The sequence below is a fragment of the Candidatus Pantoea deserta genome, from assembly GCF_003813865.1.
Classification (GTDB): domain Bacteria; phylum Pseudomonadota; class Gammaproteobacteria; order Enterobacterales; family Enterobacteriaceae; genus Pantoea; species Pantoea deserta.
Window position 1 is genome coordinate 1 of sequence record NZ_RMVG01000021.1, and the last position, 56171, is coordinate 56171.

Here is a 56171-nt window from a genome sequence, read left to right on the forward strand (position 1 = left end):
GGGTGCCGCCTCGCCCACGGCCAGCGCAACAAAGGCGGAATACAGATTCACCGTCTCAATGCCGACACTGCGCAAAGCCAGCCGGTGAGCCGATATACTGTTGATCTTCTTGTAGGGGGGATTGAGGATGGCATGGGTATATCCTCGTACATGAAGACCGTCAGCGGTAGCTTGTTCAATGTAATCTCCCGCGATAATGCGAGGCATTACGTGCTCGTATTTATTCAGTTGCTGTGCAAGGTGGCTAAGCAGGTTAGTGTCAATCTCGTAAGCTGTAGCTTCGACGGATTCGAAACTAAAACCGCCCGACACCCAGCGATCCAGAAAGGCGCTAGACAAGGCACCGACACCCGCACCAGCATCTAATAAACGGCACACCTGCTGGGTACTGGGCGGGAATAAGGATGCCATAAAGCGGGCCACGCTCGCAGGGGTCATAAACTGACCAAATTCAGCCTTATGTTTTCGTGCTGTTCGGGGAGCTACTTTACGGCGGATACCGTCTGCTGCGTCTAAGTGTTGGTTCATTCAGAATCTCTGTTGGCGCGGCGTGATGACACCGACATACTTGTAATGAGTGGTTCGTTACGCGCCTGAACGACGGATTACCCGGCCACATGAAAATTAAAATTGTCCACCAGAACATGAATTCCGGGCACCTGCTGGACGTATAAATCCCGTTTGCAGCCCCATCTGCATACTGCTGCCCACCCGGTCTGCATTTGCACTCGCCTCAGGCAGCACACAAATTCTGCCACAGCAAAAATATGTTGAAAACCGACTTACCGCTTCGCTGGTCAGGTACTTCGCATGTCGTGTTCCGGGCATTGATCGCATCAACCGAAAACATTCCGCATTTGATCGGCCTGCTGACACATACAGAACAAACACACTGATTCATTAGTCATATCGAAATAAGGGATGCGTTATTGGCGACGGAACCAGAGTGCAATCTCAAGCTTTCATCTGTGAGAATGTTACCTTAGGCAAGGACTGCTGACGTAACCTTTGCTAACGACCTTTTCAGGAGTGGCGGCCCTGATGCTTCTGCCTAAAGCTGGATACCTGTCGTATTAGGTAATGCGGTAACTGTAGGGAATGGACAACGGAAATTTGCAGTGATGCGGTGACGGGTGCAGGTAGCGTGGTGACTAAGCCCGTGCGGGTAAAAGACGTGTATGCCGGCAATCCCGCCACACTTTTAGAAAGCTCTAAGCATTGTCTCCTCAAATTTTTAATCCAGATTTATCGCCATCCTGGGTCGTTAAGGTCGGCTTATCGCCAAAGCGGCCATCGAAGCCGCCAGACAGATGATTAGCAGAAGAACATAGCTGTCAGTGATGATGATCCCTTAGAAAAACTGTCAGCACATCTTTCGGAGGAACACCTCCGCACTCTGAAATTAACCAGCCTACTGCCCCACGGTGGTAGGTTCCATGAAAAAGCATATGATTTAGCATGTCTGTGGCTGTCATTTCTCCCTCGCCACCATCGACAAAACTGAACTTGATAGTTTCTCCTAAATCGGCCGGAGCCATTGAGCTGACGCGCTGAATATACCAGTTTGTACAGTCATCCATTTTGACCTCAAGCTCCTCTACCGAGGGTGTTTCAGGGGTATTCAGGGCAGTGTAACCATGCTGCTGACCCGAAATATTTGCTCTAAAAATCATGTCGACCACATGAATATGGTTCATCAGTCTTAGCATCAGATGACGCTTTTCTGCATAAGCAGATTCGCTGATACCTTTAACTGCTTTTAGCGTTTCAGCATCAATCCAGCGCTTGAATTTTAAGAGAGTCACCAGTGTGTTCTTGTCCATGAATTTCCTCCTGATTTGCGTGTTCCGATAGCATATCAATAAAGTACGCTCTGTAGCAGAGCTTCCTGTTCTGAGGCATAAGCATGAACAAGGTCCGCTTTTCGCTCATAGCGGGCCTTGCCTTTCGTGTATGTCTGCTCTGTGCCAGAAGCGGACATTGTAAATTAATAACTTAAAGACAAATTGAAAAGCGGGGAAATAGAATGACTGTTGGAAAGAGTAATTAAGGCTGTAGTTAATAAACAAATGCTCCAAAAACCACAACCTAATTACTAACTAACTGATGCAAATTGAATAACTGGCTTGTTTAATCTGCCTGCCAAATGGTAATGTTTAATTGCATTTTCCCAGTTTTCAAAATCAAAAACACTAGCCTCGCTTGTTTCTGTTTCAGACAACTGTCGCCATATTTCCCTGAACATCTGCTGCCAGCCATCTATACCGAGCTGTGAAAGATAGTGCCGCACATGAAACCAGTGAATCCTCGGCAGAGAGTTTTTTGCACGAAATGGCTGGCCGGAAAGAAGGCCATAGCTGATAAAGAGACCTGTGACTGGCATTTCCTCAAGGATATTTTCTGCCAGCGTTCCTCCGGTGGCATCGTAAACCACCTCAGCCCGGGCTGCATAGTGACGGACAGCGTCGTGGTCAGTTTCCTGAACCGGTGTGATGCCACACTGTGCCAGCCGTGATGAATGGGCAGGAGAACGATGAATGCCGGTAACCGATAGCGCTCCGGCACGGATAGCCCACTGACCTAACAACATGGCACAGTCACTACCGGCGGCCGTCAGGAGAACGTGTTTACCTGCCGGCGTTAAGTGGCTAATCATCAGCTTTGCAGCCAGAGGATTGATATAAGCCCGTGCGGCCAGCGTCGCTTCAGTATTCTCAGGCACAATGATGGCTAGAGCGGCAGGAACATCGACATAATTTTGCCAGGTGCCTTCTCCCCTCAAGGCCAGTACCTGCCGGGAAAGCAGGTATCGGTATGCCGATGGCGCATCCGTCACTACTCCGGTTCCTTCATATCCGGCGACCTGTGGGAGCGCTATGCGATGCTGATAAGCGCCTGTCATGGGTATCAGGTCTGAAGCATTAACGGGCGCACAGAGCATTTTTACCCTGATCATGCCCTCTGCAAGTTTTGCTTTTGTTCCTTCCTCAATATACAAAACGCTTTCAGGCGCACCGAAACGTCTGTAAACCAGAGCCTTATTTGACATTTTCTAAGCAATCCCGATTGTGCTTACAATTTAAACCTGAAAATCTCTTTTCCCGCTCATGTATTTAACTTTTTACCGTGCTGAACTGCAAGCGGGCCTTAGCCCGGAAGGAACGACTTCCGGGCTTCGGATCCCACGCTACGAGCAGCAACGTGAAAGTATGTTTACTGCCTGTTTTCATACATAACTTTTCCCAGGGGCGACATGTGTGCGTCTTTAAGGGGAGGCGGAAGCCGGTTCGTGCCTTATACCGCACGGTCAATAATGGCAGGCCCGCGAGCGGCTTTGCACTAAGCGCAAAAGCATTTTCAATTTCTTGTTCTTCAGTCTGTTTTTCAGAACGATATAATTTCAGCTAATTCGAACTGAAACGGGTTTACTATGCGAGATTACGACAATACGGCCATGATCACTTATCGTGGTGCTTCCGTTGAGAATACCCATCAGGCCCATATCTGCGTCACGGATGCAGACGGAAATATTTTGTTTTACCTGGGGGATCCCCACAGAAAAACACTCGCCCGTTCCGCTGCTAAACCCATGCAGACGCTGGCTATCCTCGAATCCGGTGCCGCAGAGCAGTATGCGTTCAGTGACGCGGAAATTGCCCTGATGTGCGCCTCCCACAGCAGCGAACAGCAACATCTTACTCTGGCAAAAAGTCTTCTTTGTCGTACAGGCCTTGCTGAATCAGACATGCAGTGCGGAGGGCATCCGGCCCTGTCGGACGTCGTAAACCGGGCCTGGATAAAAACAGACTATGCTCCTACAGCTCTGTGTAATAACTGTTCAGGAAAGCACATTGGCATGCTGGCAGGAGCGGTGTCACTGACCGGATCAACGGATAATTATCATCTTCCTGAACACGTTATGCAGAGACGGGTCAGAGATGTGGTATCCGATATATGTAAGCTTGATGAAACCGACGTCGCCTGGGCCACGGACGGGTGTAATCTGCCTGCCCCGGCCTTTTCTCTGGACAGGCTTGCTTTTTCTTATGCCACGCTTGCTTCCTGTGCTGACAAGGATGCGCATCCCGATCCAGCCGACAAAAGAGCAGCGCTTTATGCAAGAATATTCAGGGCCATGTCCTCTTATCCGGAGCTTGTTGGTGGAGAGGGCCGGTTCTGTACGGAGCTGATGAGCATCTGTGAAGGCCAGCTGGTCGGAAAGCTGGGCGCTGACGCCTGCTATGGTATTGCGCTGCGGGAAAGTGACGCAACGCGTAAAGCCGGCGCAAAAGGGGCTGTCGGCATTGCTTTCAAGCTTGAAGATGGAAACATTGATGCGATGTATTCCGTCATATGCGAAGCGTTGCTCAGGCTGGGTTTTTTAAGCGATAAGCAGGCTTTAGCGCTGAACCACTTTCACCATCCTGCGATGGTTAACACCATGTCCGAAACGACCGGACACCGCGAGTTTCCGTTTACGTTACGTCGTTCATGACGCTCTGGCTTTGTCGCGCAGGGACTGTATTTCACTTTCTGTGAGCATCCCTACGCGGCTAAGCCGATCAGCCAGAAAGCTTTTAAGTACCCTGACTTTGGCTGACTGCCTTCTGTTCGGCAGGTGAGCAAGATAAATAAACTTCCCGGTCAGGTCGTTTTTAAATTCATAATCGGGGAGCACGATTTTAAGCGCTCCCTGCCGGATAAAATCACGCACAAGCCAGATCTCAAATTCTGCGATGCCGGTTCCTTCCAGGACAGCGCTGAGCAGCAGCTCAGTATGATCCGACTGTAATGTTCCTCTGGGAAGGTGGCTGAAACGACTCTGATGTTTTCTGAAACGCCACTGCGTTTCTGCCTCGGGATGGATATATTGCAGACAATTATGGGCAGACAAATCTGCCGGCTTTTGAGGATGCCCGTTCAGGGATAAATATTCCGGCGTGGCGCACAGCACGCTGTCATTTCGGGACAGAGGATGTACGACCAGGTCATTGATATAGTTTTCACCCTCATGAATATCCAGATCAAATCCGCCCCTGACCAGATCGTTATGGTTATCAGTGAGCCTGACGTCGAGCTGTATGGACGGGTAAATTTTGAGAAACTGCGGGATTAAGGGCGCAAGGTATATTCGTCCAAACGCAACCGGTGCGGTCAACTTAACCTGACCGCTTGGTTCAGCATCAAGCGCGGAGACAGCGCGATGTGCATCATCAATATCGCTCAGGATGGCCGTTACTCTTTCAAAGTAAAGGTATCCTGCTTCGGTTAAGGTTATTTCGTGGGTTGACCGGTGAAACAGCGCTACTTTGAGGTGCTTTTCTATAGCGCTGATTTTGCGCGTGACGGTAGAAGCAGAGATGCCTGCTTCACGGGCCGCTGCGGAAAAGCTTCCCAGCAGAACGGTCCTGACAAAGAGTTGCATCGTGCCGGTAAAATTTAAATCGGTCATATCCTGATTGTTGCGCTGGCTGCAAAAGCAAATAATATCAGCCAGCACGTTTTCAGGCTTCATTTTGTGAAGAGAGCGAGCGTTCAGGTAAATTCAGTCTTACGCCACGACAGCTACGGGCGTCCTGAACGTCACGCACCTGGCCCATCCAGCGCGATAAATCAGCGTCAGGAAAAAGCGCTTTTCAACCGTTCCAGACCTTCGTGCAGGGTTTCTCTTGGGCAGGCGAAGTTAATGCGCTCAAACCCATCACCCTCTTTACCAAACGTTTCGCCCCATGTCAGGCCTACCTGGGCTTTGTCGAGAATAGTATGCCTGAGAGCATCTGGCGTGAGCTGAAATGCCCTGAAGTCCAGCCAGGCTATGTAGCCACCGCCAGGTCTGATGAGCTTTACCTGGGGCAGGTTTGTCCTGAAGTAATTATCCATAAAATCCAGGTTTGCCTGCAGATAGCCGTTGAGGCGGGTAAGCCACTCTGCTCCGTCCCGGTAAGCGGCAGTTGTGGCCGCGACGCTGAAAATGTTGGTGGCAAAGTCAAAGTCCAAACCAGACCTTATCTTTTCCAGCTTATCCCACTTTGCTCGATCAGGAATGATACCGATAGCATACGTCAGCCCCTGCAGGTTAAAGGCTTTAGACGGCGATGTGAGCGTAACGGAGTTAAGGCTGCTTTCAGAAGAAACGCTGCCATAGGGGACAAAAACCGCATGACCGTATGTCAGATAGCTGTTAATTTCATCTGATACAACCAGAACACCATGTCTGCCACAGACTTCTGCGATACCTGATAACTCTGCCCGGCTGAATAACAAGCCGGTAGGATTATGTGGGTTTACAAGGAAAAACAGTTTCACGTCTTCTGAAACTATCTTTTCTTCGAAGGCAGCGAGATCGAAGCTGTATCTGACCCCGTCGAAAGACAGGGCCTGCGTAACGACCTTGCGCTCCGCACCTTCAATGACGCTGATGACGGGATGAAAATGAGGAGCATGGATCAGAACGCCGTCGCCAGGCCGGGTGTAGGCCCGCAAACAGAGAGAGAGCATGGCCCACATGCCGGGGCAGTTCGTCAGCCAGTCAGCTTTAATCTTCCACTGATGATGTTCACTGAACCAGTTTATAACCGACTGATAATAGTCGTCCGTCTTGTATTCATAAGCATAAATACCGCTCTCCGCCTTTTTTATTAAGGCATTCCGGACACAAGACGGGGAATGAAAATCCATATCAGCTGTACCGAGTGAAATGACTTTTTCTTTCTGATACCGTCCCCACTTAATAGACGGGGAATTAGCCCGGTCAATAATTTCATCAAAAATGTCGTCTCGTTCCGCCATCGTTTACCTCTGTCAGCACAATCGAACTAACCGCTCTGGCACAATTTTACATCAAATATTTCTTTATTGCGTGTCAGTTTGTATCAATAACATAAAAAGTAGCAATGACAGCATACTAAGCCTTATCATGAAATAACAGGAAACTGAGTCACGGAGTTGATTTTGGTAAGTAAGGTTTCGTCGAATGTGATACGGGATTACATAAGAGACTGCGTCATGTTAGTGGTGGAAATGCAGAGTTCTGGCTGGAAGGCAAGATAAAAGCTGTGCTGAAGGGGTTCCGCTGGACTGCTGAGGATAAGGCTCTTCCCACATACTGTACAGTATCCCCATAGAGCCTGCATATTTAGCGTAAACGCTCGATTTCTTTGTCAATCACCTCTTTGCGCAGATAAAAAACCGGCCTGACATTCACGTCTACAGCTCCGCTGGCCTGCACTTCCAGTAAAGCTCGCTCCTGCTCGAGTTCTGTCCTCCTGCACGCCACAGACTGGCCTGTATTACTGTTGAACTCTGGACCTGAGTCAATTCGGACGCTTCTGTTTTCAACCCCGATGTTGTTATTGCCGGGGCGGAGCGTGTCCAGTCCTGCAGCAAAACCTTTTACAGAAATGAGCAGGCTTGCAGAAATTAAACACAATCGAATATTAACAGTTTTGAATCTTATTCTGTCAGTCACTTTTTCCTCTTTATCAGGTAGGGCAGGCTTAAGAAAACCCTCATCATATAGCCATGCCAGTCACTATACAGAAATGCTACTTTTAAACGAACGGACAAAGTCCGAGCGAAAAAACGTTTAAATTAGACTCCTGTAAAAGATGCATGGCAGAGATAATCTCTCATATAATCACTTCGGCCACAATATTTACCTGCTGCAAATGATTTTTTTTGGTAATTAAATGTGGCTGATGAGTTTATATACAAAAATGCCTCATGCAAATTAAAGCGGTTTAAAAAAGAGTGCTTATGCCGCAGTCAGGCTCGCGTATGAGATGTCTGAATGAGGTAATATCTATATAGCTTAATGCTCACAAACTGATGCTTTGATTGTTAAGCTCGTGTGTTCTCAACAGGCACTTACAGTCCGCTTTTCGCTCAAAGCGGACGTTGCTAACATCGGCATGTACTAATCTGCAGAGATCAGTTAACAGTACATAACCATGCAACCGTGCAGAAATCTTCAGAGGCGTTTTTCACGATGCAGGCATAGACTGGCGTGACACATCAGGCGCTTCGCAGTTATGCGTAAGGAGCAAGGTTCGCCGTGAAGGAAGAGCGGACGCTGAAACCTGTTTCAGTAAAAATTCATCTTATTCAGCAGAAGAAGCGCATCAGTGCAGCCCGGCCCTATTCAGGCAGCGATTGCATAAAGCTACACCCAAACGAGGCCCTTTAACCGATACCCGGAGTCTGAATGTAGCTTTAGTTGTTCACCACTCAGGGTTTCAAAATGACTTTTGTCCATCCGTCATCGCGATTGTCAAAGTGCTTATATCCCTCAGGCGCTTCCGCTAGCTGGAGACGATGCGAGATAATCTGTCCCGGATGCGCTCTGCCCTGATGGATCAGTCTGGCCAGCTGGCGGTTATAGGCTTTAACGTTGCACTGGCCGGTTTTGATCGACTGTCCTTTAAACCAGAAACTGCCAAAGTCGAAAGGCACTTTACCCTCTTTAGCCAGATCGGTTGCCCCGCCAGGGTCCTGTGGAACGAAAACGCCCACCGCGCCAATACTGCCCGTCGCTTTTGTCGAGGCGACAAGGCTATTGAGCGTGGCGGAGTTATCCTCGTGGCCGTGTTTATTACAACACTGATAACCCACGCATTCGCAACCGCAATCCGTGCCGCGCCCATCGGTTAACTCCATGATTTTATTTACCGCTTCATCACCAACCGCATTAATGGCCACCGCACCAAGTTTCTCGGCTAACGCCAGTCGGTCTGGATGGGTATCGACGACAAACACCTGTGAAGCGCCCTTAATCATGGCTGAATGCGTAGCCATTAGCCCCACCGGGCCGGCGCCATAGATAGCAACACTCTCTCCGGGGCGCAATCCTGCCAGTTCAGTGGCATGCCATCCGGTCGGGAAGATGTCGGAAAGCATGACGTAATGCTCTTCCTTCTCAACCGCGTCCGGCGGCAGCACCAGACAGTTAAAGTCAGCAAAGGGAACGCGAAGGAGTTCCGCCTGCCCACCATCCCACTCGCCCATATCAGCGAAACCATAGGCGGCGCCTGCGGCGCCTGGGTTCGCCGTCAGACAATAACCGGTCAACCCTCTTTCGCAATTTTCACAGAATCCGCAGCCAACGTTAAATGGCAGGCAGACATAATCACCGACTTTGATTCTCTCGACGGCGCCGCCGACTTCGATAACCTGCCCCAGATTTTCATGGCCGAATATGCGGCCCTGCTCGAAGCTGGTGCGGCCTTCGTACATATGCAGATCGGAGCCGCAGATGTTAGTCGTAGTAATGCGGACAATCACATCGGTTGGGCGAACAATTTTAGGATCCGGAACATCTTTTACCGACACATCAAAGGGTCCATTATAAACAACTGCTTTCATGATGTTCTCCTCTTATAAGCGATCAGGTTTGAAGATTGCGACTTAAAAAATTAGTATCGCAACCTTCTTGTTGATACTGCTTCATCAATCAAACATCTTGATTGAGCTTAAAGTGTAGAGCATCTCATAATTCACCTTTACAATATTTAACTGGCTTCATAGCAAATGTCTCACCTGGCAAAGCTAATCATTTACTTTTCGTCATCTGACGACACATTTGTTATTACTTTAAAAAATAGCGAGGCGTAAAAAAAACCCCTTCCCGGCATTAGATTATTTTTATTATAATCACAGCGAAAGCCGGTTAACTCATTGAGATCCCTTTAACACTGTCAATACATTCCATGTCGGTAACTACAACAAATAAGCGAAGCATCCTGCCTCGCTTTTATTGGAAATATTTTAATATCATTCAAAATGCCGGCACGTTAGAAAAATGCACAATTCGACCTGCCTCTTTGAAGAAAGCAGGCAGCAAAAGTCGCCTCTGGCAGAAATGGCGTTCGGCACGCTGAAAGGAATGACGACAAAAGCGGCGTAACGCTGCGCTTTAACCGGAATTGAGAATGCATCAGCCTGACTCGCCTTGTATAACAAAGGGTTAGTCAGGCTTTATGGTTAAAAGTAATAAGCGGTTTCTGCGCGCTGCCTTGCGTTTACCTGAAACTCCACTGCACGCTGATAACAAATACTGTAGGAAAAATAATGCCGCTTTCTACGCCAAAATAGTCCGTAAAATTATACTGAACGGCATGATAAATATAGGGAGCGAAGCCCACACCCGTCGCGTTTTTAAATGAGTGATAAACGCCCTCATCCCCACAGTGACTAAAGGCGTCGGCAAAAAATTCACCGGTATAGCCATACACGCCCTTAAATGTCCAGGGTGACTGCGTGGTCCAGTCCCGGCGAACACCCAGCGCAATACAGCGATGTCCATAGCTATTTTTCAGCGTTCCGGCTAAAAAGCTGTAAGGCGAATCCTCAGAGAAGCGCCGCTCAGCAGAAAAAAACTCGTTGCCAAACTTTTCCGTGTAAAGGCCGTGGTTGCCTATGAGATGATAAACAAATGAACCGGTATTAACAGAATACAGGTTAATCTCACTGGCTCTGGCTGGAATAAACGTGGCCGCAACCAGCAGCCAAAGCGATAATATAAACCGGACAGACATGCCGTATACCCTCTTTCCCGTACATAAAATGTTTTGCGTAATAAATATTAGCTCAGCGGCTTCAACCGCTTTTTCCCTGAACAATAGTTGCCTGCTCCCCAGACGAACAGCGCAGACAGCGCAATCAGCCCCAGGACGCCGAATGCTATACCAAATGAGTATTTTGCAGCAATATTTCCTGCAAGCGCAGGGCTTAACGCTGCCCCGCCGCCCTGTAGCAGCATGATAAGTCCCTGACCGGCGTTGATATGTCCGCTGCCTTCGAGAATTTGCACCACATAGCCCGGCACGGCAACGCCCAGCAAACCGGCGGCAACGCCGTCCATGATTTGCACCGGGATCATCGAAAACGAACCGGAAAAGGCCGACGCCACCGCAGCCCGAACTGGCAGAATCAACAGCGCGGCGGTAATCAGTAGCAGATAGCCCTGCTTATTCGCCCGACTGGCGGCGAACAAGGCGACCGGAATCATCACGCATTGTGAGATAACCACCGTTGCGGCGGCGTAGACCCCTGCGGGCAGCGTACTGCTGTGGGAAGCGGCAACGCGCATGCTTAGCATCGGCAGCAAAGCGGCATTGCTCAGATGAAAAAGTAAAAGCGTAACGCCGAGAATAAGCAGCGCAGGCTGACGGACAATAAGCGACAGGCGTGGAATTTCCGGTGCGGCGTCCTCTTTGCCCAGTCCGCGTGCGGCGTTATCGTCAATGTCCGCGCTGCGGATAGCAAGCACCGCCAGAGCGGCAAAGAGCGCCATGGCGGTCATCAGTATAAACACTGCCCCCGTGCCCCAGTACCAGACCGCCAGCCCCGCTATCACCGCCGCTGTCATATTGCCGCCGTGATTAAAGGCTTCGTTTCTGCCCATCTGTCGTGCAAAGCCTGCATGCCCGGTTAAGCCGAGCGTGATCCCGGTAAGCACCGGCGGAATACAGGCAGCGGCCAGGCCGGTGGCGACCTGCGAAAAAACGGCAATGCCCGCATCGGGAAAATACCAGAGCAACAGCGTCGCCAGCGTAATAACCAGCGATCCGGCCAGTAAAATGCCCCGTTTATAGCGCGTCATATCGGTAAGCAATCCGGCAGGAAGGGTGGCAACCAGACCGGCTACTCCTCCGGCCGTCATCACCCAGCCAATATTATCCGCTCCCCAGTGATGCTCGGTTAAAAAAATACCTAAAAAAGGGCCTAAGCCATCCCGCACGTCCGCCAGAAAAAAATTCACCAGACATAACGCCTGAAGCGATCGTAATGCCATTGTCTTTTCCATAAAAAGTTTCGTCTCGCAACCATTTCTCGCTGCGTTAAATTCTGGCAGGAAACAGAGGAATAGAAAGCTAGCAGGCTGATAAGGGAGGCGGGGAGCGGCAGGCTGGCCGGGCGAAGCTGATAAAACGGGCTTTTGCGCCTGAGTTATTTTCAGTAACAAGATTATTCAGTCTGGCCGGGCGCGTACAAAACCATCAGGCCAGGCGGCAGTAAAAAGCCTGGCTTACTCGCCAGGCATAGCGTGCGGATTAAGCGTCAATGCCGACGCTTTATGTGGCCGCGATCGGCTTAAAATCCCTCCAGCACAATTTTGCCGCGCGCCCGGTTGCTCTCGATAAGCGCATGAGCACGGCGCAGATTTTCTGCATTGATAGCGCCGAAATGTTCGCCTTTGGTCGTGCGTAGCGTGCCGTCGTCAATCAGGCGGCGCACGTTTTCCAGAATCTCATTCTGACGCGCCATATCCGGCGTCTGGAACAGCGAACGGGTAAACATCAACTCCCAGTGCAGCGAGATGGCTTTGCGTTTCAGCGGCATCGCATCCAGCGTCTCCGGATCGTCAATCACCGCCAGACGCCCCTGCGGCGCCAGCACTTCGACAATCTGCTGATAGTGTTTATCCGTGTGGGTCAGGCTGGCGACGTAACGTACGCTGTTAATGCCGAGCGCGCGCAGCTGTTCCGTCAGCGGCTTCGAGTGATCGATTACGTCGTGTGCGCCCAGCTCCCGTACCCACTCAGCCGTCTCAGGACGCGAGGCTGTGGCGATAACGCGCAGTCCGGTCAGTTTGCTGGCCAGCTGTGTCAGAATCGAGCCAACGCCTCCGCCCGCGCCGATAATCAGCAGGGCTTCGTCTTCGTTCTCTTTAACTTCCAGCCGGTCGAACAGCAGCTCCCACGCCGTCAGCGAGGTCAGCGGCAGCGCGGCGGCATCGGCGTTGCTCAGTGACGCCGGCTTGTGTCCGGCGATGCGTTCATCCACCAGGCCGTATTCGGCATAGGAACCTGGGCGATCAATCGCTCCGGCATAAAATACTTCATCGCCTGGCTTAAACAGCGTTACGCGCTCGCCTACCGCCTCTACCGTCCCCACGGCGTCCCAGCCCAGGATGCGAGGCTGGGCAGTGGGCGCGCCGTTGCGCACTTTGGTATCGACCGGGTTAACGGCAATGGCGGCGATTTTCACCAGCAGATCGTGCGGACCCGGCTGCGGTTCTGGCAGCGACGTATCATAAAGCGATTGAGGATCGGCGATGGGCAGCCCGTTCTGGCTATAGACAATGGCTTTCATATCTCTTCCTTACTCAGTAATAAGATTGCTGTTGGTTTATAACAGCATAGAACGCAGGCGCAGGGAGAAAAACCGGCCGCTGACAGCAACACTTTCACTGCGAAAGTGAAAATGAGGCTTGAATGCCCTCTTTTACCCAACAGCGCCAGCGGGTTTACCGCGCTGGCGATAATCTGAAAACCGGTGACTGCTGGTAAATTCGCCATACTTTGAAATGTCGCTATGAAGGCGTTAACACCTGCCATATGCAGCGAAAACGGTAAAAAAGCTCCTGCTTAAGCCGCGTCAGCGTACTCAATTCGCCATGGTTATTAATATTTATATACGAATATTATTAATTTATTACAATGCGGATTTTGTGCTGTCATTAGAAGAATGTAAGTTGCTATTTCAATAAGTTATGCGCTTTTTGCGCCGGTGAAATGAGCGTTAATATGGTTCATGCTGTCTATCTTTTAGACGATGACAACTCCATTATTGCTGCTGTAACCAATCTGCTGACTTCGGCGGGTTTTACGGTGGTATCTTTTACCTCGCCGCAGGCGTTTTTAGCCCTGCCGGACTACCCCTCGCCTTCCTGCTTAATCCTTGACCTCAACATGCCGGGTATTAATGGCCTTGAAGTGGTACACGCGCTGAGCCAGCGCGGCTATACCCTTCCCGCCATTTTCCTGACCGGGTTCGGTACTATCCCGATCAGCGTTCAGGCGATGAAAGCCGGCGCCTGGGAGTTTCTGACTAAACCGGTCGAGCCGGATGCGTTAATCACGGCAGTCACCGACGCGCTGAAGGTCTCAGAGGAGGCGCAGGCCTACGCTGCCGAAAAGCGTGACGCGACGCAGCGCTATCACTCTCTGACACCACGAGAGCTGGAGGTGATGCTGCTGGCGGCGCGCGGACTGCTCAACAAGCAGATTGCCGCTGAGCTGGGCGTCAGCGAAATTACCGCCAAAGTGCACAAGCGCCGGGTCATAGAGAAGATGGGCGTGCGCTCGGTCTCAGAACTGGCGAGAGTCGCCGAGCGGCTGGGGTTATTAAAGTAGGGGTTTTTCCAGCGGTAGCGTAAACCAGAACTCGCTGCCCTCTGCTCCCCGGCTGGCGGCGCAGAGCGTTCCCTGATGGCGTTTGATAATACCGTGGCTAATCGCCAGCCCCATCCCCATACCTGTCTGTTTGGTGGTATAAAACGACTCGAACACTTTCTCCAGCACCGTTTCACTCATCCCGGTCCCGGTATCAGCGACGGCGAACCTGAGGGTTTCCGGGTCAGGGTTGGACGAGCTAAGCGTCAGATGGCGCGGACGATCCTTCACAGCGCTCATCGCGTCCAGCGCATTAATAATCAGGTTTAACAGCACCTGCTGAATCTGAATGGTGTCGCACACTACCTGAGCGTTTGCCGCATAAAAAGCGTATTCGACCGTAACCTGATGCCGCTCCAGTTCGCTACGCGACAGCGAAATAATCTGGTGCGCGATTCGATGCAGGTTCTCACTGTGGAAAACCGGCTGGTGATTACGCGTCAGCGCCTGCAAACCATGAATAATCTCCCCGGCCCGTTTGCCTTCGCTGACAATCTCTTCGAAACTCAGCCGCACCTGTTCGGCCGCCTCGGATCCCCGATTGAGCCAGCGCAGCCCTGCTCCCGCATTGGCCACGATCGACATCAATGGCTGGTTAACCTCATGGGCAATAGATGCCGTTAACTGGCCGACAGTCGTCACGCGCGTCACGCGCGCCAGTTCCGCCTGGGCGATGCGCGCGGCGTCTTCTGATTCGCGCTGGGCGGTGATATCGGTAATGGTGCCGAAATACTCCTTCAGCGCTGGCCAGCTGGCGACCGGTTCGCCAATGCCCTTGATATAGCGCATCTCCCCGCTGGCGCGCAGGATGCGAAACTCTGCCTGCATCGGTATCCCCTGGCTTACGCTTTGCTTAATCAGCTCGCTGATGCAGGGCGCGTCATCCGGATGGACGCGCGTCATAAAGTCGACCATTGACAGTTTTTTTTGCGCCGCAGGCAGCCCCAGAATACGGGTGTACTCCTCAGACAGCAGCATCATGTCCTGCTCCAGGTGCCAGTGCCAGGTGCCGGTGTGACTGATTTTCTCACCCAGCATCAGCGACTGCTGGCTGTCGCGAAGCTCTTTCTCAACGCGTCGCCGCTGCATGTTCTCTTCCAGCAGCTCCGCATAGAGCCGCGCCGTTTCCAGCGAAACGGCCGCCTGCGCGCCAAGCAGATTCACAATGCGCGAGTGCCCGTCGGTGAAGGCGTCCGGCATCAGCTGATTTTCAAGAAACAGCACGCCGATCATCCTGGCCTGTTTGTACATCGGCACGCAGAGCACCGCGGCGCCGGAAGCCACCAGGTAGGGATCCTGACTGAAAGGACTGTAATCTTCCGGCTTGCCGGTGCGGATCTCTTTCCCGGTGCGGATAACGGCGGAAAGCACCGACAGCGGCAAATCGGTCGCCAGCGGCCTGCTCGACGCAATCCTGACCTTGATGCCGTCCGCGCTGGTTTCCGCCGAGGCTTCGGTTTGCGGAATATTGCCGTCAAGAATGCGGATCAGCAGACAGCGCTGCGCGCCCGCGCGCTCCAGCAGCATTCGCATCAGAATATGGATCAGGCGATCCAGATTAATCTCTTCCGTCAATGCGCGTATGGCGATGACCATGCTCTCCAGATCGCGCACGGTAGCATCCTGCGCCAGGGGAAAAGAGGAGCTGGATCCGCTCTGCACCGCCGTCGCCAGATGAGGGAAGTGCTTTTCAATCCGCCTGGCCCGCGCCGTCGCTCCCCAGTTGTCCCAGCCCTTAATCGCATTGCGCATAAACGTATCCGCCGTTACCGTCAGCTGAGCGGCCCTGGCGCAGCGCCCGGCCAGTTCGTGCGCCAGGGCGTTAATATGCGCATAGCCTTCGCTGGCTGAAAGCGCAATGGCTTTTTCATACTGCGCCAGCGCCGCTGCGGTATCGCCCTTAAGGCGCGCGATTTCAGCCTGCAACAGCGCCGCTTTATCCGCAAACAGCGCCGGGTTTAACGCCGCCCAGCGGACGATCTTTTCCAGCCGACGCTCGACGTCCCGCACCGACGCGGGCGCGCAGGCGTGGTGATCGAGCGGCAGCGATATGGACAGCGCGCCGTAGAAACAGAGATCCAGCAAATAGATATAGCCCGGCACGGCGCGCTCCAGCCGCTCGGCCTGACCAAAACAGTGCAGTGCGCCCAGGTACTCTTCCGCATAGAAGTGCGCCATACCGCGATAGAGCCATGACCAGAACTGCTCCATCGCTTTCGGACCGGAGGCCAGGCCTGGCTCGCTGTCTGGCAGCGTAGAGGGATAGAGCCGCCACGCGCTGGACTGGCTGCTTTTACTTCGCAGATGCATTATCAGCGACTTCTGCATCATCAGCACGTTTTCCACGTCGGGATAGAAGGCTTTGCGGGTAAAGGCCAGCCCACGCTCAAGCGTAATCAGCAACGCATCCAGATGATCGCCCCGCGCCATCATGTTCATCATCTGATGGCGCAGCGCGAGGCAGGCGAAAGAGCTGTCGCCATGCGCCACCGCAACCTCAAAACTCTCTCTGGCGAAGCCAATGGCGCTGGCCAGCGGCTGAGTCCATATCGCGACCTGGTCGAGCGGCAGCAGGGTTCGTGCTTTAAAGCGGGTAAAGTCATGCTGCCGGGTCAGTTCAGTGGCCAGTAGCCCACACCTGAACGCCAGCTGATACGCCTGATAGCGATCGGTGATCAGCACGCTAAACCAGGCCAGGCCAAAGGCTGACGCGCCGGTCAGGCCGTGATCCAGCGTCATCTCGATAATTTTGCAGGTCAGCAGCAGATGCAGCTGCGGGCAGTCGTAGGAGGAAGAGAAAATGGTGCTGGCCATCAGATTCAGCGCCGACTCCTTTTCGCGATCCTGCGTCAGCGGCAGCGCGCGGAGAACCTGCTCTGGCTGTTCGCCCAGCCGCCGGGTGACGGACTGGAAGGCGGCGTCGCATTCGCGCTGGTCAGGATAGCGATTGAAGTGAATGCCAAACACGGCCAGCCAGGCCAGCGCCGTTTCCAGCGCCAGATGATTGTCTGACTGACGCATATGAATCTCAGCGGACAGACAGGCGGCTTCGGCCTTCTGATTCACCGTGCCTGGCATGCCGATCAGCGCGGAGCAGCGCTGCTGCGCGCGGTTCAGATCGCCCCTGAGAAAATCACACTCGGCCTCTTCCAGCGCCAGCGAGAAGTCATGCGGCGCAGCGGCGGCGCGGCGCGCGGTGGCGAGATAACGCAGCGCGGAATCATAGTCTCCGGTATCTTTCGCGCGCTTCGCCGCCGTCAGGCTGAGTTGATAGTAGTGGCGGTTCTGCGCGGCCGTCAGCGGAGCCGCTGTCGCCAGACCGATATGGTGCATCGCCCGGAAAAGCGTCTCATTTCCTCTGGCGCGGGCGACCGATGCGGCCAGCAGACTGGCCGCCTGCTGGTGCAGCCGCAGCGTCTGCGCGTGGGTGAGCAGCGAAAATGCGGCTTCGTGCACGCGATCGTGGGTAAACGCATAGCGGGTGTCTGTCAGCGCAATCAGTTTCCCGGCAACGGCGGGAGCCAGCTTTTGCGTGATTTGCCCCACGCTGAGCGAAAGAATCTCGCCCAGCAGCGGCAGTTCGCCGCGGCTTCCCAGGCCAGCCAGATTGCCTAACAGCCAGCGTGTCGCATAGGGCAACTGCGCCAGCTGCTTTATCACCAGCCGAGCCACATTGTCCGTACAGGGCCGCGCGGCAAGCGCGGCGTGCTGGTAATGCCAGCGCAGCGGATATTTTGCCGGATGGATTAGCTCCTCCTCGACCGCGTGGCGAAAAAAAGTACGCACGAAGAGCGGATTGCCGCCGGTTTTTTCCTGTATCAGCGCCGCCAGCTCGCTGGTCTCGCCGGGCCGCGCATTCAGCACCGTCGCCAGCCAGCGCGCAATCGCTTTTATGGTGAGCGGCGCGGGCGCAATGTCCTTAACGCGCGCCGCAGATGTGCGGAGACGAAGCAGCAAATCGGCGTTCGCCTCGGACTCGCAATGGGCCAGTACCAGCATAAAGGGCAGATTTTCACTGCGTAAAAACAGATTTTCCAGCAGCTGTAAACTGGCGCTATCCGCAAGGTGCACATCGTCGATCAGCATCACCAGCGGCCGTTCAGGACGCGCTAACGCCTTAATTAGGCTGCACGCCATATGGTTAAACCGCGCCCGCGAATCCAGCGCATTTCCCCGGCTGACAGCCTGCGGCGGCACGTTTAACAGCTGCTTCAGCTCTGGCACCATATCCACGGCCAGACCGGCATAGTCGCCGAGCGCCTGTAAAAGCCGCGTGCGCCAGGCGATCATCTCGTCGGCGGAGAGACCCAGAAGATAGAGCGTGACGGCGCGAAACGCCGCGGCGATCGCGGCATAAGGTCCCACCGTGGCATGACGATCCGCTTTGCCGACCGCGATAAGCACAGGTTTGTGCTGAAGAATCTTCAGCGCCGAGGCGATGACAGAGGACTTGCCCGCGCCAGGCGGGCCGATAATGACCACCAGGTTATGCGTGCCGCTGCGCATCGTCTCCTCTGCCGCGCTGACGACCCCATGAGCCTGAGCATGATCGTTGCAGAGCGCCTCGGTAAGATAGCTGGCGGTAAAACTCTCCTGCAAGCCCGGCCTGAAAGGCGCGATGCGGTTATCGCGCGTCAGGGTTGCCTGACAGCGGCGCAGATCGGCCAGCAGCCCGTCGATAGTCTGATAGCGATTAGCCGGCGATTTCGCCAGCAGCCGCAGCAGGATGGCGGCAAGCACTGGCGGAACGGGCTGGTCAGTTAGCGTCGGCGCGCGTGGCGCTGAGGCGATATGATGGTGGATCCACTCGGCAGGCGTGGCGCCTGGCGTGCCGAAGGGCAGCTTACCGGTCAACAGCTGATAGAGCACAATACCCAGGCTGTAGAGGTCGCTGAGGCTGTTGACCCCATGCGGCGTACGCCCGCTGTGCTCCGGCGACATATAGGCCAGCGAGCTGGCAGCTACGGGCCAGGTTTTTTTTACCTCGGCATCTGCGTTTGCCTGAGCCAGGCCAAAGCCGCCCAGGCGCACCTTCCCCTCCGCATACAGGTAAAAGTGACCGGGCCTGATGTCACCATGCACGATATTCTGTCGATGCGCATGACTTACGGCCTGCGCCAGCTCAACCGCACAGAGCAGAAAGTCAGCCAGGCTTTTACAGGGCGTAGTAATCACATCGGAAAGCGGCGTAAAAGGGAAAGCGGGATAGAGAAGTGCGTAGCGGTTAAGATAGCGCGTCTGGCCAACAGGCCTGAGCGCCCAGCTGGCGGAAAGCTGTGAAGCCAGACTGAACTCATTTTTCAGCCACTGCATGGTCTGAAAGGCGATCTCGTCGCTGGCCGCCGTCGCCAGCACCTTTGACTCAGCATCAGAAAAGTGACAGTGTAACCAAAGCACGACGCCGTCGTTGGCCAGCGGCGTGAAGCGGGTATCTGCTGGCAGCCTGATATCATCGTTGCCAGACTCGTCTGGCGTCACAGAGAGAGTGCTCATTCGCCCCCTTGCCCTTCAAGCTGGCGACGGATTAACTCCAGCAGCCCGTCTATATCCAGAGGTTTATGCATAAAGGTTATCGCTCCCAGGAAAAGCGCCTGCTCAGACACGCTCTCTTCCGCATCGGCCGATATAAACAGTACCGGCGGCGGGGAACCCTGCTTTTTCAGCGCCTCAAACAAGTCGAAGCCGCTCATGCCTTTTAACCGGATATCGATAATCAGCATCGCCACGCTGTCCAGACAGGTGATGTTTTCCAGTAGCGACTCGCCCGACGCGAAGCTCTCGGTGCGGTAACCGTCCGACTGAAGCAGATTGCTCAGCCCCTGCCGCACGGCGCGCTCGTCGTCAACAATCACAATACGCGGCAGCGTCATGCTGTTTTCCTCAGACACGCCTCGCGTCAACGTAAGGATGCCCTGTTATTGTTTTTATCATTGTCAGGCGGCAGGGTGCCACGAATGGGTAAATGACGCGTAAAGCGCGAAGCGTCACTTCTGCCAATAACGATGCCAGGCATTTAACAATTAATCAACGAAATCGTGGCGCTCTCAGACTGTTCTTTTCGCTGACCCGCCGGAAAGCCGATCAGCGAAAAATATTAACGAACCGGCGCCGGTACAGGAGCCAGCGTGCGGTGTTCGCTCTTCTGACGCGAAGGCGCTTTGTGCACCATGGTGTAGGCATAATCGACGCCGATACCATAGGCGCCAGAGTGCTCTTTGGCGATGTTCATGACCGCGTCATAGGTATCACGATGCGCCCAGTCGCGCTGCCACTCCAGCATCACCTGCTGCCAGGTCACCGGAATGACGCCCGCCTGAATCATGCGCTGCATGGCATAGTCGTGCGCCTCTTTTGAGGTGCCGCCTGAAGCATCCGCCACCATATAGATCTCATAACCGCCTTCCAGCATCGCACACAGCGCAAAGGTGTTGTTGCACACCTCGGTCCACAGGCCGGATACCACAACCTTTTTCTTACCGTTAGCCGCCAGCGCGTCACGTACTTTCTGATCGTCCCAGGAGTTCATCGAAGTGCGCTCCAGAATATCCTGTCCAGGAAACACGTCGAGCAGCTCCGGGAAGGTATGACCCGAAAAGCTTTCTGTCTCAACGGTGGTAAGCACCGTCGGGATATTGAAGACTTTTGCCGCTTTCGCCAGCGCCACCACATTATTTTTCAGCACCTGCCGGTCGATCGACTGGACGCCAAATGCCATCTGCGGCTGCTGATCGATGAAGATGATCTGGCTGTTTTGCGGCGTCAGAACTTCAAGTTTGCTATTGGTCATAGTTGTGCCCATTGAGGTTAATGTTGCTGAATGACGTAGGTTTTTTTGACGTTTAAGCAACCGCACTCGGCGAGTTGTCTGGGCGCAGTCTAGGAGGCTTTGGAACGGGCGACTATTATCTTTGCGTATAACTATACCTTTGTATAACTAGACGCTGCGCTGACCCACTGAACATAATCCAGCCATTTCCTGCTCTGCCTGTTATTCAGGGCAGCTTTACTGGTTAAAGGAGAGATTATGGTTACGCTGGGCAAAGCAGACATCATTCTTACCAATGGTCGCTTTCATACGGTGGATCGTGAAAACCCACTGGCGGACGCGGTCGCCATTCGCGACGGTAAGTTTCTTGAGGTGGGCAGCCTTAATGATGTTATGCAGCACCACTGCGACGGCACAAAGGTCATTGACCTCAAAGGTCACACCGCTATTCCCGGTCTCAACGATTCGCACCTGCATCTGATTCGCGGCGGTCTCAACTATAACCTTGAGCTGCGCTGGGAAGGTGTGCCTTCGGTCGCCGACGCGCTGCGCATGCTGAAAGCGCAGGCGCTGCGCACGCCTTCGCCGCAGTGGGTGCGCGTCGTTGGCGGCTGGACCGAATTTCAGTTTGCCGAGCGCCGTATGCCGACGCTGGATGAAATCAATGAGGCCGCGCCCGATACGCCGGTATTTGTGCTGCATCTCTATGATCGCGCCCTGCTTAATCGCGCGGCGCTCAAGGTAGTAGGCTACACCCGCGACACGCCCAATCCGCCGGGCGGCGAAATCCAGCGTGACGGCAACGGCAACCCGACCGGCATGTTGATTGCGCGTCCCAACGCCATGATCCTCTACGCCACGCTGGCAAAAGGTCCCAGACTGCCGCTTGAGCAGCAGGTTAACTCCACGCGTCAGTTTATGCGTGAGCTGAACCGTCTCGGCCTGACCAGCGCCATCGACGCGGGCGGCGGTTTCCAGAACTACCCGGAAGATTACCAGGTGATCGCCGAACTGCACCAGAAAAAGCAGATGACAGTTCGTATCGCCTACAACCTCTTCACGCAGCGTCCCGGCCACGAGCTGGAAGACTTTGAAAAGTGGACCGACATGCTGACGCCGGGACAAGGCAGCGACTACTTTCGTCACAACGGCGCGGGTGAAATGCTGGTGTTCTCCGCCGCCGACTTTGAAGACTTTCTGGAGCCGCGTCCTGACCTGGCGCCAGGCATGGAAGATGAGCTGGAGCGCGTGGTTCGCCACCTGGTTGAACATCGCTGGCCATTCCGCCTGCATGCCACCTATAACGAATCTATCAGCCGTATGCTCGACGTATTCGAAAAGGTGGATCGTGATATCCCATTCAACGGCCTGCACTGGTTCTTTGACCATGCTGAAACGGTGACGCAGCGCAACATCGACCGTATCAAAGCGCTGGGCGGCGGCATTGCCGTTCAGCACCGCATGGCGTTTCAGGGCGAATACTTTGCCGAACGCTATGGTCTCGAAGCCACACGCCATACGCCGCCGGTGGCGCGTATGCTTGAGACCGGCGTGCCGGTCGGGCTTGGTACCGACGCGACGCGCGTGGCGAGCTACAACCCCTGGACCGCGCTCTACTGGCTGGTTTCCGGTCGTACCGTCGGCGGCATGCAGATGTATGACGTGAACGCCCGCCTTGACCGCGACACCGCGCTGATGCTCTGGACCCAGGGCAGCGCCTGGTTCTCCAGCGAGCAGAACAAAAAAGGCCAGATCAAAAATGGCCAGCTTGCCGACATGGTGGTATTGAGCAAAGACTACTTCCGCGTGCCGGAAGAGGAGATCAAGGGGATTGAATCCGTGCTGACGCTGGTGGACGGCAATATCGTTTACGCGGCAGGCGCATTCAGCGACGAAGCCCCGCCCGCCATTCCTGTGCTGCCAGAGTGGTCCCCGGTGGTCAAGGTGCCGGGTCACTACCGCAGCGCGCCCCCTGCCGCCAGCCGCGTCGGCATGCGCGCTCAGACCCACCACTGTAGCGGTCCCTGTGGCGTTCACAGCCATGCCCATGACATCGCCCGCGGCGCTAATCTGCCGGTCGCCGAAGAGAATGCCTTCTGGGGCGCGCTCGGCTGTAGCTGCTTCGCATTCTGATGCCGCGCCCCTGCGGCGCGGACTACTGCTGTTTCTGACAACTGCAAGGAAAAGAGAATGAGCACGATAACCACTGCTGACGGTACGCAAATTTATTTCAAAGACTGGGGAACAGGCAAACCGGTGCTGTTCAGCCACGGCTGGCCGCTGGATGCCGATATGTGGGACAGCCAGCTAAATTATCTGGCGGAGCGCGGCTATCGCGTCATCGCGTTTGACCGCCGCGGCTTTGGCCGTTCGGATCAGCCGTGGACTGGCTATGACTACGATACCTTTTCATCAGACATTAACGACCTGATCACCGCGCTGGATCTGGATGAGGTCACGCTGGTCGGCTTCTCAATGGGCGGAGGCGACGTCACGCGCTATATCGGTCGCTACGGCAGCGCTCGCGTGGCAGGCCTGGTGTTGCTGGGTGCCGTCACGCCGATCTTTGGTAAACAGGCGGACTATCCGCAAGGGGTGGATGCGTCTGTCTTTGAGGGGATTCAGGCCGGTCTGCTGAAAGATCGCGCGCAGTTTATCAGCGATTTTGCCGTGCCTTTTTACGGCACCAACGCGGGCCAAACGGTCTCCCAGGGCGTACTGACCCAGACACTCAATATTGCCCTGCTGGCGTCGCTGAAAGGTACGCTGGATTGCGTTACCGCCTTCTCGCAAACCGACTTCCGCCCCGATGTGGCTAAAATCGACGTGCCAACGCTGGTGATCCACGGCAGCAACGATCAGGTCGTCCCGTTTGAGACCACCGGTAAAGTTGCGGCGGAAAGCATCCCCAACGCGACGCTGAAAGTCTATGACAATGCGCCGCACGGCTTCGCCGTGACGCATCAGGATCGGCTGAACGAGGATCTGCTGAGCTTTCTGCAATCGCTGTAACCGCTTCATCCTGTGTTCGCCTCGTCAGGAGGCGGACACGTCTCTTTTCCCTTATGAATAACTCCGGACAGGGCTTTTGCCAGAGGCGTTCGCAGGGTGCGCGGCGAAGGTCCGCTTGTACTGCGCAGACGCCCTGCTTTTGCTTGCGCGCTAACTCACTCACCTGAGCCGCAAAGAGCATTTAACTTTATTGCCCACAATAAACACCGCTCATCCGGGCAAAAAATGCACAAACGCATCGCTATGGATGTACAGACGTCTAGATGTAGATTATAGTGCGTTCCCTACGATAAAAGGGATCTGGCTCATGAACAAAAAAGTGCTCTCTATTCTGCTGGCGGCGTCCGTTACGCTGCTCAGCGCTTGTAACAAAGACGACGACAGTAAAATCAAGGTTGCCATCAATACCGGACCAGACCAGACGCTTTGGGACACCGTGAAGCAGGTGGCGCATGATAAATACCATCTGGATGTCGATGTCGTGGCCTTTAACGACTATGTGCAGCCGAATGAGGCTCTGTTCAACAAAGATGTCGACGCTAACGCCTTCCAGAGCCTGCCCTATCTGGAAATGCAGTCTAAAGAGCGCGGCTATCACTTTGCGGTGATCACCAATACCTTTGTATTCCCTATCGCCGGTTATTCACGCAAAATTAAATCGCTGGATGCGCTGCCGGACGGCGCGACCATTACCATTTCGAACGAGGCCACCACGCTTGGCCGCAGTTTGCTGCTGCTACAGGCGCAGGGGCTAATTAAGGTGAAGCCAGAAGCCGGTCTGCTGCCGACCACGCTGGACATCACAGCCAACCCCAAAAAGCTGAAGTTTGTTGAGGTCGACACGCCGCAGCTGGCGCGTACGCTGGACGATCCGCAGGTTTACGTGTCAATCATCAACAATAACTTTGCCGCCCTGGCGAATCTGTCCGCTTCGCGCGACGGCATGTTCATGGAAGGCAAAGCTTCGCCTTACGTTAACGCCATCGTGGCGCGCGAAGATAACAAAGACAGCCCGAATATTCAGAAACTGAAAGAGGCTTTCCAGTCTCAGGAAGTGCTGGATAAAGCCAACGAAATTTATAAAGGCGATATTATTAAAGGCTGGTAATCGTCTTTAACGTCAGCCTCCGCTGTCCGGCGGAGGCGTTTTCGCCCTTTCCTGAAATCGCGCTTCGCGCTTGCCTGCTTTGATTACAAATGTAGCCAGAATGTAATCAAATGAAAATATCTTCCCTGAATCCTCAATAAGTTATCTACCGTTGTTTCCATAACATTTCATTAGCAATTAAAGCCAAAACGCTTTTCCTTAACTGGACTTTATTAGGAGTGCCATAACCCCTGTTTATGCCATTACCATGCGCTTATTGCCAAGAGGAGCCAGCAAATGAAAGAGCTTGTGCAGGATGTGTTATCTGTTTTTTCTCCGCAAAGCGTCAATCCCGTATTAATTCGTCCCGGTTTATCGCCGCGCGAGATCGCTTCGGTTCAGCCTTTTGGCATAACGTCCGTAAGCTGGGTGACGTCAATGGAAGAGCTTGAGTCTGCTTTTGTGAGAAAGGCGCAGGAGGCGGGCGCGGTCGGCTATCACATTACCGATGTCGAGTCCCACAAATCAGGTAGCGACGGACAACGCCTGCTGGCAGGTAAAGCGACGCTTTATACGTTGCCTGATCACAGCGGCAACGAGCAGCTTGCGGCCGGATTTATTCTGTAATGGCGACTGGCTCAGCGTCGTAAATGATGAGCTTCGCTGAGCCAGCGCGTATCGTTCCAGACAAGGCAATCCGCACGGAGGCGGATGTGTTTACAAATCCGCTTAAAAGTATGTTGTAACTACAACCCTTAATCACCGCAACTACCGCGCTGGCGTCTCACTCTTTGATCCAACACAATAAACTTTGTTTTAAGTCAAAACCGAAAAATACTGCTATTGAAGAGTCTTGAAGCAGATGCTATAACTGCGCCGTGTTTATTACTGGAGTACAATCCGTCCACCGATGAGAAGCAACAGTGTGGATGTCTTGTTAAAATTATGCGCGTAGCCTCTACGAACGTTTTTCTTTTATCCCGTCCCTTTCCTTTCTGGAATATTGCTGACCAGCACTGGCGCAGCGCCCTGTAGCCTGACTTCATTTCTGTTCGCCATACAAAATGCGCGCCTCCCCGGCGTAAGACAGTTAATGAATGTTTCAGGAGCAAATGATGTTTGCATGGGTTTTATTATTCCTCGCTATTTTTAGCGAAATTATCGGTACCCTGGCGATGAAATGGTCCAGCGTAGACGAGAGCGCAACAGGTTATCTGGTCATGCTGGTAATGATTGCCTGCTCATATATTTTTCTCAGCTTTGCCGTTAAAAAAATCGCCCTCGGCGTTGCCTATGCGTTATGGGAAGGCATTGGCATCCTCTTTATTACCCTTTTTAGCGTTGGGTTATTCGGCGAATCGCTGTCGCTAACGAAAATCGGTGGTCTGGCGGTGTTGATCGCCGGCATTATGCTGATTAAAACTGGCACCACGCAGCGGAAGGAGTTGCAGCATGTCCACGGCTGATACAGTGCATATTCTCTGGCTGGCGCTGGCGATACTGCTGGAGATCGCCGCCAACATTTTCCTTAAATACTCCGACGGCTTTAAAAAACCGCTGCCGGGCGTCGCGTCGCTGGCATCCGTGCTGCTGGCGTTTAGCGCGCTGTCACAGGCGGTCAAAGGGATCGATCTCTCTGTAGCCTATGCGCTGTGGGGCGGATTTGGTATTGCCGCCACGGTCGCGGCAGGCTGGATAATGTTTGGCCAGCGGCTCAACGCCAGAGGCTGGGCTGGGCTGAGCCTGCTGCTGGCAGGTATGATTATCATCAAGCTGGCCTGATGCTGACACGTCTTGCAGCGCCTGCTGCAAGACGTTCTCCCCCTGCGCACGCGAGAATGAAGCGCTCGCCTGTGGCATCAGACATTCGCTTCCCCCAAGGCGGGAAAGAAAGAGCGCGTCCCGCCTGAACCCTTCACTGGCCGTTACCTTCCTACGCGCGCAGGAAAGATCTCCTGTAGCCAGGCGATAAACACCCGCAGTCGATGGGTGACATAGCGATTCTGTGGGTAAACCACGTGAAAGGGGTAGCGCGCAGGTCGCCACGGCGCAAGGATCTCCACCAGCCGTCCGGCGTCGATATGCGCAGCCGTCGCATAGGTAAAGGTCTGAACAATCCCTAACCCTGCCAGCGCCGCCGCCAGATGGGCGTTGCTCTCATTAACACCCACGCGATACTCCGCCTTGATCTCCGTCTTCTCTCCGCCGCGTTCAAAGCGAAAAGGAAACGGCCGTCCGGTTTGCGGTGACAGGTAGCTGATCAGACGATGACCATTTTTAAGTTCGTCCGGATAGGCAGGCACGCCATAGTGCTTGAGATAAGCAGGCGTGGCGCAGGTAATTAGCGTCGCTTCGCCAATCTTACGGGCAATGAGCGAAGAGTCATCCAGCGGACCGCCGCGAATTACGCAGTCTACATTATCGCTAATCAGGTCAACGGCGCGATCGGCGACCCCTAAATCGATGCGGATGTCAGGGTAACGGGCGATAAAGTCGGGCAGCGCCGGGATCAGCACCTCACTGGCCGTCGAGCCGCCGACATCGATGCGCAGCGCCCCGCGCGGCCTGCTGCGCGCAACGTTAAAGGAGGCGTCGATGTCGTCCAGATCGTGCAGAATGCGTTGCGTTTTCTCGTAATATTCCCTGCCCTCCGGAGTCACCGTGACGCGGCGCGTCGTGCGCTGCAACAGACGAATACCCAGGTGCGCTTCCAGCTCCTGTACCATTTTGCTCAAGGTCGCGTTCGGCATATCCAGCGAATCTGCAGCGCGCGTGAAGTTGCCCGCCTCCACCACGCGAGCAAATGCCTTGATCGCCATCAGTTGATCCATCTTCCCCTCGCCTGATTATCCACACACAGAAATAGTCATTCCAGTTTTACAGGATTTTTCAGTAATCGTTTAGAGGATAGATTCCTGTTACGCGCTGCAACAGCAGAACGCAGCAAAATCTGACCATATCAACTGAGAGGAAAAGATCATGACACTTTCACTGCAAGGCAAAATCGCACTGGTTACCGGGGGCACAAGCGGCATTGGACTGGCATCGGCCCGGCAGCTCGCCGCACAGGGCGCACGCGTGTTTATCACCGGACGTCGTCAGGACGCGCTGAATGAAGCCGTCGCGCTGATTGGCAATGCCGCAACGGGCATTCGCGCAGACGCTTCGCAGCTTGCCGATCTCGATGCGGTTTATGCTGAAATCGCGCGCAGCGCCGGTCATCTGGACATTCTTTTTGCCAACGCAGGCGGCGGCGATATGTTGCCGCTGGGTGCTATCACCGAAGAGCATTTCGATCGAATTTTCGCGACCAACGTGCGTGGCGTGCTGTTTACGGTGCAGAAGGCGCTTCCCTTGCTGGTCGATGGCGCGTCAGTGATATTAACCTCGTCAACCACATCGGTTCAGGGCACCGCCGGGTTTAGCGTCTACAGCGCCAGTAAAGCGGCGGTGCGCAATTTCGCCCGCTCATGGGCGCTGGACCTGAAAGATCGCGCCATTCGCGTCAATGTTATCAGCCCTGGTCCGGTTCGCACGCCCGGCTTAGGCGGACTGGTTGATGAATCCAGCCGTCAGGGCCTGTTTGACGCGCTGGCGGCGCAGGTGCCGCTGGGTCGTCTGGGCGAGCCGGAGGAGATTGGTAAAGTTGTCGCCTTCCTGGCGTCCGACGCCGCCAGTTTTATCAATGCCGCGGAGATCTTTGCCGACGGCGGTATGGCGCAGGTTTAGCCCCATCAGCCCCGGGGATAGCGTGCCCTGGGGCTGATATATCAGTAAAAGTTGTACAAGTTTTTTACATTCCGATCTTCACAATTTCCCTTACTTACGCCAGAATACAAAGAGTTAGGCAGATAAGGCTATTTTTTGAGAGCATTTTTTGCAAAAACGTTAATGCAATTTTCTTGCATATTCTTGTACACATTTTCTTTCGATGTACAAGTTGTCATTTTTTTGACTGATCATCGTTTAACTCATTTTGGGGTGAAATCATGCGTCAGAGCAGCAGCCTTCTCTCTTCTTCTGAAGACATCGCACGTTATTTTCGTGAAGCCAGCCTGCCTTCGCAGCAGGAAACCCTGGGTCAGATCGTGGTTGAGCTTCTTCGCGCGGGTAAAAATGTTAACCGTAAAGGCATTTGCACCAAGCTGGTCAGAAGGCTTGAAGTCGCCTCTACCGCAGAAGAAGAGCAGCATTTTCAGCATCTGATTGGCCTGCTGTTAGGACGATAATTCCCCGTTTCAATTTAAGATTTCCGTTTTTCTGGCACGACCTTTAGTTAAAAGCAGGTTTCTGCCGGCTTATGCCGGCACCAGCCAGGTGCGCTGGTTCTTTCTGTAGTCAACCGCACCTCAATCCTGCCCCAGCCTCAGGGGCGTGCAGCGGGACACAGAGCAAATGTTATGTATAAAAGTAACGACGAAAGATTAACTGACATCCTTATCGGCGAAGCGACAATGGAACTCATTTTGTCGGGTCAAGCCGTGTCCAGCCGAGCGCTGAAAGAGATCCTTCAACGCATGGCGGAGCAGGAGCAGGATGAAGAGCGGCATCAGGCGCTGATGCGCGCCCTTAATGAGGTGCAGCAGAACCTCAACACCCAGTCGGATCAGTCGCGCGTCGCGCTACGGGATCGCAATAATACCGAGCATCATTTCAAGGGTGAAGCTATCCCCGGCGATAAGCGCAAACACTAACGGACCGGCCCCACTCTTTTCCTGAGGAAAGCATGATGAACATTGCCTGTCTTGGTTGGGGTTCACTGATCTGGAAACCGGGCGACCTGCCCGTTGAAGGAAGCTGGCATCAGGATGGTCCGCGTCTGCCCATCGAATTTTCCCGCACCAGCGACGGCGGCGAACTGGCAACGGCAATCTGCATCAATGCGCCTGCCGTGCCGGTTTTCTGGGCCAGACTGGCGACCGGAGATCTGGGGCAGGCCTGTATCCAGCTGCGGGAAAGAGAGGGTATTCCTGACGAGCGCGTCGACGGAATCGGTATCCTCACCGTTACGTCGCAAACCCCCGGCGTGCTGGCCGACTGGGCGCGCCAGCGCCAACTGGATGCGGTTATCTGGACCGCCCTGCCGCCAAAATTTGGCCGCGTCGAGGGATTGATTCCTACGCTTGCGCAGGCCATTGATCACCTGCAACAGCTCAACGGCGAAGAGGCGGCTCACGCGCGCGCCTATATCATGCAGGTTCCGTCGCAGATCGATACGCCCTACCGGCGCGCCATTACCGCGCAGCTCGGCTGGGATCGATAACCTTCGTGGCCAGCGCGTAATCATAAAGCCGCTCGCTGGCAAGATTCTTCATTTTCACTTCGCACATAATATCGAAAGCGTCAAACGACAGCGCCCAGTCATTGAGCGTGGGGTTGAAATAGAAGTCCGAATGCGCCCGCAGTTTGGTTTTCGCCACGCCCAGGCTGTGCTGATCGGGATAGCCCTGCGTCGGGATTAGGCCTTCCTGAGAAATAGAATAGTGCAGCACCGGGCGGACACCGCGCCATGACTCCTTGATCAGCGCGATGCGCGCATCGTCCGGCTGGATAAAGGCGTTCTCTTTTACCCAGTGATGATGAATATCCAGCACGATGGGACAGAGCGCTTTCGCCTGAAGCACATCATCCAGCGAACAGGAGATCTCGTCATTCTCTACCGTCAGCATATTGCGCGCTTCCGGGCTGAGCCGCCCGAATGCCTGGCGGAATCCTTCGAATCCCCCTTTGCCATTCATATGAATATTAATTTTAAAGTCCTGAAACGCTTTGCCATAGCCCATCAGCGCGGCGCACAGCGCATGGTACTCCACATCCTCAATGGCTCGCTGCACCACATCAGGATTATCAGAGGCGAGCACCGAATATTGACCAGGATGAAAAGAGAGGCGAATACCGTGCTGACGCGCCAGCGCGCCGCAGCGCCTGAACAGCGGCAGGAGATCGGGCAGAAACTCGCGGTAGAGCGGGGTCGCTTCAGGCACGGTATAGAGCGGCAGCAGATCGCTGCCAATACGCATCATCCGCAGCGCTTCTGGCTGTGTTGCCAGCGTTTCCAGCAGGCCCGCAAGATGCGTCAGGTTCAGACGAGCCAGATTCTCGATCAGGACGATTTGCTCTTCTCGCGTTAAGCTGAGAAAGCGGGTGCGCGTTGTGCTTTTAAACGGGAAACGTTGCTTAATATCTGCATCCAGATACTTACATGCGAAGCCTAATTTCATATTTCCTCCCTGTTAAGCACCAACAATCAGTGTAACAGTTATTTGAAATTCAGCCGGATGCGGGAAACAAGCACGCCTGCGCAGGACGCGCAGGCGTAGCGATCAGCGACGCGCTTTTTTTGGCTTGTTGCTGCTGTAGATAAAGAACAGCGCCACCGCCAGGCAGGCAATGGCTGCCAGACGAGCCGGCGAAAAGGCGATGGCCGCATTGCCTAACCAGCCGAAATTATCGATCAGCATACTCATGGCAAGCTGACCGAAGATCACGGCGACGGTCGCGACGGCTGTACCGATGCGCTGCACGGCCAGAACCATAATCACGATATAGGGAACCCCACAAAGCGCGCCCAGCAGCTGCCATTTCGGCACATCCAGCAGGGTCTGCGGCTGCGCCGGCTCAAAGAAGAAGATCAACAGGGCCGTCACCACCGCGCCGAGGGCAAAGGTGAGAAAGGCGCAGCGGAATACGCCGACTTTACCGCCGAGCTGGCCGTTGATCGCCGCCTGAATACTCAGCAGCGCGCCGCCCAGCACCGCTAAACAGATCATAAAAATTGTCATATTAACCCTTAGCCACCAGCGCCAGCGCGATAATGATAAACACCAGCGCGATAATACGTTTGCCGTCGATTCTGCGATGCGGCGTTCCCAGCAGACCAAAATGGTCGATGATGAGACTCTTAAACACCTGACCGGCCAGAATGCCAATCATGGTCATGGCAATCCCAATGACCGGCGTCGCCAGCGTCAGGATCACCACATAGCCAGGGCCTAATATGCCGCCCAGTAGCTGCCAGCCTGGCTGCGCGAAAAATGACGGGCTATTGCGTGGGCTGAAAAACAGCATCAGCAAAAAGGTCAGCGCCGCGCCAACGCCAAAAATACTCAGTGTCGCCCAGAGATCGCCGACCTGCTGGCCCAGCGGTCCAAGCAGGCCCGCCTCCACCGACAGCCCCATGCCGCCCGCTATCACCAGAAAAATAAATATCAGTTGCATAACCGCTTCCTTTAAATCGAGGCGGAACAGCATAATGCAGCGGATTAAGATGAAAAACGCTATAGTCTGGCAAACACTTTTGCAGGAAATGCATCAATGGATACGACTGGCTCAATCGACCTGCGCGCGCTGCGCTTTTTTCTCAGCGTTTTCGACGCGCAGAACTTTTCTGTGGTCGCGCGACGCGAAGGCGTCTCTGCCTCAATGGTGTCACGCACCATTGTGCAGCTGGAGGATGCGCTGGGCCAGCAGCTGTTCTATCGCAACACGCGGGCGGTGATCCCGACGGAGGCAGGACGTCTTTTCGTAGAGTATGCCCGCGCCATAGATAATCAGTTCAGCGAAGCGCGTCAGGCCTTGCAGGAGCGATCGTTACAGCCCGCCGGGCTGGTACGGCTGAATGCCCCTGTTTTCTTTGGGCAGCGCCATATCGCGCCCTGGCTGGCGGGTTTGTCGACGCGCTATCCTCAGCTGGAGATAGAACTGACGCTGACCGATGATTATGTTGATCCGCATCGTACCGCGACCGATCTTATTTTCCGCATCGGCACCCTGACCGACTCCTCCTTTCACGCGCGCGTGCTAGGGAATCAGCGCTATTATCTCGCCGCATCGCCGGAGTATGTTGCGCAACATGGCGCACCCGCCTCTCCAGAGGCGCTAAGCGGGCATCGTTGTCTGGTTTATCGCGGCTCCGCAGGGGCGAATCGCTGGCTTTTCCGACGCGGCGATAATCCCTGGGTGCATTATCCGGTCGTGCCGCTGCTGTCGTCGAACAATGCAGAGACGCTGCTGACCGCAGCGCTGGGCGGCATGGGCATGGTTCTGTTTCCCGACTGGCTGACAGGGGATCATTTGCAAAACGGAAATTTAGTCAGGCTGCTGGAGAATTATGACGCCGGGATTAATCCTGCCCCTCAGCAAATAGCGGCCATTTATCCCAATACTCGCCATCCGCCGCTCAATGTACGCGTGGTCATTGACTATTTCGTCGAGGTTTATGGCGCGCCGCTCTACTGGCAGCGCGCGTTTTGCCAAGAGGCGTTAAGGCTCTGAAGCGACGCTGACGTCAGTGATGTTAGCGCGCTTTTGGTTCAATAAGCTCCGGCTGCTTGCTTTTGCTTTATTTAAGCAAGATGAAAGTCATCTTTCCGCACGCAACCACGCGGCGACGCTCTTTGGTCAAACCTGAAGAGCAGGCGTAGCCTTAAGCGAAAAGTGGTATACAGAATGAAACTTTAAAGCCGCAGAGATAAAAATAACATCTTAAAAAATAATGCTTTTTTATTATAAGGCATAACAGGAATTAAAAATGAACATTGAAACCGTGGTGAAATTAAAGCAAAACGGTAAAAAGAATTTCAAGCCGGTTTCAATAGCTATTTATGGATCTGCTTTTTTTTTTTGATTCTCAAAAAAAGCGCTAGACATTTTCCTTACAACCTCTGTTAATGTGTGCCTCTGCAAAGCCAAGACTGGAATTATCCATGCTGACTACCATTATCTATCGCAGCCATCTTTCTGACGACGTGCCTGTAAAAACGCTGGATAATTTAGCCACAGATGCAAATAAAATTAACGAAACCTTTGACGTTACCGGCATTCTGCTGTTTGACGGCACCCATTTCTTTCAGCTGCTGGAAGGTTCTGATGAGGCGGTGCGCGCAATTTATGAGCGCATTTGCGCCGACAAACGCCATCATAATCTGGTCGAACTGATGTATGACTATTCCCCTTCGCGCCGCTTCGGCAACGTGGGAATGGAACTGTTCGACCTGCGTAAATATGATAAAGAAACCGTACTGCAGGCCGTGCTGGACAAAGGAACGACAAAATATCAGCTCACCTATGACGATCGCGCGCTGCAATTTTTACGCACCTTTGTCGAGGCGAGAGAAAAAGGCAACTATTTTGAAATCCCCGCTATCGATACCTGGGATTTCGTGGTTGAAGATTCACAGCAAAAAACTATCGCGCCGCCCGATGCCGCCGACTGTAGTTTTGCTTTTCAGCCCATTATCGATCCGCTGATGCAGCAAATCGTCTCGCTGGAGGCGCTGATACGCACCCCGGACGGCGGCGCGCCCGGCGACTATTTCGCGCAATTTACAGGCGAAGCGATCTACGCCGCAGACATTAAAGCCAAAGGCGTGGCCTTTGCGCAGGCGAAAGCGCTTAACATTCAGGGCCAGACACTGTCTGTTAACCTGCTCCCTATGTCGCTGGTCATGGTGCCCAACGCGGTAGAACAGCTGCTGAATGAGATCCACCAGAACGGGCTGGTGCCAGAGCAGATCGTTGTTGAAGTGACGGAAAACGAAGTTATTTCACGGCTGGATGAGTTTACTATCGCCGTTAAAAAGTTAAGGGCGGCCGGCATCAGCATCGCGCTTGATGACTTTGGCGCAGGTTTCGCCGGCCTCTCTTTGCTGTCGCGTTTCCAGCCGGATAAGGTCAAGATCGATCGCAACCTTATTACCGATGTGCATAAAAGCGGACCAAAGCAGGCAATCGTCCATGCTATTCTGAAGTGCTGCTCATCGCTGGAGATCAGCGTGATTGCCGAAGGGATTGAAAAGCCAGAAGAGTGGATGTGGCTGGAAGCCGCAGGCATCAGTCTTTTCCAGGGTTACCTTTTTGCCCGTCCCCACCTCAACGGCATTCCGCCGGTCGCCTGGCCGGAAATTCAGTAATGCGCGCAGGCTGGCCGCGCTGAAGCCGATGGCCAGCCTGTTGCTTAATACCAGCGTCTAGATTTCGTCGCCGGGTAAAACGGTACTTTTCCCCAGCTTAACCAGAAAACTGCCGTCTACGCGTTTGATTTTAGCGCCGCGATCGCCCCAGTACATGGCAATACCGAAAAACTCATCGGCAGAGAGTTCATAGCCAATCATCACCGCTTTGTGGTCCCCACTGCTGAGCAGTTCATTCAGCTCATCCAGATTGCTGGCGATAACGTAATCCATATTGCCCCCTGGGTAGTGATCTTATCGGACGCTGCTTAAAGATTAACCCTATGCTATTCCGCAGAGTCTGTCATTAAATCCTCGCCGCCGATAACCTCTCTGATGCGCTGTGCAATATAGCCCGCATGGGTTTCCAGCGCGAAATGGCCCGTATCCAGCAGTTCGACCTGAGCGTGAGGATTGTCCCGCCGCCAGCACTCTGCGCCAGGCGGAATAAAAAAGGGATCGTGTTTTCCCCAGATCACCAGCGTCGGGAGCTGCCTGTCGCGGAAGAACTGCTGAAAGGCGGGATAAAGGGTCAGGTTGTTGGCGTAATCCAGAAACAGGTCGAGCTGTATCTCTTTGTTGCCGGGCCGCTCCATCAGCAGCGTATCAAGCATGTAGCCTTCCGGAGCAACCAGCGTCTCATCGCTGACGCCGTGAAGATATTGCCAGCGGGTGCCTTCCAGATTCAGCACCTTTTCCCTGACGGTCTGACGATTCTCCGCCGTAGGCTGCGCCCAGTATTGCTGAACAGGCTGCCATGCATCGCCCAGCCCTTCCAGATAGGCATTGCCGTTTTGCGAGATCAGGCCGGTCACGCGTTCAGGATAAGCCAGCGCCAGCCGCAGGCCGCTCGGCGCACCGTAATCGAAGACATAGAGCGCATAGCTTTCTAACCCCAGCGCATTCACAAACGCCTTCAGCGTTTCGCCCAGCGCATCGAAGCTATAGCGGTAGCGACGCGCCTCCGGCACCTCGGTAAAGCCGAAACCGGGCAGATCGGGGGCGATTAAATGGAAGCTATCGCTCAGCAGAGGAATGAGATTGCGAAACTGATGCGAAGAGCTGGGATAGCCATGCAATAACAACAGGGTCGGCAAATCAGGATTGCCTGCCTCGCGATAAAACAGACGTACGCCATCGGCGTCAACAAAGCGGTAGTGTACGGGACTGGGCTGGTTACTGGACATGCTCACCTCATTTTAACCGTTAAAGTAGTTTATTACAGGTTACAGTCAGAGCCTGGCACAGAACCATAACCTTTAAAAGTTATTTATAACGGTTATCAGCGGTGCCTTATGTCTACCAAAATAAATAAATGCCTTAAACCAGTAACTTATAAGAGAACTGGTCAGGCTGTACTTCAGGAAATAACTGGTTAAAATATCTGTTACCGGTTACATACACGCAGCAGGATAAGTAAAAATGACAAGTGAAACGGCTAACACCCCGGCGCCTGGGCATATCGCCGATCACCTTGCGCTGGATTTTCTTAACACCGTGGCGCAGGTGGAAAATCAGCCTCATGATTTTTTCCAAACGGATGCGGATGTCATTCGCTGGCTTAATGACGTGGGCTATGCCTCACATGCCGGAGAAGTAAAGACGCGCAGCGGCGCGTTACTGAAAGCGGCGCGTGAGCTGCGCGCCGTTATTCTGCATGCGGTTGAGCAGAAAAAAAACGGCGGCGTCTGGCAGACTGAGCGGCTGAATCACTTTCTGCGCAGCGCGATAAGCCATCCCGAATTAACCCTGAATCAGCAGGGTCAGACTGAATACCACCGCGTCTACGCCTCGGCGACGCCGGAACAACAGCTGGCTCCCGTGGCTGAACAGGCTGCCGATCTGCTGGCTAACGGCGATTTTGCGCTGGTACGCAACTGCGAACACCCCGACTGCACGCTGTGGTTTTACGATCGCACTAAAGCGCATCGCCGCCGCTGGTGCAGCATGGCGGTCTGCGGCAACCGGGCAAAGGCGGCCCGTTTTCGGCAGATGAGCCAGCAGTAGCCGTTTATCACGCTTTTCATCATGCCTGAACGGCGGCCAGAGGGGCGGCTTTCGCCCCCTCTCTATGACGTAGCGGCGCAGTCTTCTGTTCATCTCCCTTTTTTAATGCGCCCAATCGGCCAAATTTTTAATGCCATCACATAACAGCTATCATCCTGACATCTTTTTGTGACATCTCACTCAACCTTGCAACATCTCTCTGACGGCAACCTCAACTACGGAGATACTGAGTTGTACTCTGTACATAACAGTTTTATACAGTAAAACAACCATCCCGCAAGGCTGCGCTTTGCCGGGGACGATTTCTGTTAAGAGGTACATCATGTCTGAAAAGATGCACGCTTCTACTGCGCCCTCAGAGCTGGAAAAGCAAACCGTAAGACGGGTGGTCTGGCGGATCCTGCCCTTTTTGATTGTCTGCTATCTGATCGCCATTATCGATCGAGGCAATATCGGCATGGCCTCGCTGCAAATGAATGAAGATTTAGGCCTGTCAAAAGCGGTTTTCGGCCTGGCAAGCAGCCTGTTCTTTGTTGGCTATTTTCTGTTTGAAGTACCGAGCAATCTGGCGATGCAGAAAATCGGCGCGAAGATCTGGATCTCCCGCATCATGATTACCTGGGGTATCGTGTCGGTGTGTACCGCGTTTGTGCAGAGCAGCGAAATGCTCTACGTGCTGCGGTTTTTGCTGGGCGCCGCCGAAGCCGGCTTTTTCCCCGGCGTGATCCTCTATCTTACCTACTGGATCCCGGCTAAATACCGCGCTCGCGTCATTGCGACCTTTATGGTGGCAATCCCCGCCGCCAACTTTATCGGCTCTCCCATATCCGGCGCGATCCTTTCGCTTGACGGCTGGTATGGCATGCGCGGCTGGCACTGGCTGTTTATTCTGGAGGGCATTCCAGCGGTGCTGCTGGGCATTGCGGCCTTTTTCGTGCTCAGCAACCGTCCGGACAGCGCAGGCTGGCTCACCGCCGAACAGCGTAACTGGCTGTCGTCTACGCTGGCGGCGGAAAATGCCCAGCGCAAAGCCATTGGACATATCTCCCTGTGGCAGCTGCTGCGCCACAAGCATATCTGGATGATGGCGCTGATCTATGCCGGCGCCTCTGCCGCTGGCACCACCCTCAGCGTCTGGTCGCCCCAGCTGCTGAAATCATTTGGACTGGATAACTTCACCACGGGTCTGGTTAACGCCATCCCTTACGGCCTGGCGTCGGTGCTGATGATCGTCTGGGGCCGCAGCTCAGACCGCACGGGCGAGCGCCGCTGGCACACCGCACTGACGCTGTTCCTGATCGCCGGCGGTCTGCTTTCCGCCTTTATCAGCCAGTCGCTAAGCGGTAGCGTGGTGATCCTGTCGCTGGTGTTGATCGGCGCTTACTCAATGAAGGGACCCTTCTGGGCGCTGGCCTCTGGATGGCTCTCCTCGTCTACGGCGGCGGCAGGCCTGGCCGCGATTGGCGCGGTGGCGAACCTGATTGGCGGCGGTCTGATGGTCAACGTCTACGGCATGATTAACCAGGCGACCGGCAGCCATACGCTGGCAATGGTGCCGCTGGCCGTGCTTTGCGCAGCGGGCGGGATTGCCGTGCTGGTCATGGGCCGAAAGTCCTCGCTACGCGTTGACGCACACGCTCAGGTGAAATGAGTTAACGCAGAAGCCGGTTCTGATACCGGCTTCTGCACATCCGCAATCTCTCAACGCCGTTCTGCCGCCCTGCCGATCCGCCGCTCAGACATCTCTGCCGCCGCACTCTCTTTACCAGGGAATCGCCCTACACAGAATCCTCCTTAACCGGCGTATCGGGAAAGTTTTCCCGACCTGCTGGCTCACGCCCCTGCCCGCGCAGGCACGACAGCGTCTGCATAGCGAGCCATAAACGGTCCTGACGCTCCGTCAGACGCCCTGTGGCTTACCGTTCGGCTCCCCACAGGCGTAGCAACGCTCTGCTTCCCGCAGGCTGAAGTCTGAATCAAAGGCCAGGACGCGGAGAATGTCGGTCGGGGCGCGAGCGGGCAGCCACGATCGGCGAACGGGCCGATAACAGGCAGCCTGGTGAAGAGGCAAACCAGGGGCTTGCACAGCGCGGTCTGACTGAAGAGCGCCATTCGGGCGGCGAGAGTCGTCTTTTACACAGCGAGAATGCCGTCAGCAGGCAAAAAAAAGCAGCCGACCATGGGCTGCTGTCTTGAGGGCGCAGGCAAGACCTGCGCCATAGCGGTTACAGACTTTATCAGCAGGGACTATGCCGACGTCGACTCCTCTACCGCTCCGGCCCGCAGCACGCTCAGCACATTGCGTGCCGCCGTTGAACCCATTTTAACGTAGGAGGTATCGCTGACCCCGCCGATATGAGGCGACAGGATCACATTGCTCAGCGACTGCCAGCGGTGCGGCGCCGTCAGCGGCTCCTGGGTAAAGCTGTCCAGCGCCGCGCAGCCTAGCGTGCCGTCCTGCAACGCGTTCGCCAGCGCCTCTTCCTCGATCAGACCGCCACGGGCCGTATTAATTAACATCGCGCCCGGTTTAAACTGCGCCAGGGTGTCGCGGTTAATCATGGCGCGATTTTGTTCGGTCAGCGGGCAGTGCAGCGACACCACATCGGCGCGATTAAACAGCGCGGTCAACTCCACCGCCTCACAGCCGTCGGGCAGCTGTTTTGCCCAGGGATCGTAGGCGATTACCTGCATGCCAAAGGCGACGCCCGCCTTTGCTACCCTGCTGCCGATGGCGCCCAGTCCAATCAGCCCCAGCGTGCGCCCTTCCAGCTCGATTGACTTATGCTGCGCCTTGTCCCAGTGCCCTTCACGCATACGCGCATCCAGCGTCACCACCGATTTGGCGCAGGCGAGAATCAGCGCCCAGGTATGTTCCGCCACGGCAGCGGCATTTGCGCCTGTGGCGGCCAGCACGCGTATTTCACGCTGCGCGGCCGCAGCCTGATCGATCACGTCAATGCCGCTGCCGTGCTTGGCGATAACGCGCAGCGCGGGCGCGGCGTCCATGATTGACGCGCTGATTTTGCCATAGCGCACGATAATCGCGTGCGGGTTGTGCTGCTGGCACAAGGCGATCAGATCGGCTTCGCTCGGCTGGCGACCAGCGTAAACCAGCTGATAATCGCTCAGCAGATCCACGGCTTCCTGCGCCAGATCGCTGCCGGTGATGATAATACTCGGCTTATGGCTCATCATAATGTCTCCCCGCTGGTCAGCATACCGGCGGCGCGCAGCGCCTCTTCCAGCCAGGGCGCGCGAATGTCTCCCTGTCGAATCGCCTGAAGGCGGCGGTTTTCCCCATCCAGTTTCTTTTGCGCCAGCTCCAGCAGCGCGGCCACCTCTGCACGAGGCAGTACCACCACGCCATCGGTATCGCCGATAATCAGATCGCCAGGCTGGATCGCTGCGCCCGCCACGGATACCGGGTGATTTACGCGTCCGGCGACAGACTTGGTTGGTCCACAGGGGTTGAGTCCGGCGGCAAACACCGGGAAAGCGCCCTGCGTCAGCGCATCGGCGTCACGCACAGCGCCATCGATAATAATCCCGGCAATACCGGCGGCCTGCGCCTGCGTCGACATAATTTCGCCAATCAGCGCGCAGCTCTGATCGCCTTTGCCATCGACAACGATGACATCGCCCGGCTGCGCGATAGCCAGCGCCGCATGAATAGCCAGGTTATCACCGGGGCGAACTTCAACGGTAATGGCCGGGCCGGCAACCTTCATCCTGGCGCTAAGCGGCTTAACCCGACCATGTAAGGTGCCGCGTCGGCCCGCGACATCCGCAAGAATCGCTGCCTGAAATTCGGCGGCGCGCTGTACCAGCTCGGCATCAACGCGCGTTATATCGCGCTGCAACATTGAGAATGTATGTTCTGTCATGGCTATCGCTCCGGTTGTTGTACTCTGTAAAACAGTGTTTTACTATATACAACCACTATAACCAGCCTTTAGTTAAGCCTGCCAGTGTTAAAGATTCATTTGTGATGTAAACACGATGTGAATCACAAATTGCGGGTTACAATCCGTAGCGGCAAAATCAGGAGGATCACGATGGGAAATGAAGGCGTAGTCGCAGTAGAAAAAGCGCTGTCACTACTGGATTGTTTTAAACCGGGCGAAGAGTCGCTAACGCTCACCGCCCTCGCTCAGGCCTCCGGCCAGCATAAAACCACGGTTTATCGGCTGATGAATTCACTGGAGCGAATGCACTATGTGATCCGGCGCGAAAATGGCTGCTATTCGCTTGGGCCGCGTCTGCTCTACCTGGGCAAGCTTTATGAGCAATCTTTCCATCTGGCGCATATTGTCCAGCCGGAACTCCATGCGCTGGCCGCGTCGACCGGCGAAAGCGCCTCCTGGTACATTATCGAAGAGGGCCAGCGTCTCTGTCTGTTTCGCGCCGAGTCGTCGGAAGGGCTGCGGGAAACGCGGCTGGCAGGCAGTTCACTGCCGCTGGACAACTCGGCTATCGGGCAGGTGTTACGTTACTGGGGACTCAGGGAGCCGCTGTTCGATCGGCCGCCAGAGCTGCCGCTCTATACCGCCGGTATCCGCGATCCGCATATCGCGGCCTTATCGCTGCCGGTCTTTGGCGAAGGCGATACGCTGGCTGCCGCGCTGGCCATTACCGGTCCGGTTTCGCGCCTGACGCCTGAAAGCCATAAAACCGGCGTTACCCGCACCATGCAGGACACCGCCAGCCGCCTGTCACTACGGCTGGGAGCCAGTAAGAGCTTCTGCGATCGCTTTTATCCGCGCTAGTCGGAGGAAGATGAAGCGTTCGCCTTATGCAGCGTATTAAGCGCCTGGTCCAGCGCCTGCACCTCAAGCTGGCCCGGCGCGGACGCTTCCCCTGGCGTGCCGAAGGTCAGGTTACTGCCGAATATTTCGCCTGAAAGGCGCGTCACGGCGCCCAGCCCGCCCATCGCCATCGTCAGCAGCGGCTTATCGCTGCGCTGACGTATCTGCCAGGTTATATCCATCAGACGGCTGACGTCCTGCGCCGTTTGCGGCATTACGGCAATCTTTAAAATGTCTGCGCCATGCGCCTCCTGCCAGGTCAGACGTCGTAACATCTCAGCGTTATCGGGCGTCGCCTTGAAGTCGTGATAAGAGAGAATAACCGCGACATGGCGCTGATGCGCCTGCGCCACCAGCCGATCCACCGCCTGCGCGCCAATACGCATTTCAATATCGATAAGATCGGCGAAACCGGCGGCGAGCCACTGCTGGTAGAGCGCGATATAGCTGGCGTCGTCCGGCGACAGACTGCCGCCTTCGGCTTCGGTACGCAGGGTCAGCAATAGAGGTTTGCCGTTAAGCTCGCGCCGCATCGCCTGACCTAACTGCGTCACCTTATCGACGTCGGTGGCAAAATCGAGCTTATCAACGCGCAGCTCCACCATCTGCACCTGAGGGGTTTGCGCCGCCTGCCGCGCCAGCGCCAGTGCGCTTTCGCTGTCCGCGCCGGTGGTTGAAATGATTATTGCCGGTTTGCCCTGCTGAATGGTCAGATTGCCCACCTGCAAAGGCCTGACCTGTGAGGAGGGCGGCTCCGCGCCCGCTGCGGAGACCGCCATCATCATTAGTAACGCCAAAGGTGTTCTCAGCATAAAACCGCTCCCTGTTAGTGAATTAACTCAGGTTTTAAGATCTAGTTCACACTTTCGCCATGAGCAAGAAAAGTGGCGTTAATTAGCGCGTTGCTGCTGCGGAGCCGTTAACCGAGCGCCCTTTTTATGGAACAGCAGGTAGGCGGTGCTGGTCACCGCCAGGCTAATCACCCAGGAGATGTCCGCGCCAGGGATCAGATGCGCATAAGGCCCGGTAAAAAATGCATTTTCAACAAAGGGAAGCTGTACCGCCACGCCCCCAAAATAGATCATCAGCGCGTTAACATTGACCAGCCCGTAGCAGCCGCCGTCCGCGCGGAAAATAGAGTCGATATCATAGCGCTGCTGCTTCACCACATAAAAATCGAGCAGATTAATCACGCTCCACGGGATCAGCACGCCAATCAGCGCCCAGATGAGATTGAGGAAAAAAGAGACGAAGTTGGCTGAGGCCGCCAGCGATACCAGCACGCCGCCCACCAGCACAATGGCGGAAAAAACAATGCGCACGCGCGCCGCAGGCAGCCACGCCGGGCGAAAGGTCTGGACCGCGGTAATCAGCGACAGCACTGAGCCGTAGAGATTCATAGAGTTATGGCAGATGATGTTTAGCAGAAAAAGGATCATCAGGATCGGACCCAGCCAGCCGGTTGCCTGACGCACCGCCGCCATCGCTTCAGTGTCGCCGCCGACCAGATTCACCGCCACCACGCCAAACAGAAACGCCAGAATCGTACCGCCGCACGCGCCGAGCCAGGTGCAGATAAAGGGTTTAAACACGCCGATACGAGCAGGCAGATAGCGCGAATAGTCGGAGGTATAGGGCGAAAAGCTAATTTGCCACACCGCGCAGATGCAGAAAGTGGCAAACCAGCCGTTGAGACTAAAGCTGCCGCGCTGCCAGAAATCCCCCGGCAGCGGCCGTCCGAGCATCACCATCAGCCCAGCCGCCAGCGCGATACCCATCACCCATGCGCCGACTTTATTGATGCGGTGAATAAAACGATAGCCGACGATACCGATCAGCGTGGCCGCCACCGCGCCGAGAATGGTCGCGCTGTGCAGAGAGAGCGCCGGGATCACGTTATTAATCACCTTGCCAGAGAGCGTCACGTTAGAGATAAAAAAGCCGAGATAAATCGCCGTCGTGAAGCCGATCACCAGCAGCGAGCCATAGCGACCGAACTGGGCGCGGCTCTGCACCATCTGGGGAATGCCGACGCGCGGTCCCTGCGCCGAGGTGAGCGCCAGAAACAGCCCGCCGAACAGATGCCCGGCAATAATCGCCGAGATCGCCGACAGAATATTAAGGTGGTATGTCTGGGTAGAGATGGCGCCGGTCACCACCGCCAGCGGCGCGATATTGGTACAGAACCATAAGGTAAACAGGCTGCGCGCCTGGCCGTGCCGCTCGTTTTCCGGCACATAGTCTACCGATTTGTTTTCTATCACGTTGTTTTGAGACATTTTTATCCTCCACGCCGGGGATTTTTATATTGTGATCTGTAGGGTTGGGTACATGAACAGCGGCAAAGCCTGCCCGGAGACCCTCATGGTCCCGATAACAAACAGGCTTGTGGCTTTATCCTTTACGTCAGGCGCGCCGCCGAAATCCCTGGGACGCGCGCCTGCGGGTGACGTCGTCCCTGACGTTCTTTCCTGGTGTGATAACAGCGTTAACGCATGATGAAAGGATCGCCGATCGGCTCATCGCTGGTGCGCAACCACACGGTTTTGGTGGTGGTGAACTCCAGCGCCGCCTCCATGCCGCCTTCGCGTCCATGTCCGGAGAGTCCGTAGCCGCCAAAGGGCGCCAGCGGCGACACCATGCGATAGGTATTGATCCAGACCACGCCGCAGCGCAGCGCACGGGTCACGCGATGGGCGCGCGCCAGGTTCTGCGTAAAGACGCCCGCGGCCAGACCATAAGCGGTCGCGTTGGCCAGGCGAATCGCCTCCGCTTCATTGCGGAAGCTCACGACGGAGAGCACCGGGCCAAAAAGCTCGTTGACCACCGTTGCCGCCTGCGGCGTAGCGGAGCAGTCGAGAATGGTGGGCGGATAGTAGAAGCCGGGACTATCAATTTCGTAGTGGCCCGTCAGCAGCGTTGCGCCCTGATCCAGCGACTGGGCAACCAGCGTTTGAATGCGGGTTTTTTGCTGCCGGGTACAGAGCGGGCCGAACTGGGTGGTCATCTCCTGCGGCGAGCCAATCACGATGCGCTGCACGCGCTCCACCAGCATCGTCAGAAAGCGCTCCTTGATGCTCTCCGCCACCAGCAGGCGCGAACCCGCGACGCAGCTCTGACCGGAGGCGGCGAAAATCGCGGCGACCTGAGCATTGGCCGCGCTTTCCAGATCGGCGTCCTCAAACAGGATAAACGGGGATTTCCCTCCCAGCTCCAGCGTGGTTTTACTCAGGTTTTCAGCGCTGTTGCGCACGATATGCCGCGCCGTTTCCGGCCCGCCGGTAAAGGCGATATGCGCGACGTCGGGATGCGTGGTCAGCGCCGTGCCGCAGCTCTCGCCGAAGCCGGTAATCAGGTTACAGACCCCAGCCGGAAAACCTGCCTCAGCAATCAGTCGGGCAAAAGCCAGCAGCGGCGTTGGCGCGCTTTCGGCCGCTTTCACCACCAGCGTACAGCCCGCCGCCAGCGCCGGACCGATTTTCACCGCAGAGAGAAACAGCTGGCTGTTCCAGGGAATAATGGCCGCGACCACGCCAACCGGCTCGCGACGCGTCCAGGTCTCGGTATCGGCTTTATCAATGCTGAGCACGCGCCCTTCCATCTTGTCGGCCAGCCCGGCGTAGTAGCGGTAGTAGTCGGCGACATAGGCGATTTGCGCGCGGGTTTCCCGGATGATCTTGCCGGTATCCAGCGTTTCCAGCCGCGCCAGCTCGTCGGCATTCTGCTCAACCAGATCCGCCAGGCGCATCAGTAGTCGTCCGCGCGCCGAGGCGGTCAGGTCGCGCCATTCGGGCGCGTTAAAGGCGCGGCTGGCGGCCTCGACGGCGCGATTGACCTCGTCGCCGCGCGCTTCGGCGATCTCCGCCCAGGGTTCTCCCGTGGCGGGATTGAGCGAGGTGAAGGTCGCTGCCCCAGACTCAAACTGACCGTTGATAAAAAGTTTGAACGATTCCATCTCGGCACCTGTTAATGAAATTCGGGCATGACCTGATTAATGAAGCGCGTCAGCGAGGCTTTTTTACGCTCAAAGGACATGCCGCTGTCAATCCACAATGCGAACTCGTCGTAACCCAGCGCTTCATAGTGCTTGAGACGGGTAATCACCTCGTTGGCGCTGCCAATGGCCAGGTTTTTGCGCATCGCTTCGGCGGAATACCAGGTGTTGGCGGCAATCTCGGCGTCGCTCAGCGGCGCGATCAGGCCCTGACTCACCGGACGCTCATTCTTAAACCAGGCGCCGAAATAGTTGTAGAAGCGGTTAAGCTCCTGCGCGGCCTGCTGCGCGTCGGCTTCGTTCTCCGCCACGTAGCCATGCTGCAACAACATAATTTTCAATGGCTTTTCTGGCGCAAGCCGCTGACGCGTTTCGTGGAAGCACTGCGCCAGGCGCACAATTTCTTCATCGCCCTGATGCAGTGGCGTCACCTGCACGTTGCAGCCGTGCGTCACGGCAAATTCATGACTGTTGGGATCGCGCGCTGCGATCCAGATGGGAGGATGCGGCTGCTGCTTCGGCTTCGGCGATGAGGTGGAGAGCGGAAACTGCCAGAACTCGCCGTGGTGGGCATAATCCCCTTCCCACAGTTTTTTCACTGCCGGCACCAGCTCGCGCATGCGCTGTCCGGCATCCCAGGCGGTCAGGCCCGGCATCATGCGTTCGTATTCGTAGCTGTAAGCGCCGCGTGCGATACCCAGCTCCAGACGCCCTCCGGTAATGATGTCGGTCATCGCCGCTTCGCCCGCGAGGCGCAGCGGATGGCTAAAAGGCGCAATAATGGTGCCGGTGCCGAGCCGCACGTTTTTAGTGCGATTCGCCAGATCGGCAATGTTGATCAGCGGGTTGGGCGCGATGGTGAAGTTCATGCCGTGATGCTCACCGGTCCAGATAGCATGCATCCTGGCGTTATCCGCCATTTCGCACAGCTCCATCATCTCCTGGTAGAGCCTGTCCTGCGGCTCATCGGGCGAAATACGTTCCATATGGATAAACAGTGACAGTTTCATAGGGTACTCCGGTACAGATTTCAGCTGGCGAATTGTTTTATTGAACCGTTGCTTTCATCGCCGTAGTAGATGCTGTAATTGCCGACGCTATTCTCTCTGACGAAGCGATTCATCAGCGATTTCAGCGCCGAATCTTTGATGGACAACGCAGAAATTTTTTCCAGATCCAGCCATTCGCCCTGACGCAGCGCGCCAGGCTTGCTGTCGGTGGGCAGCGCGCAAAGAAACACGATGTGCTGCTTGTTATGCTGGCGATCCTCATAGACCGAATAGACGAAGCCGGGGTTGGCGTTTACTCCCAGTTCCGCGATCAGCGCGTTAAGGGTCTCGCTGACGCTGCCGTCGGCGACATGCCGCGACGGCAGACAGGCTGTGCCCGCTTTCTGCACCATCACCGCATGGCCGTTGCATTCGATCAGCGCGCTGACCTCAACGCTGAGACGATTAATCAGCGTCTCCGCATTGTGATAAGGCGTAAAATAGGCGCCGCGGTAGTAGCCCAGCCCTGCCGTCGCCTGCGAATCAAAGCCTTCGACCTTGCCGATTAGCAGCGCATGATCTCCCGCGTCCACCACCTGATGCAGCGAGCAGTCGAACCAGGCCGAGCTGCCCTCCAGCAGCGGCGTGCCGTTCTCGCTGGCATGCCACTCAACCAGAGCGAAGCGATCCTCTACCTTAGACGCGAAGATATTCGAGGTCTCTTTCTGCCGCTCCGCCAGGATATTGACCGCAAAGGATGAGCAGGTGGTGAAGTTGGCGAAATTGGCGGAACGCTTATCGATGCTGACCAGCAGCAGCGCCGGTTCGAGCGACACCGAGGTAAAAGAGTTAGCGGTAAAGCCAATCGGCTGGCCCGCCGCGTCACGACTGGTCACTACGGTGACGCCGGTCATAAACGCGCCGAATGCGTCGCGCAGCTGTCTGCGTTTATCTGTCTGCATGAGACACTCCTGCAAGTGCGTGGGGTGAACGCCCGGCGGCAGCGGGCGCGTTGAGAAAGGCGATAATTTCCTGATTAACGCGCTGCGCGTCGGTCAGGCTCACCATATGGCGCGCATTAGCGATAATCACCGCCTGGCCGAACGGCGCGGCGTCGGCCATTGCTCGCGCCATCTGCGGATTTGAATTAGCATCCAGCTCGCCGGTCAGCACCAGCACCGGACAGGCGATTTCGTCCCAGCGGTCGGCATAAATTTCATCGCCGCTGGCAAAGGCCTGATAGGCGGCGGCATAGCCCTGCACGTCGACCTGCTGAAGCCAGCGGCCCACGCGTTCGCGCAGCGCCGCCTCGCTTTCATCTTCGCCAAACCAGCGCGTCAGCGGTGAATCCAGCTGCGCACTGCCCGCCGCCAGCTCCTGAGCGCGCTGCAATACAGCCTGACGCGCCGCATCGCTACGGCGGTAGACGCCGCTCATCACAATGGCATGACTCACCTGCTCCGGATGGCTAATCGCCAGCCCGGCGGTAATCAGCGCGCCCATTGAATGCCCGGCGACAGCGAAGCGGGATTCCGCGCGCTGCTCCAGAAACTCCGCCAGCCAGGCGACATAGTCCGGCAGCGTCACCGGTCGACTAAAGGCGTCGCTTTCACCGTGGCCGGGCATATCCACCGCGATAACGCGAAAGCGCGCGCTTAGCGCCTCAATCTGGGGAAACCAGGATTCAGCGTTCATCCCGACGCCGTGGATTAGCACCAGCGGCGTGCCTGTTCCGGCTTCGAGATAGCTGACGCGCATCTGGCTGTTACACAGCTGCTGGGTTTTTCGCATCATGGCCTAACTCTTTCAGGTCGGAGTAACGATTACCGATACGGTGGTGCGGGCGTCCACCCAGCGCCGCGCCCAGGGCGATAACGATTTCGTCGTAGCGCGGCGCGTCGCCGATAGTGAACTGCATGGTCAGGTAGTGTTCGCGGCTGCCTTCATCGTTTTTGTGCATCATGGGGATTAGCACCGGGGTGTTGGCCGGGCCGCGCGTGTTGTTGAAGGCCAGATAGCTTTTGCTCTGTACCGCGCTACGGTAGTGATTGCCAAAGTGCAGGGTATGGATCAGCGCGGAGGCGTGCTCCAGTTCGCCATCCAGACCGACAACGGCGCTTTTACCAAAGGCCTCGACATTTTCGCCCCCGCCCGCCTCTTTCAGGATCAGGCTGGTGAGCAGCTCGCCCAGCACAGGGGCAAATTCACGGATCTGCGGCGCGAGATCGTCAACGTAGCCCTGACCGTCCCAGGGATTTTTCACCACGGCGGCGGCGGCGATCATTACCAGCGGCTTAGCGGCAGCTTTGCCGCCGTCAACATACAGCGTTTCGGTCGTCACCAGCGTTTTACGAATGGCGGGATGCATAGTCCTCTCCTGAAAGTTAAAAAATTGCTAAGTGAATGTTTCGGGAGTGGTATAGCATTACGGAAATTGCCATGTCAAAATATGGTATACCATCATATGACATATCATTTCAGGATGGCCGGGCAGTGTGGTTTTTGCTCCAGGATACTGATTAGGAGAGAGTTTTTCGGAAGTGGGCCTGAACGGATTCAAAACAGGCGTCTGGCAGCAATGTTTAAAGCTACCGGCAAAAAACGTCGGCTCTTCAAGGCATTGTCTTCAGGACAAGAGGGTATTGAACTATTTTTAAGCAGAATGCAAAAGTGTGAGGCGGGCCAGATTTAGGGGCATTCTCCCCGCTACGCTGAACGGCGCGTCGTTGCGCATCTGGATTATTCGGTGTTAATAGTAAGTCCTGCTCCGGCGCTGCCGGCCAGGCGTGATTTTTATTTATCTTATTAAATACAGAGGGATTTGATGGTCGATAACCACTCGCTGAAAATTGAAAATACGCCGGTCACGCTGCGTGAGCTGGCGCTTAACAAGGTACGGCAGGCAATTATCGCCGGCTACTTCAAAGCGGGCGATCGGCTGGTGGAGCGTCAGCTTACTGAACAGCTCGGCGTCAGCCGCAGCGTGGTACGCGAGGTGATCCGCTATCTGGAAGCCGAGGGGCTGATTGAGATCCTGCCGAAAAAAGGTCCTATCGTGGCGGTACTGACGTGGGAGATCGCCGAGCAGATCTATAACATTCGCCTGCTGCTGGAGCAGGAAGCGGCCTATGACTGCGCGCAGCGCGCGACGGATGCCGACAAGGCGCTGCTGCGCCAGCAGCTTCAGCATATCGCCCAGGCATCGCGCGAGCATGACGATATCAAACGCGTCGAGGCGTCTCAGGCTTTTTACGAAACCCTGTTCCGCGTGGCGAAACACACTATCGCCTGGGAGATCGTGCAGCGCATGAACAGCCGAATCAGTCGGCTACGCGCTCTGACTCTCGCCTGGCCAGAGCGAGAGGTGGCGGGTTTTGAGCGTATGTCACGCATCTGTCAGGCTATTGAAGAGAATGATGCGCCGCGCGCCAGGCAAGCCGTCTTTGAGCACCTCAGCGAAGCCGCCAGCCTGGCGAAACAGATCCTTTCCCAGCAGGAGTAAAGCATGGCCGCATACTGGATTGCACACGTAACTGTCCACGATGCCGCGCAGTATCAGCGCTACATGGATCTCGCCCCTGCCGCGTTTAAGCAGTTCAATGCGCGTTTTCTGGCGCGCGGCGGCGAGGCGACAACGCTGGAGGGTAACGTCTTTCAGAAGCACGTGCTGATTGAGTTTGATGACTATCAGAGCGCGCTGGCCTGTTACCACTCAGAAGCCTATCAGCGCGCGCGGGCAGAACGCGCTCACGTTGCCGAGGCGATGATCGCTATCGTCGAGAGTCTGTAAGCCAGCGGCACCCTGTTTAAGGCATAAAAAAACCGGTCAGCGACCGGCTTTTATCTCAGCGAGGTTCAGGCAGCGACGCCTTTGTGCTGCGTGGCGATATGCCCTGCCCACAGGCTGGCTACCCACTTCACCCCTTTAGCGGTAAAGCGCGCCTGCGAAAACGCATGCTGGTTTTCACCTGTGCCTGAGCGCAGCGTAAAGTAACCCGCCTGCATATGATGATGCTGCGGCGTCAGCGTGCCTTTGTCGCGATACATGATGTTCCGCTCCAGCAGGAACTGACGGAAATCAGGTTCTTTAACCTTCAGCATCTTGCATAGCTGACGGAAGCCGAGCGAGTCCGTGACCTCAACGAACCGATCGAAAAATTCCGCCTTTGGGGCGGAAAGCGCCAGCTGCTGTTCCGCCGCGCGACGCTGCTCGAACTGTTCGGCCCAGGCGCGCGCCGCTTCCGCAGGGTTAGTAAAGTCAGGCAGATGCGCCACTTTTTCCCGCTCCTGCCATTTGTCCAGCAGATCGGCGGTAAAACCCGGCGACAGGCGCGCCACGGCTAACAGCGAGTCGCGCTTGTTCAGGCAAAACTCCTGACGCATCTCTCCTTCATGCTCGTAAAGGTTGATCGTGACCGGCTGCGAAAGCCGCTGGGCGGTCTCCAGGCTCTTGATCAAACGTTTTACTTCACCGTGAGTGATGCCGATCAGTCGGGCAATTTCACGGCTGCTCATCAGGACAGAAGCGTTGAGAGCAGAAAGATTTTCAGTAGAGAACATCATCAGCGTCACCTCATGCAAACGTACCCAGCCGTTCGGGCTGTTGAATAAGTATACAGGATACTGTTGTTATATCCAGTATTTTTTTTAAGCGTTTTCATAAGAACTCACCGCCTCGCCTGATTGCGCAACAGCCGCCGCGCTTGCTTAACCTGTGGCAGCGACCAGGCTTTACTCCATCCCCTGCGATTGTCTTTAACCCTGTCTCGCTGTCAGGGGAGACAGCCTACGCGGCGGAAGACGCTCCGCTCCCCGCCGCGCTAACCGGCATCGCCATCAAGAAAGGACGTTAATATGAGAGCACTGACTTATCATGGCCCGCATAAGGTTCGCGTTGAAACCGTTCCCGATCCCATTCTGCATGAGCCAGACGACATTATTTTGCGCGTAACGGCCACGGCTATCTGCGGCTCCGATCTGCACCTCTATCGCGGCAAAATTCCCGGCACCGAGCATGGCGAAATTTTTGGCCATGAGTTTATGGGCGAAGTGGTGGAAGCCGGCACAGCGGTAACAAACGTCGCCATCGGCGATCGCGTGGTGGTGCCTTTTGTCATCGCCTGTGGCGACTGTTTTTTCTGCCATCTGCATCAGTACGCCGCCTGTGAAAATACCAACAGTGGACGCGGCGCCATCCTGAATAAAAAAAGTATTACGCCGCCCGCCGCGCTGTTCGGCTTCAGCAACCTTTACGGCGGCGTGCCTGGCGGACAGGCGGAGTATGTGCGCGTGCCGAAAGCCAACGTCGGGCCTTTTAAGGTGCCGCTGGCGCTGCCGGATGACAAAGTCTTGTTTCTGTCCGATATTCTGCCGACCGCCTGGCAGGCGGTGCAGAATGCCGGCCTGGAGAAGGGTTCCAGCGTCGCGATTTTCGGCGCAGGCCCGGTCGGGTTGCTGAGCGCCGCCTGCGCGCGTCTGGTCGGCGCGGAAGAGATTTTTATGATCGACCATAACAACTACCGGCTGGCGTTCGCTCGCGAGCGTTACGGCGTCACGCCAATCAACTTCGATGACATCGACGATCCCGCCGACTGGATTATCGAGCACACCAAAAACCACCGCGGCGTCGATGCCGTTATCGATGCGGTCGGGTTCGAAGCCAAAGGCAGCCTGACCGAAACCGTGCTGAGCAACCTGAAGCTGGAAGGCAGCAGCGGCAAAGCGTTGCGTCAGTGTATTGCGGCGGTGCGACGCGGCGGCATTGTCAGCGTGCCGGGCGTCTATGCCGGTTTTATCCACGGTTTCCTTTTCGGCGACGCTTTCGACAAAGGGTTAACCTTTAAAATGGGCCAGACGCACGTACAGGCCTACCTGCCGCGTCTGCTGTCGCTGATCGAGCAGGGGCTGTTAACGCCTGAAGAGATTGTGACGCATCATATGCCGCTGGAAGATGCGGCGCACGGCTATGAGATTTTTGAGAAGCGCAAAGAGGATTGCCGCAAGGTTATTCTGGTGCCGGGCATGGCATCACAGCGCGCTGCCAGCTAAAACGGCCGCACGGGCTGCCTCAGGCAGCCCGTCAATGTTTAACGCACCGTATCTTCATCCTGGTCGTTCAGCTCAGAGAGGGAGATCTCGCGCGATGGCGCGTTATCCAGCCGGTCGCCATACTCGCCCCGCACATCCGGCAGGCTGGTAAACTGCCCGTCGACAAATAAAAAACTCAGATGCTGCGCCACCTCCTGAAGCATCTCATCAGCCTCGTTTTCCGAGGTGCCTTTGGCATCTTTGCCGTCAAGCTGCCAGCGCAGCTTGCCGCCAACCTGTTCTGCGCCGCCAATATCGACCACATGGCCGTCAATATTTTCCACCAGCAGGCGGGACTGGCAGTAGTAGAGTAAATAAGGCATCAGGTCACGTTTATTTTCAGGCATAGATTCTCCTGCGGCAGAATATATCTGCTGTTAAAAATGGAAATAATAACGTAGCGCATAGATCGCCCAGTAAATAGCGTTAGCGGCCAGATAAGCCCAGCATCCCCAGTAAGCGACGGGTTCACGTTTGGTGCGGAGTTTGGGCAGAAAGGCGAGCAGATAGCCCGCAGAGGCGATAAGCGAAACGAAATAGAAAAACTTCATCTTCCCTCCTTAAAGTCATTTATTTACTAGAAGGATAGACAGTTTTTGCAGAGTATTCGCATCAGAGAAAATAAATACACAGGCGACAGGGTGTCGCGTTACGCTTAAATAATCACGTCCTGCTGGCGCGACTGACGGGCGACGACGATTTCATTTTGATGAAAAGGTTAATCCAGTCGTTAAGGATAAACGCCGTCGCCTTTTTGCAGCAAAAAACGCTTCGGCCTTTACGCCGTATTAAAACGCTGCCGCGCAGCGTTTCTGTTTCGGCGTGACGTCAGGAGGCTTTTTTCAGCAGACGCGGCAGCTGGTTATCCAGCTCCAGCAGGCAGGCATCCATCATTTTTTCCGTTTCCTGCGTCACTTTCTGATAATTATTGGCCTTCCAGTCTGCTAATGGCGCGGTTTTTGCTGCTGGCGCGCAGTCGGCCATCGTAAAGGCGCTAAAGACGTTGCCGCCTTCCGGGCGCTTATAGAAGATAACGCGGTAAGAGAGATCGTAATTGCTGTTGGCGGTAGAGAGATCGCTGTAGACCAGCGACCAGTGCGATGCGCCGATGATCAGGGTATCCTGATAGACGTAACTTCCCCCCTGTTTGTTCAGGTATTCAGCGATTTTCGCCTCCGCCCTGGGTGCGAAATAGCGGCTGGTCGGCTCAGACAAGGCATCAACCTTCGTGCCCCGATAACCCTTTTTATCAAACATATCGCTGCTTATACTGGCACCGCCCAGCAGGACGCCGACCGCGGTCAGGCCCGCTACGACACCCGTCGAGGCCGGTCCGACGACGCGCAGATGATCGTCGGCATAGTGATTGCCGTTCATATCTGGCTGCGCCAGCGTCGTCAGGACTTCCAGCCGACTGCCTTCAGCGCCTGTTACTACCGTGGGTTTCTTACCGCCTGCGCATCCTGCAAGCAGCGTGACAGACAGCGCGCCAGCCGCAATAACATTTATTTTCACGAGTTGTTCCTTTTTAACATCCCTGACAATCCTGTGCCGTGGCTGACATACAGCGCATACGGCGCAGGACAACCTTCCCTTATTAACGGTCTCAAACCGCTAAGCTTTAGTTATCTGTCTGATTTACTCACAAGAAGGCTATGCTTAACAGCGGAGGTGACAACTATGTGTGGACGCTTTGCGCAATACCGCAGCCGGGACGACTATTTTGACGCCCTCGGCATTGACGATGACGAGCTGATTTACGATCCCCAGCCCGTGGGGCGTTATAACGTCGCGCCCGGTACCCGCGTGCTGTTGCTGAATATGCGCGATGAGCATTTACACCTCGATCCGGTATTCTGGGGCTATGGACCCGAATGGTGGCACAAACAGCCGTTGATTAACGCGCGCAGTGAAACCGCGCCTACCGGCCGGATGTTCAAACCGCTGTGGCATCATGGCCGCGCCGTTGTTCCGGCAGACGGCTGGTTCGAATGGAAAAAAGAGGGATCGCGCAAACAGCCCTACTTTATCTATCACCAGCATGGCGAGCCGCTGTTCTTCGCGGCAATCGGCAAGGCGCCCTTCGATAAAGAGCACGGCCACGAAGGCTTTGTTATTGTCACCTCCGCCAGCAATAAAGGCATGGTGGACATTCACGACCGCCGTCCGCTGGTGCTGCGCGCCGATGCGGTAGAGGAGTGGCTGAGCGCGGAAACCTCGCCGGAGCGGGCGCAAAAACTTACCGAACAGGCGGCCCTGCCTGAAAGCGCCTTCCGCTGGCATCCGGTGACGAAGAAAGTCGGCAACATTCATAATCAGGGTGAAGAGATGATTCAGGAGACGGCGGAAACCAGCTAGTCCAGCGCGGCTGCCGTGGGGAATTCGCAGCTTGCAAAACGGGACGGGGAAAAAAGATTGCAGTAAACTTCTTCCTTCTTTTTCAACAGCAGTGAATGACAGTGAACAACGAAGCGCACTCCTCGGTCAATGTTCCTCAGTCCATCCCGGCACGCAACCGCATGTTCCGGGCGTTGCTTAACCGCGATAAAACGCCCGTTGCGGTGCTTATCTCCGCCGCCCTGGTAGGCGTGCTTGTCGGGCTGGTGGGCAGCGCCTTTGCCAAAGCGGTCAGCTGGGTTCAGCATCTCCGTTTCGCCTGGGCCAGTCCAACGCTCTACTCAGGCTGGACGCTCTACGCGCTCGCCTTTCTGCTCTCCGCGCTGCTGGCGATGGCAGGCTACTTCCTGGTTCGCCACTTTGCGCCCGAAGCCGCCGGCTCCGGCATCCCTGAAATCGAGGGGGCGCTGGAAGAGCTGCGTCCGGTGCGCTGGTGGCGCGTGATCCCTGTGAAGTTTTTCGGCGGTATGGGCACGCTTGGCGCAGGTATGGTGCTGGGGCGCGAAGGACCGACGGTGCAGCTTGGCGGCAATATCGGCCGTATGGTGCTCGACCTGCTGCGTATCCGCAGCGACGAAGCTCGCCACTCGCTGCTGGCGACCGGCGCGGCTGCGGGTCTGGCCGCCGCGTTCAACGCGCCGCTGGCCGGTATCCTGTTTATCATTGAAGAGATGCGTCCGCAGTTCCGCTATAACCTCATCTCGATTAAGGCCGTGTTTACCGGCGTGATTATGGCGAGCATCGTGTTTCGTCTGGTGAACGGGGCTAGTCCGGTAATTTCAGTCGGCAAACTGGCGGATGCGCCGGTGCAGACGCTCTGGCTCTATCTGGTGCTGGGCATGCTGTTTGGCATGGTGGGCGTGCTGTTTAATCGCCTGATTTTTCTCTGTCAGGATGCCT

At 55.5% G+C, this 56171-nt stretch carries 54 protein-coding genes and 1 pseudogene (1 of these 55 running past the window's edge); 22 read left to right on the forward strand and 33 right to left on the reverse strand.

The genetic code is table 11. The features are described from left to right. From BBB56_RS20030 to BBB56_RS20045, 4 genes and pseudogenes are all read right to left on the reverse strand, one after another. Positions 1-528, reverse strand: a pseudogene (locus tag BBB56_RS20030) (SAM-dependent methyltransferase); the annotation flags it as partial. Positions 529-904: 376 nt separating this feature from the next. Next, positions 905-958: a hypothetical protein gene (locus tag BBB56_RS23990; RefSeq protein ID WP_369409922.1), complete on the reverse strand. Its 54-nt coding sequence runs from the start codon at positions 956-958 to the stop codon at positions 905-907. 376 nt (positions 959-1334) lie between these two features. Then, entirely contained in the window at positions 1335-1823 is a 489-nt protein-coding gene (locus tag BBB56_RS20040) for a DinB family protein (RefSeq protein ID WP_123802683.1), read from the reverse strand. Positions 1824-2095: 272 nt separating this feature from the next. Further along, the gene (locus BBB56_RS20045) at positions 2096-3049 is read right to left on the reverse strand and encodes a zinc-dependent alcohol dehydrogenase family protein (RefSeq protein WP_123802684.1); all 954 of its coding nucleotides are present in this window, start codon (positions 3047-3049) and stop codon (positions 2096-2098) included. 381 nt (positions 3050-3430) lie between these two features. Here BBB56_RS20045 and BBB56_RS20050 point away from each other — a divergent pair, with 381 nt between their 5' ends. Then, positions 3431-4495 (forward strand): asparaginase, encoded by a 1065-nt coding sequence (locus BBB56_RS20050; RefSeq protein ID WP_123802685.1) that lies wholly within the window; start codon positions 3431-3433, stop codon positions 4493-4495. Here BBB56_RS20050 and BBB56_RS20055 read toward each other — a convergent pair. The 7 genes from BBB56_RS20055 to BBB56_RS20085 all read right to left on the reverse strand — a co-directional run bounded on the left by BBB56_RS20055 (position 4490) and on the right by BBB56_RS20085 (position 13092). Continuing rightward, the gene (locus BBB56_RS20055; protein WP_199756274.1) at positions 4490-5500 is read right to left on the reverse strand and encodes a LysR family transcriptional regulator; all 1011 of its coding nucleotides are present in this window, start codon (positions 5498-5500) and stop codon (positions 4490-4492) included. The genes BBB56_RS20050 and BBB56_RS20055 overlap by 6 nt on opposite strands. Positions 5501-5619: 119 nt before the next feature. Next, positions 5620-6789, reverse strand: a complete 1170-nt coding sequence (locus BBB56_RS20060; protein ID WP_123802686.1) for a MalY/PatB family protein — start codon at positions 6787-6789, stop codon at positions 5620-5622. Between the two features lie 346 nt (positions 6790-7135). Continuing rightward, complete coding sequence (locus BBB56_RS20065; RefSeq protein WP_123802687.1) at positions 7136-7468, reverse strand: hypothetical protein; 333 nt, start codon at positions 7466-7468, stop codon at positions 7136-7138. A gap of 758 nt (positions 7469-8226) precedes the next feature. Then, the gene (locus BBB56_RS20070; RefSeq protein WP_123802688.1) at positions 8227-9360 is read right to left on the reverse strand and encodes a glutathione-independent formaldehyde dehydrogenase; all 1134 of its coding nucleotides are present in this window, start codon (positions 9358-9360) and stop codon (positions 8227-8229) included. Between the two features lie 656 nt (positions 9361-10016). Next, positions 10017-10532 carry a hypothetical protein gene (locus BBB56_RS20075; RefSeq protein WP_123802747.1) on the reverse strand — a complete coding sequence of 172 codons (516 nt, stop codon included), beginning with the start codon at positions 10530-10532 and terminating at the stop codon, positions 10017-10019. Between the two features lie 47 nt (positions 10533-10579). Next, positions 10580-11791 carry an MFS transporter gene (locus tag BBB56_RS20080; protein ID WP_123802689.1) on the reverse strand — a complete coding sequence of 404 codons (1212 nt, stop codon included), beginning with the start codon at positions 11789-11791 and terminating at the stop codon, positions 10580-10582. Between the two features lie 299 nt (positions 11792-12090). Next, positions 12091-13092, reverse strand: coding sequence for a zinc-binding alcohol dehydrogenase family protein (locus BBB56_RS20085; RefSeq protein ID WP_123802690.1), 1002 nt, complete (start codon positions 13090-13092; stop codon positions 12091-12093). Between the two features lie 434 nt (positions 13093-13526). Here BBB56_RS20085 and BBB56_RS20090 point away from each other — a divergent pair, with 434 nt between their 5' ends. Next, positions 13527-14135 carry a response regulator transcription factor gene (locus BBB56_RS20090; protein WP_123802691.1) on the forward strand — a complete coding sequence of 203 codons (609 nt, stop codon included), beginning with the start codon at positions 13527-13529 and terminating at the stop codon, positions 14133-14135. On the opposite strand, the gene BBB56_RS20095 is transcribed toward BBB56_RS20090, so the two are convergent. From BBB56_RS20095 to BBB56_RS20105, 3 genes are all read right to left on the reverse strand, one after another. Next, positions 14127-19667, reverse strand: a complete 5541-nt coding sequence (locus BBB56_RS20095) for an AAA family ATPase (protein ID WP_123802692.1) — start codon at positions 19665-19667, stop codon at positions 14127-14129. The two genes, BBB56_RS20090 and BBB56_RS20095, sit on opposite strands and share 9 nt — an antisense overlap. Beyond that, positions 19664-20044: a response regulator transcription factor gene (locus BBB56_RS20100; protein WP_123802693.1), complete on the reverse strand. Its 381-nt coding sequence runs from the start codon at positions 20042-20044 to the stop codon at positions 19664-19666. The genes BBB56_RS20095 and BBB56_RS20100 overlap by 4 nt, the downstream gene beginning before the upstream one ends. 224 nt (positions 20045-20268) lie before the next feature. Continuing rightward, the gene (locus tag BBB56_RS20105) at positions 20269-20961 is read right to left on the reverse strand and encodes a hydrolase (RefSeq protein WP_123802694.1); all 693 of its coding nucleotides are present in this window, start codon (positions 20959-20961) and stop codon (positions 20269-20271) included. A 237-nt stretch (positions 20962-21198) separates the two neighbouring features. On the opposite strand from BBB56_RS20105, the gene BBB56_RS20110 reads away from it, so the two are divergent. From BBB56_RS20110 to mdtI, 6 genes are all read left to right on the forward strand, one after another. Next, positions 21199-23073: an amidohydrolase gene (locus BBB56_RS20110; protein WP_123802695.1), complete on the forward strand. Its 1875-nt coding sequence runs from the start codon at positions 21199-21201 to the stop codon at positions 23071-23073. 57 nt (positions 23074-23130) lie between these two features. Then, positions 23131-23952 (forward strand): alpha/beta fold hydrolase, encoded by an 822-nt coding sequence (locus tag BBB56_RS20115; RefSeq protein ID WP_123802696.1) that lies wholly within the window; start codon positions 23131-23133, stop codon positions 23950-23952. A 307-nt stretch (positions 23953-24259) separates the two neighbouring features. Beyond that, positions 24260-25060 carry a MetQ/NlpA family ABC transporter substrate-binding protein gene (locus BBB56_RS20120; protein WP_123802697.1) on the forward strand — a complete coding sequence of 267 codons (801 nt, stop codon included), beginning with the start codon at positions 24260-24262 and terminating at the stop codon, positions 25058-25060. A gap of 276 nt (positions 25061-25336) precedes the next feature. Then, complete coding sequence (locus BBB56_RS20125) at positions 25337-25666, forward strand: YdgH/BhsA/McbA family protein (RefSeq protein WP_123802698.1); 330 nt, start codon at positions 25337-25339, stop codon at positions 25664-25666. A 485-nt stretch (positions 25667-26151) separates the two neighbouring features. After that, positions 26152-26505: a multidrug/spermidine efflux SMR transporter subunit MdtJ gene (mdtJ, locus tag BBB56_RS20130; RefSeq protein ID WP_305036978.1), complete on the forward strand. Its 354-nt coding sequence runs from the start codon at positions 26152-26154 to the stop codon at positions 26503-26505. Continuing rightward, a complete protein-coding gene (mdtI, locus tag BBB56_RS20135) occupies positions 26492-26821 on the forward strand; it encodes a multidrug/spermidine efflux SMR transporter subunit MdtI (RefSeq protein ID WP_123802699.1) in 330 nt (109 codons plus the stop codon). The genes mdtJ and mdtI overlap by 14 nt, the downstream gene beginning before the upstream one ends. Before the next feature lie 143 nt (positions 26822-26964). On the opposite strand, the gene BBB56_RS20140 is transcribed toward mdtI, so the two are convergent. Beyond that, positions 26965-27870, reverse strand: a complete 906-nt coding sequence (locus BBB56_RS20140; RefSeq protein WP_123802700.1) for a LysR family transcriptional regulator — start codon at positions 27868-27870, stop codon at positions 26965-26967. 148 nt (positions 27871-28018) lie between these two features. Here BBB56_RS20140 and BBB56_RS20145 point away from each other — a divergent pair, with 148 nt between their 5' ends. The 4 genes from BBB56_RS20145 to BBB56_RS20160 all read left to right on the forward strand — a co-directional run bounded on the left by BBB56_RS20145 (position 28019) and on the right by BBB56_RS20160 (position 30302). Beyond that, positions 28019-28768, forward strand: a complete 750-nt coding sequence (locus BBB56_RS20145) for an SDR family oxidoreductase (protein WP_123802701.1) — start codon at positions 28019-28021, stop codon at positions 28766-28768. Positions 28769-29028: 260 nt separating this feature from the next. Beyond that, positions 29029-29268, forward strand: coding sequence for a regulatory protein YcgZ (gene ycgZ, locus BBB56_RS20150; protein ID WP_123802702.1), 240 nt, complete (start codon positions 29029-29031; stop codon positions 29266-29268). 171 nt (positions 29269-29439) lie between these two features. Then, entirely contained in the window at positions 29440-29733 is a 294-nt protein-coding gene (locus BBB56_RS20155; protein ID WP_123802703.1) for a hypothetical protein, read from the forward strand. A 32-nt stretch (positions 29734-29765) separates the two neighbouring features. Then, a complete protein-coding gene (locus BBB56_RS20160; RefSeq protein ID WP_369409921.1) occupies positions 29766-30302 on the forward strand; it encodes a hypothetical protein in 537 nt (178 codons plus the stop codon). On the opposite strand, the gene BBB56_RS20165 is transcribed toward BBB56_RS20160, so the two are convergent. The 3 genes from BBB56_RS20165 to BBB56_RS20175 form a co-directional block, all read right to left on the reverse strand. Beyond that, positions 30274-31260: an apurinic/apyrimidinic endonuclease family protein gene (locus tag BBB56_RS20165; RefSeq protein WP_123802704.1), complete on the reverse strand. Its 987-nt coding sequence runs from the start codon at positions 31258-31260 to the stop codon at positions 30274-30276. The two genes, BBB56_RS20160 and BBB56_RS20165, sit on opposite strands and share 29 nt — an antisense overlap. A 102-nt stretch (positions 31261-31362) precedes the next feature. Continuing rightward, positions 31363-31821 (reverse strand): DMT family transporter, encoded by a 459-nt coding sequence (locus tag BBB56_RS20170; protein WP_123802705.1) that lies wholly within the window; start codon positions 31819-31821, stop codon positions 31363-31365. 1 nt (position 31822) lies between these two features. Then, positions 31823-32257, reverse strand: coding sequence for a DMT family transporter (locus tag BBB56_RS20175; RefSeq protein WP_123802706.1), 435 nt, complete (start codon positions 32255-32257; stop codon positions 31823-31825). A 96-nt stretch (positions 32258-32353) separates the two neighbouring features. Between BBB56_RS20175 and BBB56_RS20180 the strand changes: the two genes are divergently transcribed. Together BBB56_RS20180 and BBB56_RS20185 are read left to right on the forward strand one after the other, a co-directional pair. Then, positions 32354-33313, forward strand: coding sequence for a LysR family transcriptional regulator (locus BBB56_RS20180; RefSeq protein ID WP_123802707.1), 960 nt, complete (start codon positions 32354-32356; stop codon positions 33311-33313). 431 nt (positions 33314-33744) lie between these two features. Next, positions 33745-34950, forward strand: coding sequence for a diguanylate phosphodiesterase (locus BBB56_RS20185; RefSeq protein WP_123802708.1), 1206 nt, complete (start codon positions 33745-33747; stop codon positions 34948-34950). A gap of 57 nt (positions 34951-35007) precedes the next feature. On the opposite strand, the gene BBB56_RS20190 is transcribed toward BBB56_RS20185, so the two are convergent. Continuing rightward, positions 35008-35223, reverse strand: a complete 216-nt coding sequence (locus tag BBB56_RS20190) for a hypothetical protein (RefSeq protein ID WP_123802709.1) — start codon at positions 35221-35223, stop codon at positions 35008-35010. 53 nt (positions 35224-35276) lie between these two features. Further along, a complete protein-coding gene (locus BBB56_RS20195) occupies positions 35277-36176 on the reverse strand; it encodes an alpha/beta fold hydrolase (RefSeq protein ID WP_123802710.1) in 900 nt (299 codons plus the stop codon). 235 nt (positions 36177-36411) lie between these two features. Between BBB56_RS20195 and BBB56_RS20200 the strand changes: the two genes are divergently transcribed. Together BBB56_RS20200 and BBB56_RS20205 are read left to right on the forward strand one after the other, a co-directional pair. Next, complete coding sequence (locus tag BBB56_RS20200; protein ID WP_123802711.1) at positions 36412-36996, forward strand: CGNR zinc finger domain-containing protein; 585 nt, start codon at positions 36412-36414, stop codon at positions 36994-36996. 322 nt (positions 36997-37318) lie between these two features. After that, entirely contained in the window at positions 37319-38647 is a 1329-nt protein-coding gene (locus BBB56_RS20205; protein ID WP_123802712.1) for an MFS transporter, read from the forward strand. Positions 38648-39243: 596 nt separating this feature from the next. Here BBB56_RS20205 and BBB56_RS20210 read toward each other — a convergent pair. Continuing rightward, positions 39244-40191 (reverse strand): hydroxyacid dehydrogenase, encoded by a 948-nt coding sequence (locus BBB56_RS20210; protein WP_123802750.1) that lies wholly within the window; start codon positions 40189-40191, stop codon positions 39244-39246. Continuing rightward, entirely contained in the window at positions 40191-40883 is a 693-nt protein-coding gene (locus BBB56_RS20215) for an RraA family protein (RefSeq protein ID WP_199756275.1), read from the reverse strand. The genes BBB56_RS20210 and BBB56_RS20215 overlap by 1 nt, the downstream gene beginning before the upstream one ends. Before the next feature lie 171 nt (positions 40884-41054). Here BBB56_RS20215 and BBB56_RS20220 point away from each other — a divergent pair, with 171 nt between their 5' ends. Then, positions 41055-41765, forward strand: coding sequence for an IclR family transcriptional regulator (locus BBB56_RS20220; RefSeq protein WP_123802714.1), 711 nt, complete (start codon positions 41055-41057; stop codon positions 41763-41765). Here the strand turns inward: BBB56_RS20220 and aroD are convergent. The 7 genes from aroD to BBB56_RS20255 all read right to left on the reverse strand — a co-directional run bounded on the left by aroD (position 41762) and on the right by BBB56_RS20255 (position 49155). Then, positions 41762-42616 carry a type I 3-dehydroquinate dehydratase gene (aroD, locus tag BBB56_RS20225; RefSeq protein WP_123802715.1) on the reverse strand — a complete coding sequence of 285 codons (855 nt, stop codon included), beginning with the start codon at positions 42614-42616 and terminating at the stop codon, positions 41762-41764. The genes BBB56_RS20220 and aroD overlap by 4 nt on opposite strands. 78 nt (positions 42617-42694) lie before the next feature. Then, on the reverse strand, positions 42695-44083 hold the full coding sequence (locus BBB56_RS20230) for a purine-cytosine permease family protein (RefSeq protein ID WP_123802716.1): 1389 nt from the start codon (positions 44081-44083) through the stop codon (positions 42695-42697). 209 nt (positions 44084-44292) lie between these two features. Continuing rightward, complete coding sequence (locus BBB56_RS20235; RefSeq protein ID WP_123802717.1) at positions 44293-45759, reverse strand: aldehyde dehydrogenase; 1467 nt, start codon at positions 45757-45759, stop codon at positions 44293-44295. Between the two features lie 11 nt (positions 45760-45770). Further along, positions 45771-46808 carry an LLM class flavin-dependent oxidoreductase gene (locus tag BBB56_RS20240; protein ID WP_123802718.1) on the reverse strand — a complete coding sequence of 346 codons (1038 nt, stop codon included), beginning with the start codon at positions 46806-46808 and terminating at the stop codon, positions 45771-45773. A gap of 20 nt (positions 46809-46828) precedes the next feature. Next, entirely contained in the window at positions 46829-47749 is a 921-nt protein-coding gene (locus BBB56_RS20245) for a flavin reductase family protein (RefSeq protein ID WP_123802719.1), read from the reverse strand. After that, a complete protein-coding gene (locus tag BBB56_RS20250; protein ID WP_123802720.1) occupies positions 47736-48581 on the reverse strand; it encodes an alpha/beta fold hydrolase in 846 nt (281 codons plus the stop codon). The genes BBB56_RS20245 and BBB56_RS20250 overlap by 14 nt, the downstream gene beginning before the upstream one ends. After that, a complete protein-coding gene (locus tag BBB56_RS20255) occupies positions 48553-49155 on the reverse strand; it encodes an amino acid synthesis family protein (protein ID WP_123802721.1) in 603 nt (200 codons plus the stop codon). Before BBB56_RS20255 ends, BBB56_RS20250 begins: the two co-directional genes overlap by 29 nt. A gap of 456 nt (positions 49156-49611) precedes the next feature. On the opposite strand from BBB56_RS20255, the gene BBB56_RS20260 reads away from it, so the two are divergent. Continuing rightward, a complete protein-coding gene (locus BBB56_RS20260; RefSeq protein ID WP_123802722.1) occupies positions 49612-50289 on the forward strand; it encodes a GntR family transcriptional regulator in 678 nt (225 codons plus the stop codon). 3 nt (positions 50290-50292) lie between these two features. Further along, positions 50293-50577, forward strand: a complete 285-nt coding sequence (locus tag BBB56_RS20265) for a DUF1330 domain-containing protein (protein ID WP_123802723.1) — start codon at positions 50293-50295, stop codon at positions 50575-50577. A gap of 65 nt (positions 50578-50642) precedes the next feature. Here BBB56_RS20265 and BBB56_RS20270 read toward each other — a convergent pair whose 3' ends face one another. Beyond that, on the reverse strand, positions 50643-51350 hold the full coding sequence (locus tag BBB56_RS20270) for a phage antirepressor KilAC domain-containing protein (RefSeq protein ID WP_199756276.1): 708 nt from the start codon (positions 51348-51350) through the stop codon (positions 50643-50645). A gap of 291 nt (positions 51351-51641) precedes the next feature. Here BBB56_RS20270 and BBB56_RS20275 point away from each other — a divergent pair, with 291 nt between their 5' ends. Next, the gene (locus BBB56_RS20275; protein WP_123802724.1) at positions 51642-52835 is read left to right on the forward strand and encodes a zinc-dependent alcohol dehydrogenase; all 1194 of its coding nucleotides are present in this window, start codon (positions 51642-51644) and stop codon (positions 52833-52835) included. A gap of 38 nt (positions 52836-52873) precedes the next feature. On the opposite strand, the gene BBB56_RS20280 is transcribed toward BBB56_RS20275, so the two are convergent. The 3 genes from BBB56_RS20280 to BBB56_RS20285 all read right to left on the reverse strand — a co-directional run bounded on the left by BBB56_RS20280 (position 52874) and on the right by BBB56_RS20285 (position 54389). Beyond that, positions 52874-53221, reverse strand: coding sequence for a hypothetical protein (locus BBB56_RS20280; protein WP_123802725.1), 348 nt, complete (start codon positions 53219-53221; stop codon positions 52874-52876). 30 nt (positions 53222-53251) lie between these two features. Continuing rightward, positions 53252-53425, reverse strand: coding sequence for a hypothetical protein (locus BBB56_RS23675; RefSeq protein ID WP_199756277.1), 174 nt, complete (start codon positions 53423-53425; stop codon positions 53252-53254). A 277-nt stretch (positions 53426-53702) separates the two neighbouring features. Then, positions 53703-54389 (reverse strand): hypothetical protein, encoded by a 687-nt coding sequence (locus tag BBB56_RS20285; protein ID WP_123802726.1) that lies wholly within the window; start codon positions 54387-54389, stop codon positions 53703-53705. 165 nt (positions 54390-54554) lie between these two features. Here BBB56_RS20285 and BBB56_RS20290 point away from each other — a divergent pair, with 165 nt between their 5' ends. Both BBB56_RS20290 and clcA read left to right on the forward strand, forming a co-directional pair. After that, positions 54555-55232, forward strand: a complete 678-nt coding sequence (locus tag BBB56_RS20290) for an SOS response-associated peptidase family protein (RefSeq protein WP_123802727.1) — start codon at positions 54555-54557, stop codon at positions 55230-55232. A gap of 95 nt (positions 55233-55327) precedes the next feature. Next, positions 55328-56171 carry the 5' portion of a H(+)/Cl(-) exchange transporter ClcA gene (gene clcA / locus BBB56_RS20295; protein ID WP_370661870.1) on the forward strand. Its footprint extends 554 nt past the window's final position, so only the first 844 of its 1398 coding nucleotides appear in the window; it begins with the start codon at positions 55328-55330; its stop codon lies off the right edge, out of view.

What these genes read in the sequence shown, in the direction of transcription:
- BBB56_RS20040 (WP_123802683.1), bottom strand. Translation starts at nt 1,823, where the DNA reads ATGGACAAGAACACACTGGTGACTCTCTTAAAATTCAAGCGCTGGATT.
- BBB56_RS20045 (WP_123802684.1), bottom strand. Translation starts at nt 3,049, where the DNA reads ATGTCAAATAAGGCTCTGGTTTACAGACGTTTCGGTGCGCCTGAAAGC.
- BBB56_RS20050 (WP_123802685.1), top strand. Translation starts at nt 3,431, where the DNA reads ATGCGAGATTACGACAATACGGCCATGATCACTTATCGTGGTGCTTCC.
- BBB56_RS20060 (WP_123802686.1), bottom strand. Translation starts at nt 6,789, where the DNA reads ATGGCGGAACGAGACGACATTTTTGATGAAATTATTGACCGGGCTAAT.
- BBB56_RS20070 (WP_123802688.1), bottom strand. Translation starts at nt 9,360, where the DNA reads ATGAAAGCAGTTGTTTATAATGGACCCTTTGATGTGTCGGTAAAAGAT.
- BBB56_RS20075 (WP_123802747.1), bottom strand. Translation starts at nt 10,532, where the DNA reads ATGTCTGTCCGGTTTATATTATCGCTTTGGCTGCTGGTTGCGGCCACG.
- BBB56_RS20080 (WP_123802689.1), bottom strand. Translation starts at nt 11,791, where the DNA reads ATGGCATTACGATCGCTTCAGGCGTTATGTCTGGTGAATTTTTTTCTG.
- BBB56_RS20085 (WP_123802690.1), bottom strand. Translation starts at nt 13,092, where the DNA reads ATGAAAGCCATTGTCTATAGCCAGAACGGGCTGCCCATCGCCGATCCT.
- BBB56_RS20090 (WP_123802691.1), top strand. Translation starts at nt 13,527, where the DNA reads ATGGTTCATGCTGTCTATCTTTTAGACGATGACAACTCCATTATTGCT.
- BBB56_RS20095 (WP_123802692.1), bottom strand. Translation starts at nt 19,667, where the DNA reads ATGAGCACTCTCTCTGTGACGCCAGACGAGTCTGGCAACGATGATATC.
- BBB56_RS20100 (WP_123802693.1), bottom strand. Translation starts at nt 20,044, where the DNA reads ATGACGCTGCCGCGTATTGTGATTGTTGACGACGAGCGCGCCGTGCGG.
- BBB56_RS20105 (WP_123802694.1), bottom strand. Translation starts at nt 20,961, where the DNA reads ATGACCAATAGCAAACTTGAAGTTCTGACGCCGCAAAACAGCCAGATC.
- BBB56_RS20110 (WP_123802695.1), top strand. Translation starts at nt 21,199, where the DNA reads ATGGTTACGCTGGGCAAAGCAGACATCATTCTTACCAATGGTCGCTTT.
- BBB56_RS20115 (WP_123802696.1), top strand. Translation starts at nt 23,131, where the DNA reads ATGAGCACGATAACCACTGCTGACGGTACGCAAATTTATTTCAAAGAC.
- BBB56_RS20120 (WP_123802697.1), top strand. Translation starts at nt 24,260, where the DNA reads ATGAACAAAAAAGTGCTCTCTATTCTGCTGGCGGCGTCCGTTACGCTG.
- BBB56_RS20125 (WP_123802698.1), top strand. Translation starts at nt 25,337, where the DNA reads ATGAAAGAGCTTGTGCAGGATGTGTTATCTGTTTTTTCTCCGCAAAGC.
- mdtJ (WP_305036978.1), top strand. Translation starts at nt 26,152, where the DNA reads ATGATGTTTGCATGGGTTTTATTATTCCTCGCTATTTTTAGCGAAATT.
- mdtI (WP_123802699.1), top strand. Translation starts at nt 26,492, where the DNA reads ATGTCCACGGCTGATACAGTGCATATTCTCTGGCTGGCGCTGGCGATA.
- BBB56_RS20140 (WP_123802700.1), bottom strand. Translation starts at nt 27,870, where the DNA reads ATGGATCAACTGATGGCGATCAAGGCATTTGCTCGCGTGGTGGAGGCG.
- BBB56_RS20145 (WP_123802701.1), top strand. Translation starts at nt 28,019, where the DNA reads ATGACACTTTCACTGCAAGGCAAAATCGCACTGGTTACCGGGGGCACA.
- ycgZ (WP_123802702.1), top strand. Translation starts at nt 29,029, where the DNA reads ATGCGTCAGAGCAGCAGCCTTCTCTCTTCTTCTGAAGACATCGCACGT.
- BBB56_RS20155 (WP_123802703.1), top strand. Translation starts at nt 29,440, where the DNA reads ATGTATAAAAGTAACGACGAAAGATTAACTGACATCCTTATCGGCGAA.
- BBB56_RS20160 (WP_369409921.1), top strand. Translation starts at nt 29,766, where the DNA reads ATGATGAACATTGCCTGTCTTGGTTGGGGTTCACTGATCTGGAAACCG.
- BBB56_RS20165 (WP_123802704.1), bottom strand. Translation starts at nt 31,260, where the DNA reads ATGAAATTAGGCTTCGCATGTAAGTATCTGGATGCAGATATTAAGCAA.
- BBB56_RS20170 (WP_123802705.1), bottom strand. Translation starts at nt 31,821, where the DNA reads ATGACAATTTTTATGATCTGTTTAGCGGTGCTGGGCGGCGCGCTGCTG.
- BBB56_RS20175 (WP_123802706.1), bottom strand. Translation starts at nt 32,257, where the DNA reads ATGCAACTGATATTTATTTTTCTGGTGATAGCGGGCGGCATGGGGCTG.
- BBB56_RS20180 (WP_123802707.1), top strand. Translation starts at nt 32,354, where the DNA reads ATGGATACGACTGGCTCAATCGACCTGCGCGCGCTGCGCTTTTTTCTC.
- BBB56_RS20185 (WP_123802708.1), top strand. Translation starts at nt 33,745, where the DNA reads ATGCTGACTACCATTATCTATCGCAGCCATCTTTCTGACGACGTGCCT.
- BBB56_RS20190 (WP_123802709.1), bottom strand. Translation starts at nt 35,223, where the DNA reads ATGGATTACGTTATCGCCAGCAATCTGGATGAGCTGAATGAACTGCTC.
- BBB56_RS20195 (WP_123802710.1), bottom strand. Translation starts at nt 36,176, where the DNA reads ATGTCCAGTAACCAGCCCAGTCCCGTACACTACCGCTTTGTTGACGCC.
- BBB56_RS20200 (WP_123802711.1), top strand. Translation starts at nt 36,412, where the DNA reads ATGACAAGTGAAACGGCTAACACCCCGGCGCCTGGGCATATCGCCGAT.
- BBB56_RS20205 (WP_123802712.1), top strand. Translation starts at nt 37,319, where the DNA reads ATGTCTGAAAAGATGCACGCTTCTACTGCGCCCTCAGAGCTGGAAAAG.
- BBB56_RS20210 (WP_123802750.1), bottom strand. Translation starts at nt 40,191, where the DNA reads ATGAGCCATAAGCCGAGTATTATCATCACCGGCAGCGATCTGGCGCAG.
- BBB56_RS20215 (WP_199756275.1), bottom strand. Translation starts at nt 40,883, where the DNA reads ATGACAGAACATACATTCTCAATGTTGCAGCGCGATATAACGCGCGTT.
- BBB56_RS20220 (WP_123802714.1), top strand. Translation starts at nt 41,055, where the DNA reads ATGGGAAATGAAGGCGTAGTCGCAGTAGAAAAAGCGCTGTCACTACTG.
- aroD (WP_123802715.1), bottom strand. Translation starts at nt 42,616, where the DNA reads ATGCTGAGAACACCTTTGGCGTTACTAATGATGATGGCGGTCTCCGCA.
- BBB56_RS20230 (WP_123802716.1), bottom strand. Translation starts at nt 44,083, where the DNA reads ATGTCTCAAAACAACGTGATAGAAAACAAATCGGTAGACTATGTGCCG.
- BBB56_RS20235 (WP_123802717.1), bottom strand. Translation starts at nt 45,759, where the DNA reads ATGGAATCGTTCAAACTTTTTATCAACGGTCAGTTTGAGTCTGGGGCA.
- BBB56_RS20240 (WP_123802718.1), bottom strand. Translation starts at nt 46,808, where the DNA reads ATGAAACTGTCACTGTTTATCCATATGGAACGTATTTCGCCCGATGAG.
- BBB56_RS20245 (WP_123802719.1), bottom strand. Translation starts at nt 47,749, where the DNA reads ATGCAGACAGATAAACGCAGACAGCTGCGCGACGCATTCGGCGCGTTT.
- BBB56_RS20250 (WP_123802720.1), bottom strand. Translation starts at nt 48,581, where the DNA reads ATGATGCGAAAAACCCAGCAGCTGTGTAACAGCCAGATGCGCGTCAGC.
- BBB56_RS20255 (WP_123802721.1), bottom strand. Translation starts at nt 49,155, where the DNA reads ATGCATCCCGCCATTCGTAAAACGCTGGTGACGACCGAAACGCTGTAT.
- BBB56_RS20260 (WP_123802722.1), top strand. Translation starts at nt 49,612, where the DNA reads ATGGTCGATAACCACTCGCTGAAAATTGAAAATACGCCGGTCACGCTG.
- BBB56_RS20265 (WP_123802723.1), top strand. Translation starts at nt 50,293, where the DNA reads ATGGCCGCATACTGGATTGCACACGTAACTGTCCACGATGCCGCGCAG.
- BBB56_RS20270 (WP_199756276.1), bottom strand. Translation starts at nt 51,350, where the DNA reads ATGATGTTCTCTACTGAAAATCTTTCTGCTCTCAACGCTTCTGTCCTG.
- BBB56_RS20275 (WP_123802724.1), top strand. Translation starts at nt 51,642, where the DNA reads ATGAGAGCACTGACTTATCATGGCCCGCATAAGGTTCGCGTTGAAACC.
- BBB56_RS20280 (WP_123802725.1), bottom strand. Translation starts at nt 53,221, where the DNA reads ATGCCTGAAAATAAACGTGACCTGATGCCTTATTTACTCTACTACTGC.
- BBB56_RS23675 (WP_199756277.1), bottom strand. Translation starts at nt 53,425, where the DNA reads ATGAAGTTTTTCTATTTCGTTTCGCTTATCGCCTCTGCGGGCTATCTG.
- BBB56_RS20290 (WP_123802727.1), top strand. Translation starts at nt 54,555, where the DNA reads ATGTGTGGACGCTTTGCGCAATACCGCAGCCGGGACGACTATTTTGAC.